This window comes from Pseudomonas sp. S1(2024), from assembly GCF_046557535.1.
In genome coordinates, this window is record NZ_JBKGFP010000037.1 from 1 (window position 1) to 57,671 (window position 57,671).

Genomic DNA, 57,671 nt, shown 5'->3' on the forward strand with positions numbered 1-57,671 from the left:
TCCCACCCCACAGTTTCCACCAAGGGGGGAGGTGTGTGGGAGGGCTGGGGGGAGCGGGCATGCCCGCGAAGAGGCCGGCACAGGCTATAAACTAGCCCACCATCGGCACATGCCGCGGGTGGCTGCTGACCCGCTCCAGCCAGGCCCTCACTGCCGGGTAGTCGGCCAGGTCGAACCCACCCTGCTGCGCCACATGGGTGTAGGCATACAACGCCACATCGGCAATCGAATACTGTTCGCCGACCAGGTACGGCGTCATCTGCAACTGCCGCTCCATCACCTTCAGTGCCTTGTAACCCCCCTTGTGCAGCTTGCGGTATTCCTCCACTCGCTCGTCCGGCAACCCCAGGTAGAACTGGATGAAACGCGCCACGGCAATGTAGGGCTCATGACTGTACTGCTCGAAGAACTGCCACTGCAGCACCTGGGTGCGCAGGCGTGGCTCGGTGGGCAGGAACTCGCTGCCGTCGGCCAGGTAGTTGAGAATGGCATTGGACTCCCAAAGGTAGCTGCCGTCTTCCAGCTCCAGCACCGGTACCTTGCCGTTGGGGTTCATCGCCAGGAACTCGGGCGTTTCGGTCTCGCCCTTGAGGATGTCCACCGGGTGCCATTCATATGGCCGGCCCAGCAGGCTCAACATCAGCTTGACCTTGTAACAGTTGCCCGACTGGTAGTCGCCGTAGACCTTGTACATCGCCCCCTCCACTCCCAAGCAGTTCTGCATTTGCACCCAATAGTTGGCGACTGTACGGCTAAAAGCAATGGTCGCTGTATGGCAAGGATCAACCTTGCTCGCTGTAGTCTGAAAAAACTGCTTACACCTTTACAAGGATTTTGTTCATGACCGATGCCACTTCCATACGCCTGCGGCCCCTGGCAGACAGCTCCCCGTCGGCGGTGGTCGCCGGCTTCATCGCCATGCTCACCGGCTATACCAGCTCGCTGGTGCTGATGTTCCAGGCCGGCCAGGCAGCCGGGCTGACCACCGCGCAGATTTCCTCATGGATCTGGGCGTTGTCGATCGGCATGGCGGTGTGCAGCATCGGCCTGTCGCTGCGTTACCGCACACCGATCACCGTGGCCTGGTCCACCCCCGGCGCCGCCTTGCTGATCACCAGCCTGGGCGGGGTCAGCTATGGCGAAGCGATCGGCGCCTACATCACCTGTGCCGTGCTGGTGCTGATCTGTGGCCTGACTGGCAGTTTCGAGCGCCTGGTCAAGCGCATCCCGGCCTCGCTGGCCTCGGCGCTGCTGGCGGGTATCCTGTTCAAGATCGGCAGCGAAATCTTCGTTGCCGCCCAGCATCGCACCCTGCTGGTACTGGGCATGTTCTTCAGCTACCTGCTGGTCAAACGCCTGTCGCCGCGTTACTGCGTGCTGGCCGCGCTATTGGTGGGTACGGCGCTGTCCGGCGCCCTGGGCCTGCTGGACTTCAGCGGCTTCCGGCTGGAAGTGGCCACGCCGGTGTGGACCACGCCAAGCTTCTCGCTGGCGGCAACCATCAGCATTGGCATTCCGCTGTTTGTGGTGGCGATGACCTCGCAGAACATGCCGGGTGTGGCCGTGCTGCGCGCCGACGGCTACCAGGTGCCGGCCTCGCCGCTGATCTCGGCCACCGGCTTTGCCTCGCTGCTGCTGGCGCCGTTTGGTTCGCATGGGGTCAACCTGGCGGCGATCAGCGCGGCGATCTGCACCGGGCCGCATGCCCATGAAGACCCGGCCAAGCGTTATACCGCGGCTGTGTGGTGCGGGATTTTCTATGGCATTGCCGGGGTGTTCGGCGCGACCTTGGCGGCGCTGTTTGCGGCGCTGCCAAAAGAACTGGTGCTGTCGATTGCGGCGCTGGCGCTGTTCGGCTCGATCATGAACGGGCTGACCGTGGCCATGAGCGAAGCGCGTGAGCGCGAGGCTGCGGTGATCACCTTCATGGTTACCGCTTCGGGGCTGACCTTGTTCTCGATTGGTTCGGCGTTCTGGGGGATTGTGGCGGGGGTACTGGCCCTGATGATTCTCAACCCGCGCAGGGCCTGAAGGTATTTGTTGCCTGTGCCGGCCTCTTCGCGGGCACAGGCAACACAAGCCCCAGGCCTGGATCACAACCTGAAATGCCCCACCATCCCCTTCAGGTCAGTACCCAACTGCGCCAGCTCGATACTCGACCGGGCATTGTCCTGCATCGCCAACGCCGCCTGATCGGCACTACCACGGATCTGCGTGACGCTGCGGCTGATCTCTTCTGCCACCGAACTCTGCTGCTCGGCCGCCGCGGCAATCTGCTGGTTCATCTGCTGGATCAATGAAACCGCCGCCGCAATGCTGCCCAGCGCGCTTTCGGTCTGCAGCGCATCAGCCACCGCCAAACGCACCAGCTCGGTACTGCCGCGAATCTGCGCCACCGACTGCTGGGCATTGCCCCGCAGGCTGGCGACCAAGGTCTCGATCTGCTCGGTAGACTGCCGGGTACGCCGCGCCAGCGCACGCACCTCGTCAGCGACCACGGCAAAGCCACGCCCCTGCTCACCCGCGCGGGCGGCTTCGATAGCAGCATTCAGCGCCAACAGGTTGGTCTGCTCAGCCACGCTCTTGATCACTTCCAGCACGTCGCCAATGGTGTGGATCTCGGCACTGAGGCTGTCGATACCGGCGCTGGCCGTCTCTGCCGCCGACGCCAGTTGCTCGATGCGCTGCATGCTCTGGCGCACCACCTGCTGCCCGGAATCAACCTTCTCATCCGCAGCCTGGGCCGCCTGCGCCGCCTCCTCGGCATTACGCGCCACATCGTGCACGGTGGCGGTCATCTGCTGCATGGCGGTAGCCACCTGCTCGGTCTCTTCCTTCTGGCTGCCCACCTCGCGGTTGGTCTGCTCGGTCACCGCCGACAGCGCCTGCGCATTGCCGGCCAGTTGCTCGATGCCCTGCTGCAAACCGCTGACAATGCCCGACAGGCCCGCCGCCATCTGCTGCATGGCCTGCATCAACTGCCCTACTTCGTCCCGGCGCGGTGCCTGGGCGTCGAAGCTCAGCTCGCCGGCAGCGATACGTTGGGCGCGGGCAATCACATGCTTGAGCGGCCCGACCACGGCGCGGGTGATCAGCCAGGCGGCCAGCACACCTACCAGCAGCGCCAATGCGGTAGCCAGGCCGATGGCCACGGCATTGCGTTGCAATTCGCCCTGCAGGGCCTGCTCCTGCCCCAGGTAAGCCTGGTCGACCCGACTGGTGACTTGCTCGGCACTGGCCTGCAACTGCGCCTTCAAGCCCTGCTCGCGTGCTAGCTGGTCAGTGTATTCGTTGAGCTTTTCCGAGAAGCTGCCAATGTGCCCCGCCACTTCGCCCAACACACTCTGGTAGCCAGCATCGCTGACAGCGCCCTGCAACTGGCTGACCAGGCTGGCAGCTTCGACGGTCTGGGCAATGCGCTCCTGGCTGACGCCCTCTTCGCCCTTGCGGCTTTTTTCCAGGCGTACCCGCGCTTCGTCCATGGCCTGCAGCATCAGCCGCGACACCTGCGCCACCTGCGTGGCCTGCTCGAGGAACGCGCCGCCCTGCTGGCCCTGTGACTGCTTGAGGGTATACACGCCGTCGTCAGCCAGGCCGGCCTGCAGTACGTCGAGGTTGTTGGCCACGCTGGACACCGACCAACTGGCCATGTCCAGCGCCAGCTCCTTGGCCTGCACCGCCTCGACAAAGGCCTCGAACGCCTGGCCATAGGCTGCAAGGTCGGTTTCCGCCGCCGCCAGCGCCGGCAGGCCACGGGCGCGTTCGACCAGGCCTTGCAAGCCGCTGCGCAAGGCCTCGGCCTGCTGCAGGTCGGAGCGCAGGGCAAATGCCTGCTCGTGCTGGCGCAAGCGCAGCAGGTCAGTATTGAACTGGGCCAGCTGACGCAAGCTGTCGAAGCGCTGGCTAACGCTGTGCAGCGCGGCAATGCCAATGCCGGCCACCGCCAGGGTTAGCACCAGCACCAGGGCAAAGCCCAGGCCGAGTTTGCGGGCCATGCCCAGGTTGGCCAGCATACCGTGCTTGCTCGCGCCCATGCCGATTCCCCTTCTGCGTGCGAGGTTATCCCGAAAGCCAAGGGTGGCAACGTTGCCAGCCGATGGACAAGGGCCTGGCGTCAGAATGGTGTCAAATAGCTATGGCTTGTCGTTTTTAGCTGTATCAAGGTCGGTTTTTGCCAGCCACGGCAGGCGCCAGCAGCGAGCCATTGATTTTAGTTCAGCACGGCGCCCCCCGAGCGGACCACGGCCAATCAAGTGGAAGCAAGTTTCTATCAGTTTATTCCAATTACTATTTGTAAAATAAATTTGGCGTCATTAATTCTGCGCCAATGTTTGAGCAAGAAAAAATATTAAATGGCCACTATTCAAATTGAAAACACCGCTATCGTAATAGGTAACTGGCCCACCCCTTCGGCCACGTAGAGCCCGTCTGGAGTTTTCCATGAAAACAGCCCTCCTTGCTGCTGTGGTCACCCCGTTGCTGTTTGTTGCGCTACCAACGGTGGGGCATGCTGAAACTTCCACTGCACCGCTATTAACCATTGGTTTGCAAGGAAGTTATACCCAATTGGAGTTGAACGGGCGTGGCAATGAAACGGAAGATATGCCAGAAGGCGGGCTATTTATTAACTACGGCAACAAGATGACGGCAAAGGACGGGCTTATCTACCAGGCCGAAGCCAGCGGCATGTACTCGAAAAAGCAGAACCAGAAGCTCAAGGACGGCCAGGCCGACCTCGACCTGGGCTGGCGCCTGGCCCTGGCCGAACGCCACTCCGTCGACCTGTTGCTGGGTACCGGTTACAAATGGAACCGGCTGTCACCCAATACCCGCCGGTATGACGTCGACCTGACCAACCGTACACCGTTCGCCAAGATTGCCGCGGGTTACAACTACCGTTTCAATAATGCCACCTTGCGCTTCGAAGCCGGGGTGCGCCAGTTGATCAATGGCGATGCGCAATTGGAAATACATGGCCTCAGCAGTGAAGATGTAGATTTGAAAGATACCAGCAACCCCTTTGCCGAACTTAGCGTACTGTTCAATCAGCAAGGCAACGTGCCAATACTCGTCGCGCTTTATATGAGCCGCTACAATTATGAACTGGACGGGCAGTTCATGATGACCGATTCGGACGACCAGACCCGCGACGAATATGGCCTGAAAGTAGGCGTCAGCTTCTAGGCGGGCGCACGCCCAGGCCGGCACAATAAGGGCTTGGGCGCGCGCATCCTGCCCATATGCGACATAGCCACACGCGCCTACGCCCCCGTAGCAACGGCGTTACCCGCGTCGCAGGCCACGCGGTTCCGGTTCAGATCGCCGTAGCCCCACCATCCACCGTCAGGCAATGCCCTGTGGTAAACGCTGCGCCATCACTGCACAGGTACAGCACGGCGCTGGCAATTTCCTCGACCTTGCCAATGCGCCCCACCGGATGCATGGCAGCGGCAAACTCGGCCTTGCGCGGGTCGGCCTCATAGGCGCGGCGGAACATATCGGTGTCGATCACCGCCGGGCACACCGCATTCACCCGGATGCCCTTCTTGGCGTATTCGATGGCCGCCGACTTGGTCAGGCCTATCACCGCGTGCTTGGAAGCGCTGTAGATGCTCATCTTCGGCGCCGCGCCCAAGCCCGCCACCGAAGCGGTATTGACGATGGCCCCACCGCCCTGGGCCAACAGCAACGGCAGCTGGTACTTCATGCACAGCCACACACCCTTCACGTTGACGCCCATGATGGCATCGAACTCCGCCTCGCTGCCCTCGGCCAGGCGGCCCTGCTCTATCTCGATACCAGCGTTGTTGTAGGCATAGTCCAGCCGCCCATAGGCGGCGATCAGGCGTTCGTGCAGTTGGCGCACCTCGGCCTCACGAGTAACGTCGCAGGCAATGAACAGCGCCTCCCCGCCCGCAGCGTGGATCAGCGCCACAGTGGCCTCGCCACCGGCCGGGTCAAGGTCGGCCACCACCACCTTCAGGCCCTCCCGGGCAAAAGCCAGGGCGGTTGCCCGGCCGATGCCGGCGGCGGCGCCGGTAACCAGGGCTACCTGGCCGGAAAAGGTCATGCTCATCGCGTGCTCCAAAGCGTGCTTGGTGGGGTTCAGAGCATAGTCAGCCACTACCCGGCCTGGCAGCATCATCACTCCACCGGTTGGGCTACCATGCTTGTCAGTGATGTTAACGACCTGCCTACATCAACAGGGTAGATTTGACGCCTCCCCCTTCCACTGCCCACAAGGACCTGCCATGACCTACACCAACCGCCGCTTCCTGCTTGCCAAACGCCCGGTCGGCACCGTGCGCCGAGACGACTTCAGTTTCGAGGCCGTACCCGCCGAACAACCCGGTGAAGGCCAGGTGTTGGTGCGCAACCTGTACCTGTCGCTGGACCCGGCCATGCGTGGCTGGATGAACGAAGGCAAGTCGTACATCCCGCCCGTGGCACTGGGCCAGGTGATGCGCGCACTGGGCGTGGGTGAAGTGGTGGCCTCCAACCACCCAGGGTTCAAACCAGGCGACCACGTTAGCGGTGCGCTGGGTGTGCAGGACTATTTCACTGGCGAACCCCAGGGCCTGCACAAGATCGACCCCAACCTGGCGCCGCTGCCGCGCTACCTGTCGGCGCTGGGCATGACCGGCATGACCGCCTATTTCGCCCTGCTGGAGGTCGGCCAGCCCAAGGCTGGTGAAACCGTGGTCATTTCCGGCGCAGCCGGCGCGGTGGGCAGCATTGTCGGGCAAATTGCCAAGATCAAAGGCTGCCGCGTGATCGGCATTGCCGGCGGCGCCAAGAAGTGCCAGTACCTGAAGGACGAACTGGGCTTCGACGGGGTTATCGACTACAAGGCCGAAGATGTGCTGGCCGGCCTGAAGCGTGAATGCCCCAAAGGCGTGGACGTGTATTTCGACAACGTCGGCGGCGACATCCTCGATGCGGTGCTGACACGCATCAACTTCAAGGCGCGCATCGTGATTTGCGGCGCGATCAGCCAGTACAACAACAAGGAAGCGGTGAAAGGTCCGGCCAACTACCTGTCGCTGCTGGTGAACCGTGCGCGCATGGAAGGTTTTGTGGTGATGGACCACAGCAAGGACTACGGCAAGGCCGCGCTGGAGATTGCCGGCTGGCTGGCCAGCGGGCAAGTGAAGAGCAAGGAGGATGTGGTGGAGGGGCTGGAGACCTTCCCCGAGACCTTGTTGAAGCTGTTCAGCGGGGAGAACTTTGGCAAGTTGGTGTTGAAGGTTTAAAACAAAAAAAGGGCCGGCACTCTCGTGCCGGCCCTTTTTCCATTACCGCAGCTGATTACCCACGAATCTCCGCCACCACCGCCGCCAGCGCCTGCGCCGGGTCGGCAGCCTGGCTGATCGGCCGGCCAATCACCAGGTAATCCGAACCAGCATCCAGCGCCTGGCGCGGGGTGAGGATACGGCGTTGGTCATCCTGCGCGCTGCCCGCCGGGCGAATACCCGGGGTCACCAGCTGCAGAGACGGGTGCGCGGCCTTCAGCGCCGGGGCCTCCAGCGCCGAGCACACCAGGCCGTCCATGCCAGCCTTCTGCGCCAACGCCGCCAGGCGCAGCACCTGCTCTTGCGGGTCGATATCCAGGCCGATGCCGGCCAGGTCTTCACGCTCCATGCTGGTCAGCACGGTCACGCCAATCAGCAACGGCTGCGGGCCGCTACGCTTGGCCAGCTCTTCACGGCAGGCCACCATCATGCGCAGGCCACCGGAGCAATGGACGTTGACCATCCATACCCCCATCTCGGCAGCGGCCTTTACCGCCATGGCCGTGGTGTTGGGGATGTCGTGGAACTTGAGGTCCAGGAACACTTCGAAGCCCTTGTCGCACAGGGTTTCGACAATGCCTGAAGCGCTGCTGGTGAACAGCTCTTTACCCACCTTTACCCGGCAAAGCGCAGGGTCAAGCTGGTCAGCCAGCTTCAGGGCGGCCTCACGGGTAGGGAAATCCAGGGCGACGATCAGGGGCGTCTGGCAGGCGGGCATGGGCAGGAGCTCTTGGCAAGTTGAAAACGGCGCGCATTGTAAACGAAGTGGCGCATGCTTTGGGGGCCGCGGGTCACGGAATTGGCCCGGCACGGGCTAATGCCTGTCAATCAAGCAGTAAAGCTGGCAGGTGATTGCCTTGAGATGTCGATCGCATAGGCGATGCCAAAGGCACCACAAACACCTCGCCTTATCCTGACTGACTGGCATTACGGCACAGCCTGTGCCTCTATAATTGAACCAACGGAACGGGTAACTGCTCAAATTTCATACACGCGTTGCCCATCGCCCGATTTAAGGAGAACGACAATGCCCTGGTATGCCTGGCTAATACTCATCATAGCCCTCGGCTCCATCGTCGGCGGGTTGATGCTGCTGCGCGACACAGCCAAAAAAGTGCCGCTGACCGAAGAACAACTGCGCAAGGTGCGTGAGCGCAATGCCGAGGCCGATGCCAAGGACGCGCAAGACCGCTAGAAGGCCAGCACGGTGGGCTGGTTCCCTCGAAGGCCGGGCCAGGGCATCAACCCCGGCCCCTCCCCCTTACTTCACCATCACCTTGTCCCGGTTACGCTCCAGCAACGCATTGCCAATCCCCTTGATCTCCAGCAACTCATCCACCGAAGCAAACGGCCCATTGGCTTCACGGTAGGCGACGATCGCCTCGGCCTTGGCCTTGCCGATCCCGTTCAGCTCCTTCTGCAAGGTCAGTGCATCCGCCGTGTTCAGGTCCAGCTGCTGCGCCTGCTGGGCCTGCGCCTGGGCCACCACCGGTACCGGCTCGGCCACTGCCGTGGCACTGGCCGGGGCTGCACTGAGCGAGAAGGACAAACTGGCGAACAGCGGCAGCAGCAGGTACGACAGAACGTTATTGCGCATGGTCAACACTCCTTAGGTTGGCGATTTATCAGCAGCCGTTTTCCTTCGGCTGCGCGAACAACCCTAGCGATTAACCCGACAGCAAAACACCCGCCGCCCCCGGCGAATGGTTACCGAATCAGTCAGCAAAACCGCCAGCTTCGCCCACCCACAAACTACGGCCATTTCATCGCCAGCGCCCCCCCCCCCTGGCAGCTCAAGGCCTTGGCCCCGTGCCTGTAAGCAAATGCCCATTGGTCCGATAACCACTGCCTACCCGCCCCCTGCCGCTTTCCTACAGTGCCCGCCGAACAACACCTGACGCGCAAACCGTCCAGCCACCGGCCGACACGCATCTGCGGTGCAAACTGGCGTCCCACCCCCCGCCTGCTAGATTTCTTCAGCAATGGAAAACCGCTTTGCTTCAAGGACCCGAGCAAGAGGATCACCGCCGTGCCCCTCAAGACCCTGACCGTTTTCGGTACCCGCCCAGAAGCCATCAAGATGGCCCCCCTGGCCCTTCAGCTAGCCCAGGACAGCCGCTTCGAAGCCCGCGTGTGCGTCACCGGCCAGCATCGGCAAATGCTCGACCAGGTGCTGGAGCTGTTCGGCATTACCCCCGACTACGACCTGAACATCATGAAGGCCGGCCAGGACCTGACTGGCGTGACCACCGCCATCCTGCAAGGCATCAAGCCCGTGCTGGCCGGCTTCAAGCCCGACGTGGTGCTGGTGCACGGCGACACCGCCACTACCTTCGCCACCAGCCTGGCGGCTTATTACCAGCAAATCCCCATTGCCCATGTAGAAGCCGGGCTGCGCACCAACAACTTGTATTCACCCTGGCCCGAGGAAGGCAACCGGCGTCTCACCGGCGCCCTGGCCGCGCTGCACTTTGCCCCAACCACCACCTCGCGCGAGAACCTGCTGCGTGAAGGCACCGACCCGATGCACATTTTCACCACGGGCAACACCGTGATCGACGCCTTGCTGGAAGTGGAAAAGAAGCTGCAAAGTCCTGAGCTGAATGCTCGCTTTGCCCGGCACTTCAGCTACCTGGCCGCCGACCGCCGCCTGTTGCTGGTGACTGGCCACCGCCGCGAGAACTTCGGTGGCGGCTTCGAGCGCATTTGCCAGGCGCTGGTGCACACTGCGCGGCAATTCCCCGAGCTGGACGTGGTGTACCCGGTGCACCTCAACCCCAACGTGCGCGAGCCGGTCAACCGGCTACTGGGCGATGTGCGCAACATCCACCTGATCGAGCCACTGGATTACCTGCCGTTCGTGTACCTGATGACCCGCGCGTACGTGATCCTGACCGACTCTGGGGGCATCCAGGAGGAAGCACCGGCGCTGGGTAAACCGGTGCTGGTGATGCGCGACACCACCGAGCGGCCTGAGGCTGTGGCGGCGGGTACGGTGCGGCTGGTGGGAACACAAGTGGACTCGATTGTGAGGGAGCTGAATACATTGCTGACCAATGAGGCGGTGTACCGCGAGATGAGCGTTGCACATAACCCCTATGGTGACGGACACGCTTGTGCACGCATACGCGAAGCACTCGCGACACATCTGGGGCGAACGGCATAGCCCCGCCGAAGCTATCGCAGCGAAGACATTTGCCAGGGCATGCGGAGCAATCCCCTTTGCCCCCACGGCACACACAGCGCGTCAGACTTTCCTGAAACCTCGCCCCACCCCTTCAGCTCAGATAACCGGGCGAACTATCCTACACACCAGTCAGAAGCAGCTGAATTGTCGGGGAAATGCCCCAGGGATAACTTCACCGGGTCGCCAAGTTGGTGACCGGGTGTGAGAACCTGATGCGAGTTACCTGACTTGCCTGTCATGGCGGTCGTACGCGGGCAGACTTCGGTCTGGCCGGGCTTTGTAGCTCCCTCGGTTTCTCACCCCGTGTACGACTGCCGCCCTGGTCCGTGAGAAAGATTCGCGTGGCAGTTCCACTGTTCAGGAGCTACTACCATGGAAAACAACAACCAATCCCCCATCCTCACCGCAGGCATCGAAACCTTCCTTGAAGCCGGCAACCCCACCCTGGACCTGCTTCGCGTCCAACCCGGCGTCCCCGTCGATGATGCGTATGAGCACGTCTCGGTCCTGCTGGGCTACTGCAAGCACCTGGTGCGCGAAGGCGACATGGAAGACGACCACAAGATGCTGGGCGCAGCCGATTACCTGCTGGCGATGGCCAAAGCGTTGATGAACGACATCGAGATTGCGAAGAACAAGCGCCACTGAAGCGCTCTCGCAAGACCTGGGGGGCGTTGTGGGAGCGGGCTTGCCCCGCGAACACCGGCGCAGCAGGTGCCATCCACTCCATCCCCACTAAAATTTCCGGCTTCAATCAGCCGGCCCTCAAATCACCGTGCGAGGGTAAACACTGATAAACGCCGAAATGGAAATCGCATCCCCATCATCAACCTTCACCCGCGGGCTTTGCCCCGAGCGTTTGATATCGGTTGCAAACTCCGCAGCCTTGAACGCTTGCTCCAACTCGTCGCTGCCCACCCCGGTATACACAACCACCTGGGTACCGGTGTTGTGCTTCTGCAGGGGCAGCTGCTTGATCTGCACCTGAACACCCGACTTGGTCAGCGCTACGGCAATTTCCTTGGCAAAGCGAACCGCCTCTTTGTCATCCTTGTGGATATTCAGCAGCACCACTGGTGCCAGGGTTTTAGCCTTCAGCTCGCCCGCCAACGCCTTGAATGCATCGTGCGCCTGCGGCGTCAGCGTGCGGGGCTTAAGGCTGGCCTCCAGCTTGAGCCGCTCGGCCCGCTCCTGCTCCAGTTTGGCCCGCTCACGTTCAAGTTCGGCCTTCAGCGCGTCGTTCTCTTCCAGCAACTGCTGAATTTCCAGCTGCGCCTGCATGTCCGACTCGTTGACCACGGTGACCTCCTGCGTGGCCCGCGAAAGGCTCACTTCGGAGTGCTGGTTTTTTACATCCGAGGTCATGTGGGCAAAGATCATTGCACTGGCGGCGATCAGCGCGGCGATGACGGCGGTGGCAGAGGCTATGGCGTGGATAAGGCTGGCTGTGTCTGCTGAAATATCAGGCATAAACAACTTCTTGAAGTTAGGGATGTTCATCGTTTCACGTTAAGGGAAAGGCGCCGTAATTGGCACGCATCGAATACTCATAGCGCTTCGAAAGCAAGCTTCACCATTGCAGAGTGCTATACATTTGAATGACTTACGACAGAATTTCAACGATAGAAACTCTGTTCAGCTCCAAGCTTACGCCTACCCACACCCGTTCTAGACTCTTAGGCCCAGGAGGAATCAGCCCCGGTGCCGGCCGCGGAAGTGGTTGATCAGCCCCTGCGTCGAACCATCTTCAGCACTGTCTTCAACGTTTCCAATCAAGCGCTGATATACCCCCTCACCTAACTCCTTGCCCAGCTCAACACCCCATTGGTCAAACGCGTTGATGCCCCAGATAACGCTTTGAACGAAGACTTTGTGTTCGTACATGGCTACCAAGGCACCCAAGCGGCGTGGGCTGATGCGCTCGACGACCAAGGTATTACTCGGGCGGTTGCCTGGAATAACCTTGTGTAGTGCCAATCTTTCAATATCTGTTTCGCTCAAGCCTTTGGCGCGCAACTCTGCTTCGGCCTCATCACGAGTTTTGCCCAGCATCAACGCCTGGCTCTGCGACAGGCAGTTGGCGTAAAGCCACTGGTGATGGTCCGCTACAGGATTGAAGCTCACCACTGGCACGATGAAGTCAGCGGGAATCAACTGAGTGCCTTGATGCAAAAGTTGGTGGTAGGCGTGTTGCCCGTTGCAGCCGACACCACCCCAGATTACCGGCCCGGTCTCGGTTTTGACGGGTGTGCCATCCTGCAAGACACCTTTACCATTGGACTCCATATCCAACTGCTGCAAGTGTTTGGTTATGTTGCGCAGGTAGTGATCATACGGAAGAATCGCGTGGCTATGCGCCCCCCAAAAGTTGCCGTACCACACGCCCAGCAAAGCCAGCAGCACGGGCATGTTTTCACTGAAAGGCGCGGACTGGAAATGCTGGTCCATGGAATGCGCGCCAGACAACAGTTCCTTGAAATTGGCAGTACCGATAGCCAAGGCAATCGGCAGGCCGATTGCCGACCATAGCGAATAACGTCCACCCACCCAATCCCACAATGGGAAGATGTTTTCCTCTCGAATACCGAAAGCTACTGCAGCAGACTTATTGCTCGATACGGCGATGAAATGACGATGCAGTTCAGCCTCCGTACCACCCTGCGCCAAGTACCACGTACGCGAGGCGGTAGCGTTCTTCAGGGTTTCAAGGGTGCTGAACGACTTCGACGAAACGATAAACAACGTGGTTTCGGCGCGCAGATTGGCAGACAGCTCATGGAACTCGCTACCGTCGATATTTGCGAGATAGTGGCAGCGCACGCCACGTTGGGCATAGGGCAGCAACGCCTCTGAAACCAGCTCGGGGCCAAGGAACGAACCGCCAATACCGATATTGACCACGTCAGTAATCGGTTTTTCGGTGTAGCCGCGCCACAGACCATTGTGGATACGACCGACCAAATCGGTAATCTGGTTAAGTACCTTGTGCACCTCGGGAATGATGTTCACCCCGTTGACACACAGCTTGTCAGCCACCGGCCGGCGCAATGCCGTGTGAAGCACCGGACGACCTTCGGTAACGTTGATGACCTCACCGCTGAACATCGACTGGATCGCACCCTGAAGGCCCACATCGCCGGCTAGGTTCACCAACAAGTCACGAGTCTGGTCGGTGATTAGGTTTTTCGAGTAATCCAGGAACAGGCCGCAGCTACTCAGGGAGAATCGGTCAAAGCGATTGGCATCGTTGCTAAAAGCTTCACGCATGTTGAAGCCTTGCATGGCATCGCGGTGTTGCTGAAGCGCCTTCCAAGTTGGCAAAGCAGTGACATCGTGGGGTGTACGGTAAAACGCCATTGCAGGGAGATCCTTAATGCTGGGTGATGCTTGAACCCAGCAGTCATTGCTAGGTTCAAATCGGCACCATTATAGACATTGAGCACGCGGGGGAAAGGGAAAAGCCTGAAAGGTTAGCTTTCAGGGGAGATGAAAATCCGGCTTTTTTTCTGGTAGAGGAACGCACTTGATCTGATTTAACACGCTCAGAGCTGCTCTGACCCGCCTATCTCAGAAACCCTCATCAACCTGGCAAAAAATTGTAGAATCGGATCCACGACGCGTAGCGAGGGAATGCTGCCCCCCCCTCGCCACTCCCTATGGGCCCTCCCCGTTGATATAGTGAGTAAAAAATAACTCAAATTGTCCCCACAATCGAATGCTCGAACCAGGCTCCTTTTGTCCTGTTCGGTGGTATCAACGTCCTTGAGCCCGAAGACCTTGCCCTGACTGCATGCTCGGAATACGTCGGCATCACAGAGAAGCTAGGTATCCCGTATGTATTCAAAGCAAGTTTTGACAAGGCCAACCGCTCTTCCATCCATTCCTTCCGAGGCCCAGGCATGGAAGAAAGACTGCGCATATTTGAAAAGGTACAAGCTGAGTTCGGCGTCCTGATCATCACCGACGTCCATGAAATCAACCAAGCTCACCTGTGGCTGAAGTGGTAGATGTATTGCAGTTGCCTGCCTTTCTTTCGTGTCAAACCGACCTCCTCGTCGCCTTGGCCAAAACGGGCAAGCCAGTCAATATCAAAAACCTCAGCTCCTAAGCCCATCGCAAATACAAATCACGAGCACAAACTCACGGAAGCTGGTAAACGACCATTTGATTCTGTGCGATCGTGGTACTTGCATGGGCTACGACAACCTAGTTGTAGACATGCTTGGACTTGGCGTGATGAAGCGCACGTCCGATGACCTGCCGCTCATTTTTGACGTGACGCACGCACTGCAGAATCGCGATCCAGCCGGCACTGGTTCCGGCGACCGATGTGAGCAGATCGTCGATCTTGCGCGCGCAGGCATGGGGGACGGGCTTGGACTTGGCTGGCCTGTTCCTGGAAGCGGCACCAAAATCCGGACAGGCCAAGTACGATGGTCCAAGCGCACTTCCACTGGACAAATTGGAACCGTTCCTGGCGAAAATCAAGGCCCTAGATGATTTGGTCAAGTCTTTCCCGCCACTGATTATTTTTTGATAGGATTAGTTTTTATTAAAAGATGCATCGGGCACACAGCTTATCGCAAACCGATCTCATCAAAGGAACTCCTTAGCCAACTTTGAGCTTGCTATGGGTGGAAGCCTCTTCTAAAGCGGAGGCGGCTTGAAGTACACGCAGATGACAATTGATAACTTAAAAAAGTATAACCACCTGAAATTAATGCATTACCATTAATACACGCAATCACAAAACGCTTCCATTAAAATAGAATAATTGCCAGACTCTAGAGAGGAGGATTGAGACATAAACCTCACTTAAAATAAAAACCTAACAAAGTACTAACTCGAGCAATAACAGCGCGCGACTTCTTTCGCATTTGGTTGATGGCTTATTCTGCGACACTGCCGTCCGGCCTGCCACGAACCAACCGACACACGGTTCTTGCCTAAACCGCCACCGATGTGCGTACTCGGGCGCTTCCCCGCCCGCTGTAAACAAGGTGAAAACATCTGAGATGGGATGACTGTTTGCCGCATTTTCCTTGACGCTAGCGCCTGACCCAATTAACCTCAGGCGTCTTAGTACATGGAAGTATCCGGGATATTCCCTGCCTCCCGCCTGGGAAATCGGGCCTTTCGTGAAGATGAATTCCGGCGTGCCTAGGCGCGCTGCTTTGCTTTGCGGTCGCCATCTTGAAGCCTCGTTCCTCTCTGCAGATCCAGAAATCCGTCATTTTTGCTCTCGTCTTACGCGAGGCGCGCGCGCGCATCGGCGACAGCCGCCTCGGTGCCGTATGGATGCTACTGGAACCACTGGTTCACCTACTGCTTTTTTCCCTGCTATTTGCCATGCTGCGTGGGCGCACCGTCTCTGGTGTCGAGTACCCGGTTTTCATCCTGGTGGGTATGGCTCCGTTCCTGCTGTACCGCAACACCGCGCTGCGCCTGATGGACAGCCTACGTGAGAACCGGTCTCTATTTGGTTATAAGCAGATCAAACCGCTAGACACGTACGTCGCTCGTGTCATTGTCGAAACGTGCATTGCAGCAACTGTTTACACCATTTTGGTGTTTGGCTTCGCTTGGTTTGGCTTCGACATGTCTGTACATAGCCCTCTGCAATGGGTTTCAACCCTGCTTCTGGGCTTGCTGTTTGCTTTTGGCCTAGGGATGCTTTTGGCCTTGATCACACACGCCTTACCTAGCCTGAAGATCATCATTCGCATGGCATTCTTCCCGCTCTACTTCATCTCGGGCGTGCTGATTCCAGCATCCTATCTGCCTCAGGCCATGATGCCGGTACTATTGCTAAACCCCTTCCTGCACATTCTCGAACTGGTCCGAGCCGAAGTGCTGCCCCACTATAGCCCGGTTGATGGCGTGTCCGAGACCTATGTGTTCACCTTCACCCTGGTATTGCTGTTCCTGTCCCTTGGCGCTTATCGCGCACGCAGGATGCATCTGATTTCTACCAAGAACGGTTAAGTACAGGTCAAAAGTGTTTGAGCTCAGAAACGTCACTAAGTCGTATCTCACCCCCAAAGGTCGCCGATATGTCTTCCGTAACTTGTCGCTGGCTATACCTCCAGGCAAGAACATCGGCTTAATCGGCCGAAATGGCGCAGGTAAGTCCACACTCATGCGACTGCTTGGCGGGGCCGACGTGCCGGACTCCGGTACGATCGTCACAGACCGTAGCATCTCTTGGCCTGTTGGATTGACCGGTGGTTTTCAAGGTAGCATGACAGGACGCGACAACATAAAGTTTGTTTGCCGGATTTATGGCGCGACTGGCGAGGCCATGCGCGAAAAAGTACGTTACGTGCAAGAGTTTGCCGAAATTGGTGACTGGATTGACGAACCTATCAAAACGTACTCGTCAGGTATGCGGTCACGATTAGCATTCGGGTTAAGCATGGCCTTCGATTTTGATTATTACCTAATCGATGAAGTGATGTCGGTGGGGGATGCACAATTTAAACGTAAATGTGCAGAAGTCTTCAAAGACAAGCTACAAAAATCCAATATTGTGCTGGTTTCCCACTCCATGCCTGAGATTGAAAAGCTTTGTGATTTGGTTCTGCTTGTACGCAATGGCGGCATTCAGGTTTATGACGACGTCGCAGAGGGCATCAATGCTTACAACAACTAATTATTCCCTATTTCAATTAAGTAGCACCGTTCCACTTCAAGGATGCATCCAACTATGAGCAGTACGGGCAACAAGAAGGGCTGGCGCCTAACAATCGCCATGGTGATTCTGCCAATGATCCTGGCAACCGTATACTACGGGGTGTTTGCAGTTGACCGCTTTGTCAGTTCCTCCCAAGTGGTCGTGCGTCAAGACGGCAATAACCAAGGCGCTCAGGTACCTGGCTTGGCCACCCTACTGACCGGTGCCAACCCCGCATCAAGAGAAGAGACGCTTTATCTTCGCGAATACATCACCTCTATGGACATGATGTTGTTGCTGGAGAGCCAAGTGCATTGGATAGAACAGTTCGCCGCCCAACGCAGCGACGTGTTCTTCTGGCTCGATAAAGATGCTCCACGCGAAGAGTTGTTGAAGTACTATAAGCGCATGGTTTCTGCCCACTATGATGAAACTACCGGCCTGTTGCGCGTAGAAGTGCAAGCCTTTACGCCCGAGCTTTCGGAGCAAATGCTACGAGTAATTCTCCTGGCGAGCGAGCACTTCGTAAACGAGGTAAGCCACAATATTGCCCGCGAACAGATGAAGTTTGCGCAAGGCGAACTGGAAAGCGCTCGGCAGAACTATTCAAAACGTAAAACTCAGCTGTTGAACTTCCAAAATGAGAACAAGGTGCTCGACGGCGGAAACACCGCACAGAGTCGTGCAACTATCATCGCTGAATTAGAAGGACAGTACACGAAAGAACAAGCTGCCCTGACTGAGATGTCCTTTAAGCTACGCGGCGATGCACCACAGATGCGTCAGCAGAAACAAAAAGTCGAAGCTATCACCCAGCAGCTCGCTAAGGAGAAGCGACTACTTGTTTCCTCCCCGCAAGGCTCTCAACTCAACGTAGTAGCTTCACGCTACCAACAATTGACTCTAGACGCAGGAATTGCGGAGGAGACCTATAAGACCTCCGTCGCCGCACTCGACAATGCCCGTATCGAAGCGAGCAAAAAAATTCGCACTCTGGTCACTGTAGTCAGCCCCAACACTCCGCAACTCGCTCTGTATCCAGAGCGTTTGTATAACTTGGCGACCATTCTATTTGGCCTCCTGATGGTATACGGCATTACTCGCTTCATCTTGGCTTCGATCGAGGATCATCGTGATTAAATCCCTGGCTGTCTCTCGTAATTTTAACCGGAAGCTGGGAGCGGTAGTCTTCGTGACACTTGGCCTCTCTGGTTGCGGTGGAACACTTTCTGGCGCGGGCCCATACAAGGGTGCAATTGAAGAAAAAAATGAGTCCTATACTCTTGTAGATATCAGTGCTCAAACTATCGCTCCCTATATGCGTGACGCTGAAACCCCTGCTTTGAAAAGCGTGACCAAACCACTTTCACCGGAAGTGCGTTTAATGTCTGGTGATGTTCTCAATGTACTGATAGCTGACACCGCGCCCGAAGGTTCCGCGTTGTTCGCACCACTTGCGACTGGCGGCACTCAGCTTAGATCCCGAATCGATGCGCAAGGGATGCTATCTCTACCTTATGTAGGGCGGCAATTCGTCGCTGGGATGACGCTAAATCAAGTTGAAAATATGATACGCCGTCAGCTCAAAGGTATTACCTCCGACGTCCAGACGCACGTCGAATTAGTAGGTGATCTGTCTGGATCAGTGCTCGTCGCAGGAGCAGTCAAAACTCCCGGTCGTTTTAGCACTCTCCAAGGTCCACTGACGTTACTCGATGCAGTAAACCAAGCAGGAGGTCCAGTACTTGAACCTCACTTGGTAAATGTGACTGTCCGTACGGGGCATGATGTACAGCAGTTTAATTATGAAGACGTCCTTGCCGGTAACAACATGGTTCTTCAACCCAATTCTGAAGTGGTACTTGATCGGGCAAGGCAGCGTTTTGTAGCGATGGGCGCAGTAAACGAACCTGGTCTGAAAGACTTGCCCGCTAGAAACACTAGCTTGCTTGATGCGCTCGGCTCTGTTGGGGGGTTACGCGAAGGTAATGCGAACGCGGAGGGTGTATTTGTATTCCGGATGGAAAATGGTCGCTCGAAGCCCAAGGTTCTTCGGCTAAATATGCGCGATCCCGCTGCGATCTTCTACGCGCGTCAGATTGTAATTAAACCGGACGATACAATTTACGTCACAAATGCTGCTGTTTATGAATGGCAAAAAATCATCTCCCCTATCGTACAGACAATGATTTTTAGCCGCGCAACCGGAATCGCAAACTAACCCTTCAAAATCCTAGGCGAGCAGAACTTCTGCTCGCCCACAACGATACTAAATTACCCTCATGGCCAGAAAACGCAATAGAAATACCAAGCGCGCCCAAAACTCTAACTCAACTCATGCAATGGCCCCCATCAAGCCCGAAGTTCTACCATTGCCATTTGAGATACCTGAAGCTCTCGAAAAAAAATCTTCTACATCGACTTATTCGATTATCGCTGCCGTTTATAATGTTGGGCTATACCTAACTGCTTTCTTTGAATCCATAGTCAACCAAAGCATTGATTTTGAAAAATACATTGAAATTATCCTGGTGGATGACGGTTCCATAGATAATTCCGCAGAAATTATCAATGAATGGGTTAACAAGTTTCCATTTAACATTCGCTATTTGAAACAAAGCAACGCAGGCCAGGCTCAGGCTCGTAACAATGGGCTGCGGTATGCAAAACATGAATGGGTCACTTTCGTCGACCCCGATGATTTTCTGTCGCTAAACTATTTTGAAGCTATTGACAAGTGTTTACAAAACGCACTGCGCAACGGCAAAGAATTGAAGCTGGTTAGCGCTAATATGATATTCTTTATGGAAAATCGCAACGAGTTTAGCGATAACCATGCACTGAAATTCCGATTTGCCAACGGAGATCAATACCTGCGATCTGATGATCTGGGTAAGTTCATACAGCTTAGCGCTAGCACTGCTGTTTTCAAGCGCAACCGCGTACTAAGCGAAAACCTCTTCTTCAACCCTTTAATTAGACCGGCCTTTGAGGACGGTCACTTTGTAAATCGATATCTACTTGGTCTTGATCAAGATTATGTCGCATTCATTACCGAACCTAAGTATTACTATCGCAAGCGGGAGAATGGAACTTCGACCATCGACACTGCGTGGGAGAAGCCTGGTAGATTTGACGCCCAACTTAGACTTGGCTATCAAAGCCTAATCAATGAGAGCCTCAAGCGCTACGGGTCCGTCAAACCTTATATCCAGCGCACCATTTTCTACGATTTGGCTTGGCACTTTAAACGCTTCATCAACAACGACGGAAAATTAAGCCATCTAACGCCTGAAGCTAGAGATAAATATACCACAATCATTAGGGAGATCATGCAACATATCTCGTACGAGACGATGTTGAATTTCGAACTAGCAGGACTGTGGTTCTTCCAAAAGTTTGGACTTATCTCATACTATAAAAATACCGAACCGCAGTTTAACATCGTCTATATAGACGGGACCGATGAATTCCGCGACCTAATAAAGGTGCGTTATTTCACGAGAAATTCAAGCCCTAAAGAACTCATTCGCTTTGACAACAGATTAACCATACCTGTATTCGACAAAACTCATCGCCACACTCTGTATGGTGAAACTTTCCTTTATGAAAGGATCATCTGGCTAAAACCCGGCGATACAAAAACATTGCGCATCCAGGTCGAGGACAAGACGGATACGCGCATTAGCCTCAAAGGCAAGCAGCATAAAGGTCGCGTAGACGTCTCCGAGGTGTTCAACCTTCTACAAATCAAGCCACCTGCATTGGAAACTCTGCCACCTGAATCCATGCTGCTTCGAGAGCAAGCCCTGTCACATAATAATCGTATGAAGTTCGCCAATTGCTGGCTCTTTATGGACAGGAACTCTTTCGCAGATGACAATGCGGAACATCTCTATCGGTACGTAAAAGAACACCATCCTCAGAATAATATCTACTTCATTTTAAATGAAACTTCTAGCGACTGGAATCGGCTCAAGGCCGAAGGCTTCAAGCTTATTCCATTTGGAACTGAGGAGCATAAAATCGCGCTGCTGAATGCTGCGCACCTTATCTCCTCACATGCTGACCACTATGTATTTGGCGGGTTGTCGAATGCACATTTCGCCGACATCAAGAAATACAAGTTTACATTCCTGCAACATGGGATTATCAAAGATGATCTCTCTGGCTGGCTAAATGGCAAAGATATTCATTGCTTCGTTACCTCGTCGCAACGCGAGTATGACTCAATTTGCCATGGGGATAGTTATAAGTTCTGCGAGCGAGAAGTAGTTCTAACTGGTCTACCAAGGCATGACAGACTAAGGTCTACACCACGAAATTCTCGTCCTAGCATTTTAATAATGCCAACCTGGCGCCATGAATTAGTCGGCAAAGCGTCGGATAATGGCTTTGAACGCGACAAACAATCAGGGTTCATCACAAGTCAATATGCGACCGAGTGGAGGTCATTCCTGCACTCTACCCGCTTGCGAGAAATCTCCGAAAAACATGAATATGATGTGGTGTTTTTCCCGCACGCTAACGTTCAACCATACCTGCCTGAGTTCGAAGTCCCAGATTTTATAAAAATTGGTACTCACAACCCCGAGATATCAATGCAGCAGTATTTCGCAGATTGCGAGATACTGGTGACGGATTACTCTTCCGTTGCATTTGAAGTAGCTGCTCTGGACCGAAAAGTTGTGTACTTCCAATTTGACCAGGACACCTTCTTCAACGGTAGCCACACTTACACAAAAGGTTATTACTCTTACGAGCTTGACGGATTTGGGCCTGTGCACAGAACTTTGGAGGGGACGTTAGACGCTCTCGACGAGGCTGCAGAAGGCACCTTTGACCAAGCCCTTTATTCAGAACGCAGAAACGCGACGTTTGCGTTCCATGACATATCCAGCTGTGAGCGTGTGTATAAAGCCATTGTAAATCTTGAGCGAAATACAGTCTCACCTCTTGAACTCTCTAAATCTGTACGACGCGCCGCAAACCGAGCAATGGAGAACGGAAATTGGGAGCTTTCTCAAGAAGCCTGGGAGCGACTAATCGAAAACTCCCCAACACTTTTGAGCGTATCAGATTCCATTGCCTACTCGCGCACGCTTCGCGAACTGGGAGAACACTCGAAATGTGCACAGTGGCATGAGAAGCTGAGAGAGCTTGGTCTTTGGTCTGAGCAAATGAGAGATGAAGCTCTCGCCGTTTCATTCACCTTAAGCCCTGATCAGATCACTATTGAGGACTACGAGCACTTCAAACTTAAGTTAGTTGATCAGAAAATACCAGCTAGAGCAGTAGCCGCTGCAGCGCGGCATTACAGAACCATGGGGGATATTGACCAAGCAATAGCTCAGTTCGACTATACAAGCAATATGCAGCACCCTGATATTTTGGTTGAGCGTGCGCTTATCGCTGAAAAACTAGAAATCTGGGAAGATGCTGAGAGGCTTTGGGTCGATCTGCAGAAAGTCGACGCTAATCCTAGCTACGCATTTCAGGCCGCACGTGCCCAACTTTTCCAAGGAAAGTATAAAGACGCGTTTAAAAAGCTAAGCCGTCTTAAACTGCCACTCGCTGATGTAAGTCAAAATCTGATCGCGGGTGAAATTTTCTATTTGAATCAGAAATGGAAAGAAGCAAGCGACTGTTGGACTGCGGCTTCCTCCGAAATGACTCCGGACCTTTGGCTCAAATTGGCACGAAGCCGCAGACGCAGTGGTCAGTATGAGCTAGCCCTTGAGGCAATCTCCCAAGCTAATCTGGCTTCAGATGAGCGGATATTCATGCAAGAGCGAGCATTAATCAGTATCGCCTCTGAAGCATGGGTGGAAGCTGTAAACAACTTGAAAGAGTTCATTTCACGTAAGGATTTGAACCCGAACAAGGACGCCACCGTCGATTTAGCCCATGCGCTGTTCAAAAGCGGTCAACTGGACGCAGCGACTCAGGTACTAACGCAATATTGCAAGCGGCACGGTAACTCTCCACGGACAGAAAAAGCCTGGAACGATTTTAAGACTTCGGCATAATTGTGGGAAAGCCTAGCAGTACTAACTGCTAGGCTTGAGGATTTGGAAATTGAAAGAACTTGAATTTAAATATAAAGACCTATCTGTAAAATACAAATTCAAACCCCGCAAACATGACATCCGCCATTTAATTGTGGTTTTTTCGGGCTTTGGTGCAGTCTCCGAGTTCACTTACGATTTTGAGAATGCACTCCAAGACTGTCCAGCCAACGTACTGTGGATAAAAGATGACTTCGGCGACCACTGCTCCTACTACATACTGAAAGACAATGATTTGGGCCCCGAACATGCGGTCCAGGGACTCATCAACCACACCCTGCAGTCATTGGAATTAGATAAGACCCAATGCACACTTGCAGGTTTCTCGAAAGGAGGAAGTGCTGCACTTTATCACGGATTGAAATACAACTTTAAAAATATTGTATCCACCGTACCCCAAATGAATATTGCCAGCTACGTTATTAACAACTGGCCGCAGACCGCTTCAAACATGTTCGGTTCGCATATAGCCGATGCAACGCTCGGATTTGACGACGAACTTCCAAACCTATTAAAATTTGACTGCAATCTCAACAAAAACATTTATCTTCTTACTTCCGAGGCCGACATTCAATACCCTACTGAGATAGAGCCTTTCAAGGGTGAGTTCTTAAAGTATGATAACTTCAACTTCTTTCTGAGTCGCTCAGTACTGGTCCGTGCTCACAACCAGGTCACGGGCCATCACTCATCACTTTTAATTAGCATTTTTTACTCCCTGGCCAACAACACCGCACCTAGATATGGCTACTGCGAACTATCCGGCGACCAAATAGACGAATCAAGAAAGACCGAAATTGGCAAACCTATCGTATATCTGAAGACTTTTACCATCAAAAATTCAAGACTGTTCCTCGATGGAGCAGGTGTTTTAAAACATGTACCTTCGGACAATTGGAAAGACGTGAAGTTTCAACTAGTTCTCACGGACTCCGAAGCATCCAAAACACTTCGAATAGATCTCGCAAAAGACCATAGACCTTCGCTAACACGAGAGTATTACTCTGAGTCTTTCACGAGCTATGACAAATCTTGGTTCTGCACCATGAAACACGAAGGTATTGATCTTAGTACTATTCCACAGGGAAAGTACCAATGCTCTCTACGAATCATCATGTCCGGCCACGATTGTACGATTCCACTTTGCACCCAAACAAAATCTGCTCTTAACGACGTGAGTGGCTCTGCACAGGCTCTATGTTCACCTGAAGGTGTTTTTTTGCAGATGGCAAATTTATCTTCAATAACTCAAGAAAGCGTCGTTAACTGAAATGCGAAGAGTTAATATTCTGGGATCGACAACAATAATACTCCCTGTTGATCTGGGATGTCGGCCGGTTGACATAATTTTGAAAGCCCTCCGAATTTGCCGTGAGGGTCAAAAATATGGCTGGGAAATAGTCATTGGCTTAGCAATCAGAAATATATGGCCCGAAAAAATCTTCAAGAAAATCATCGGTAAATTCCCAAATACCTCAATAGTCGAAACCGTTCATACAGGCCCAGTGAACAACGCTCGCCTTAGAAATATCGCATGCAAAATAACGGAAAGTGAATATCTAATTTTTTTAGATATAGACATATGGCCAGATCAAAATCTTTTCTTTAAATACAAAAATAAAATTGAGAAGGATGAACTTGATTTTGTCTTTATACCGTGCATGTATTTATCTCAGTATGGTTCAAAACGACTGATATCAGAACGTGACCCCAAGTCCTTAATTGACCGATACTTTAACTTTTCAAGAAAAGAGTTCCTGCATTTAGCCAACCCCTCTTCAGTTACCATAATGCGAAGCCGAGACTTCTCATCGCTAGGTGGCTTTGATGAGCGGTTTGAAGGTCATGGCTATGAAGACTTTGACTTTATGCTAAGGCTGGCATGCCTTTATAATAGCATCAAAGAGTGTGGCAACATTTTAGATGCTGGCACAGCGAGATCTCCGCTCTTCCCAACAGGATTTAGACGGGCATTAGGACGACTGTGCTTACCTTTGCTTCTAGATAAAGACATGGCATTTCACCTTTATCACGACACTCCAAAACAATCGACATATTATGCTGCGCGTACCGGGAACCTAGAGAGGTTCTTGACACAGCATCAACACCTCACATCTTCACACCCTGAGTCCTCAACATTAATCGAAGATTTTCTTGGCCTATGCAGATTAAATGATCTTGACTACAAAGATTATTCGGCACTGTTTGAGAACAAACCAGGACATATTGATCGCTTTGACACTTTCAAGCGCCGTTTGAGATTTTTGCTAAAATGACTAAAAAACAAGTGAAATACAAAAAGTTACGAAAGTTTTTCCGTGATCCGAACTTGTTTTTCTACGACATGTTCAGAAAACGTGTATTTCAAAATTCGCCTCAAACCGCAGTCAGAACTTCCCTTCCGAGTGCCAACCGCAATAACGTTGACTTGATGGAGGTGAATCGCCTTGGATTGAAAGCATACCTTCGCGAAAGTCTTAAAGCCGGCATTGGAGCTGAAGATGGCAGCGACCCAAATAGCCTTGTGCTGTGGAGCGGTTATCTCAACGGGCTTATTAACTTCATCTCTGGAATCAAAGAGGCTACGCCGACCGACGTTTGCATTTATACGCTTGGGGGTAGCGTTAGCATTCAGTCTCCAGCAAAGTCCAAATTGAACATTGCTGAGGTCTCGTCGTCGCTAAATGCCAGACCAAACTTTGTCGTAGAGTTTTCCAATGATTTCGGGCTTTCAGAGATCATACAATTCTATCTTTATGACCTTGACCCCGCAGGTATGGCGAATGTCCGCTCAAGCAAGGCCTATGTTAAGCGCTTCGCCGTAAAGGACCTCGATAGCATTTATGGCGGAAGAAGCCCAAAAAGCTCGGATAAAATCGACGCAGTTTATACTTGGGTAAATCACGTAGACCCAATCTGGCAAGCCTTATGGAGAGAATCATTCCCCGAAGCAGCGTTCGACCCCGATCGTTACACGAATAATGACGAGCTTAAGTTTTCTCTTAGATCACTGCATAAGTACGCCCCATGGCTGAATAATATCTACATAGTTTCGAACTGCGGAAAACCAGATTGGCTTGCAGATGATCCACGCATCATATGGGTTGATCACCAAGATATTTTCCCAGATTCCACTGTGCTACCTACATTCAATTCACATGCTATTGAGGCGTCTCTACATCTAATACCAGGCTTAAGCGAAAAATTCATATATTTGAATGACGACTTTGTGCTATCGCAACCATGCCTACCAAGCGACTTTTTTGACGAGGTTGGTCGTTCGCTCTCATATTTTGAACCCTATGGCATGGTTACCGAGCACATTGATTCTGAGAGCCCCGATTACCTAATCGCGGCCAGCAACGTTTGCAAACTTTTAAAGCCAGATTTTCCTAGTTACACACCTCGTACACTACATAGGCATGTACCTTACGCGCTGCGGAAATCTGTCCTCAAAGAACTAGAGCAGCGGTATACCAGCGCATTCGTTTCTACGCGAGCAGCGAAAACGCGTAGCGCTGACGACATTAATCTGACCTCATTCCTTTATCATCATTTCGCTTATATAACCGGAGCCGCAGTTCGGGCTGATGCAAGCGGAATTATTGCTCGCCCAAACAACATTGACACAATCAATACCAAAGCCTCGTATAAATATAAATTTATTTGCTTTAACGACGGGAATGGAAGCTCGGAAGATCAAAAATACAAGAAGGTCGTAAATGACTTCTTTGGCATCAGGCTTGCAAAACGAGCCCCGTGGGAAAGAGCCACGAGTACTAGAGCTTAGGTTTCAGTGCGACTGGAAACCCAGTCGCACGACTCTTTTTAGACGCCTAGTTTTGAAAGGTAGGGAGATCTCTTCGAGTCGAATACCATCCTCCTAAACTCATCGTCTTCTTTAGATAATTCGAATACGAACGCATCACTATCTTTAGTCAAAGCATAAGAGCTGAGTGCTATAAAAAAGTTTGCAAATTTCTTGTTCTTCGCAAACTTCACACGCCGACAAATTTCTGCAACTTCATGAACTGTTTCCTCATTTAACGCGAGCAGTGCGTAAGCAAAAATGTGCTCTTCTGCGCTACCCATAAACTTCGAAAGCCACTTTAAGCTTAACATTGGCGCAGGATAATCCGCAGGCGTAATCACTTTAGAGTGACTTGCACCCACCAGTGATAACTCAAAGGACTTTCCATACGTATTTCTCCACTTATTTTTATAAGTGAAAATATGCAAATTATCAGAAACCCTAGCACTATATGCATATGCTTCTGACAACTCACCCACAATCCTAACAGCCTGTGACTTGTCAGACTTTAAGTTTTTGATTGCACCGAAGATCCAGTCTCCATTTATGGAAACAACTTCAATCGAAGCATCATTGCATGCAATTTGAACATTAGAAAGTTTAGATCTCAGCAATTCAATATTTGCTTTAACTTCTGGAGCTCTCGTCGCAGCTTGATCATTCACAACTGATAAGCCACTATACTTTTCATACTCTTGTACATTCTTTAGCTCAATTTTTGCTCTATCAGCTTTAGGTTGAGCCCTTCGCTTAAGCCACTCCTCTTTCGATTTTGTATAGTAGTGATGAATCCTGGCACATCCCATCTCAGGTTTCTTCAGCTTAATTGGCATCTTCTGGTCCCATTGAGCAACACTCAGGGTGTTATCCAGATAAACACCATTCAACAAATCACAAATATGAGTCCTCATATTATAAGTATTTTTCGGTGCAAACAGCGTCTTCACCGATCTCGCAACTGAACCTTCACACTTTCTAAATCGTTCAACTACCAAGCCCGGCCGTTCTTGCTCCTCGCCACCGGAGCCAAACATCAACCACGGGAACGCAATTGCACCAACCTGATCATGGAGAGCCTCAGCTTGAGCAATCAAGGTTTTAACATCACCTTGGTCAATAACTAGAAATTCATCTAGGTCACAGACCAATACGTAATCAAAATTGTGCGCATATTGGTTGATGAAGTGTCCATATGCATCGCGCTGCGGGGGAATACCCTCTTTTCGCGGCCAGTGCACGCGTTGTATTTCGCCCACCGCATCTAAAGCAACCAACAACTCAGACGTACCGTCATCGCTTACATTATCATAGATAAAAACATCATCGAAACCGATGGCTTTATAGTATGAGACCCACTCTTCAACATATGCTCGTTCGTTTCTGCAGATAGCACAAACAGCTACTTTTTTTCCGCTTTCAACCATCATCAACTCCATATGCAGGGCACAGTTCATGTGCCCATTATACATGAGAACCCCTTCATTTAGGTCAAAATCATGGCTGGCAATATTTTTAGTTGATGGAAAAGCACTGAGCACGTAACATCTGCCTGCATGTTATGATCTTGCGAACAAGGATTTTTATGATCAAGAAATGTTTGTTTCCGGCGGCTGGCTATGGTACACGCTTCCTCCCTGCAACCAAAGCTATGCCTAAGGAGATGTTGCCGGTAGTAAACAAACCCCTAATTCAATATGGCGTCGAAGAAGCACTGGATGCTTGCTTGCACGAAATTTCCATCGTAACTGGCCGCGGCAAGCGCGCGTTAGAGGACCACTTCGACATCAGCTATGAACTGGAAAACCAAATCAAGGGAACAGATAAAGAAAAATATCTCGTCGGTATACGACGGCTGCTTGACGAGTGCTCTTTCTCTTACACCCGCCAAACGGAAATGAAAGGCCTAGGCCATGCCATCCTCACAGGGAGACCGCTTATAGGCGATGAGCCATTCGCTGTTGTGCTAGCGGACGATCTGTGCGTGAACCCAGATGGCGACGGAGTTTTAACCCAGATGGTTAAGCTCTACAAGCAATTCAGGTGCTCAATCGTTGCAATTCAAGAAGTAGATCCACAAGAGACCAACAAGTACGGCGTAATAGCTGGAGATATGATTCGAGAGGATATCTTTCGCGTTACGAACATGGTTGAGAAGCCAAAACCCGAAGATGCACCATCTAACTTGGCGATCATTGGCCGCTACATTCTCACCCCGGACATTTTCGACATTATCCAAAATACTGAACCGGGCAAAGGAGGCGAAATTCAAATTACCGATGCCTTAATGAAGCAAGCGCAAAATGGTTGCGTAATTGCTTATAAATTTAAAGGCTCTCGATTTGATTGCGGCGGCGCGGAAGGATATATCGAGGCAACAAATTTTTGCTTCGAGAACTACTACAAAGCTGGCAAATCATAACTTATTTTAGAGGACCACGATGCATGGCCTTCATCACACCAGCCAAGCGTAAACCTTAATAGTCTTGCTCTTGTTTTAAATGCATATACCACCCCAGCCCTGAACATATAATCACCATTACGGGGACACATATAGCAAAAAGCAGCATAAATTTTACCCACAAATTAGCAACCCATCACTAGTACTGATCACAGAACTAATCATAGGTCTCCAATTATTTCAATTTGGGTGTCGGCAGCTAACCGATCATCGGAAAGCTGCCATGCCGCATGATGGATCCCGCTCGATACTCATGCAATCAGTCGAAAATTTCCACGATTCCGGTGATTTCTTCCGTGATGGCATCTCTCACAGCTAATGCGCGCACCTTATTTTCATGCATGTAAGCTTCGGCTTCAGACATCAATGCATCAGACGCAATTTCATGGGGCGTCGCAGTCATAAAATTGTAAACTTCTTTATTCACTACATCTGGATTTTCAAGTAACGCTCGACGCAAATCACCGTCTGTCACAATCCCTACCAACTGGCCTTCATCACTAACAAGCGTAAGCCCTAATCGGCTTTGTGTCATGACAAGTAAGCAATCGTGAAAACTAGTATTTGAAGTGACGAAAGGCGCGGGGCTATGCATTACGTCTGCAACACGAGTCAGAAGCTTCCGCCCTAAGCTACCACCTGGGTGGTAGCGCGCGAAATCCATAGGCTTAAACTGAATTGCGTCAATGAGCGCTACCGCAAGAGCATCACCCATAGCCATAGTTGCCATTGTAGAAGTTGTCGGCGCCAAATTATTCGGGCAAACCTCACGTTCGACCGATATATCCAGCCAAATATCAGCATGCTGGGCAAGGGTCGAATTCTTATTACCTGTCATCGCTATGAAGCGATTCCCAAATGACTTCAAACTCGGAATCAGCTTGATCAATTCTTCAGTCTCACCGCTATAGCTGATGAGAATCAGAATATCAATGGATTTAAGCATACCAAGATCGCCATGGAATGCTTCAGCTGGATGCATGAAAAAACTAGGAGTGCCAGTGGATGCAAAGGTGGCGACCATCTTTTTCCCAATAAGCCCCGACTTCCCCATTCCACACACAACAGTCCGGCCTTTACATCCGAGAATGAGTTCGACGGCGCGCTGAAATTCACCATCAAGGCGGTCAGCCAACTGATTAACGGCTTGGGCTTGGGCGATTAATGCTTCTTTGGCTATCGTTAGGTGGTTCATTTTCGTCCTGCGCGACTGTACATTTTTAGAAAGCTTGAATGGTAAAGTTTTTGCGCTGATGAAGCAAAGGGCAACTGTAAAGACTTGCCTGCAAATCTGACTCACGGATGGAAAACCATACCTCACCTGCACGGAGGAGCACGCGATGGGGAAATTCAGTCAAAGAAAGCTACCCAGTCAGTCCCCCATCCTCCCTCCGGAGCCACTGGAGATCCCGTTTGGACAGACTGACACAAAGCACATAACTTTGCCTCGCTTTACACTCAAATATCATGCGTCTTAGGGAATATAGTATCTCCGAAAAATATCATTTCAGTGTATCGTGCCGTCTCACAAGCCCCTTGCGAAGCACGGAGGCACCATTCGAGATGATTGAGCAACAATAACTATCGAAGGCGTAGAGATTTTGTACATGCGCAAGCCTGCGCGGTACGACACCAATCATTCTTGTGACTGTATTTCCCATTTTCAGCGGCAATGGCAAGCCGACATATAACTATCACAACATCTCCTCTGAATATCTCGCCGAAGTAATTTGGATAGCAGATAGTTTTCAAGGCGAAGAGAGCTATTTCCTTGCTTCAAAGGCCAATTTAACATTGAAAAAGCGATTTTCAAATTCATTTCAATGGTAATGAAGGAGCTTGACCTCGATACCTCGGACTGCACCTTGCTACGCATCTCAAAGGGAGGCAGCGCAGCAATGCACTATGGATTCAAGTACAATTTCGGCAACATTGTTGCTTCACCCCCCCCGTTTCATATCGGGAGTTACGCCGAAGCAGATTGGCGGTATATTCTTAAGCATATGACGAGCGGACTACCTGTGCTTTCCGAGATACTCAGGGAACGCTTGACTGCATGATTACTGACGCCATATCCACATCTCTCCGCAATAATAATGTATACCTCATAACTTCGCTCGCTGACATTCAATATTCAGGATCTATCCACTGCAAATACTTAACTCCCTAATCTTCTAAAATATATCCCTTGACCACATTGGCGAGAACAACTCAAATACCACGCATCTAACATTCAGTATTTTTAACTTTTCAACCCGCGCTTGGGCTATATCTCTAACCAAACCCAACCAGGGCAAAACTTCATAACCACAACCCTCACCCTGCTCCTGTCAAAAAATATTTTCATCATCCTTTTAACTTAACGATCAGCTATTCACACTCACCTCTTATCGAAAATTTTCATTGTACCCGACGTTCATATAGCGCAGCATATGACTTAGTAACGGCTACAGAACGGACACACGGCTCAGCCCAATTGGACGCTATGACTACTCCTATTCTCACTTCGGCGCCTCGCAAAAAGCTATTCCTCTGGAGGCACTCCTCGCTGGAGGACACCCTTCGCTCCTTAGTACCGCAGTGGAGGGAGCAGTCTTTGATCATCACTACTGAAAGCTTGGCGTCCAATGCGTCGTTCGTGAAATACGTTAGGCACCACTGCGTAGCCGCTTCAAAAGATACAAAATCCGTGGAAATCGTCGAAAAAACGATCAAAAAATGGGCTTTTCTTAGCAGCCAAGAGGCACGTTTCCATAGGTTAGAAGGAATGCTGAAGGGAACTACTCTGTTCCACCACCCCGAATGCATTGGCGTAGTAGAAACACCTTGGGAGAGCCGTATCTTCACGACATTTGTACGTGGCAAACCACCACGAATGCATGCAATCGCAAGCCAGCTAGCACGAGCCATAGCAGAACAAGAGGTACTCAGCCACGACTACCTGTCCCACAATCCATGGAGGCAAGCGCCACTAATCTGGAGCATGGACTTTTTCCGCCCCTGGTTCCTTCTACGCCCTCGATTTAACTTTTCCCGCTGCCTATCTGAACTCGAACAGCTGGGGCTGGAAGATAAACGCTTCGCCGGTCTTGGCAAAGCTTTCAAGAGTTTCGTATCAGTCATAAGCCGCCTTGCGCACCAAGCGCAGCGCAGCCCACATTGCATCTGCCACATGGACTACTTACGCAAAAACCTCTTCGTCGCCAATGGGCAGTTGCACCTGATTGACTGGAGCGAGGTCAAGGTAGGGCGCATTGGCTTCGACGGCGGCTCCTACCTGGGAAGCCTATTCCGACGAAAGGAAATGGCGCTTTTCCTGTCAGCGCAGAAGGATTTCAGCGAAGCTTACCGCAGCGCGCTACCCGAGAAATTCAACCCTGATGAAGCTGCTCGGAACCAGCATTATGTGTTCCTTTTGACAGCGCTTTACCACTGCCTGCGTCCCGAAACCATTCAAGAGTACCGCGAGCGAGATCGCATGCCTCTGCTGCTGGAGAAGTACAAGTATCTCCTCAGCCTGCTGTGAACAGATATCATTTTGATGCCATCCCCTGAGATCTAGCCGGATCCGTTGCGTTCCACCGGAAAAAAACCCAATAAAGCCATCCAAAAAACTTGAATCTGTATTAAGATTCGCCGCTTCAAATTGCCCACTGGATCCTTGGCCTTCTGCCCTTCGCTACCCTGGTAACGGAACGCAGCTACACGTTTATGGATGACGTTTTACCTCGCCAACGCCTGTTGATCCTGTCCAAAGGGGCTCAGCAGATCAGAACTTTGCCTGCGCTGCTGCCGGATTTCGAGCTGCAGAACGGCGTCGTGGCTGACGTTTCGGAAGCTGATTGGGTAATGGCTTGGGGCCGCAAACCGAGCGCGTACGTGGCTATGGCCGCTGCGCACAAAGCCGGAAAGCGGGTGCTGACCATCGAAGATGGGTTTCTGCGTTCAGTCGGCCTGGGTGCCGACGAACCGCCACTGTCTCTGATTGTCGATGATGTCGGGGTCTACTACGACGCTCGCCAACCGTCCCGGCTGGAGCGGTTGATCGCTGAGCGTCTCACTCAAGAGCAGCAAGCACGAGCCATGGCGCTCCAAGTACTCTGGCAAGAGCAGCGAGTGTCAAAATACAACGATTCGCGCATTGAAGTGCCAACTCTTCCTACGGACTGCGTGCTCGTGGCAGACCAAACTTTCGGCGACGCATCGTTGCAAGGCGCGACAGCTGACGATTTCATGGCCATGCTCAATGAAGCCTTGGACCGTTACCCAACCAGCACTATTCTCCTCAAGGTCCACCCTGACGTGATTGCAGGGCGTAAGTCGGGGCACTACGATCTGGCTACAGTAGCAAAGCTTCCGCGGGTGGAGGTTCTGACTCAGAACCTCCACCCCGCCGAGCTTTTACCGCGCATGCGCGCGGTATACGTAATGACTTCGCAGCTAGGCTTCGACGCATTGCTGTGGGGGATAAAGGTACATACCTGGGGCATGCCTTTTTATGCCGGATGGGGGCTGACGGATGATCGACTACCCGCCCCTTCGCGCCGCTCGCCGATTAGTCTTGCCCAGTTGATCCACGCAAGCTTGGTGCGCTACCCACGCTACATCTGCCCAGAACGGGGCGAACCGAGTACCCCGGAATCATTGATCAAGTGGCTAGGCCTGCAACGCCACCACCGCAGCCTGATGCCAGCATTGGTACAAGTGTGCGGTTTTAGCCGCTGGAAAGAGCCATTAGCCAAACTGTTCTTCAACGGCAGTGCGATCCGCTTCGTCAAACCCAAGAAGCGTGTGTCTGCGTCGATGCCTGTCATTACTTGGGGCTGCAAACTTGATTCTGAGCTGCTCGGCCACCCCCAACAGATCCATCGTGTTGAAGATGGTTTTTTGCGCTCTGTCGGCCTAGGCGCTGGTAAGGCTCGGCCACTGTCGTGGGTGGTCGATGATCTCGGCATTTATTACGACGCCACACGCCCATCGCGCTTGGAGCAAATACTCGCCAACAATACGTTTGACACCGAATTGTTGATGCGAGCACAAGCGCTGCGCCTGGAGATCTGCAACGCGGGGCTGACCAAATACAACCTGCCGGGCACGCCCTGGCAACGGCCAGCAGATGCAGAAAAGGTAATTCTCGTCACCGGCCAAGTCGAGGGTGATGCTTCGATTCGCTTCGGTGGCACAAGCATTCTCAGCAACCTGCAGTTGCTGCGTGCAGTACGCGAACGTAATCCGCAGGCTTGGGTGCTGTACAAGCCGCATCCAGAAGTACTAGCAGGTACACGTGCAAGCGGCAGCGACGAAGCGCAAACGGTGCACTGGTGCGACGAAGTGATCGGCGACACGCCCCTGCATCAACTGTTGGCGGTGGTCGATGAAGTACATGTGCTCACTTCACAGTCGGGCTTCGAGGCACTGCTGCGTGGAGTGCCGGTTACCACCTATGGCCAGCCATTCTATGCCGGTTGGGGACTAACGATGGACAACGAGCTGGATGCTCAAGTGCGAAGTCGACGCTGTCGAACGTTGACGCTGGATGAACTGGTAGCGGCGACGCTCCTGCTTTATCCCACCTACGTCAGCCTAGTCACCAATCGTTTTACCACCGCAGAACAGACTCTTTACGAATTACAACACTGGCATGCATTACCGCAGCCCGGAGCAACTTCCAGATGGCAGGATTTGAAACGACGGTTGAGCAGTTTGCTGGGCAGGAAGCGCCCGGCAGCCTGATTCTCGAGCCGACGCGTCGGCCACTACGGGGGATTCCGCGTAATAGTTTTCTGTTTCTTCAGGGTGTCAGTTCGCCCTTTTTCAATCGACTGGCCAAAGGCCTTCGTTCGATTGACCAGCGGGTGCACAGCATAAGCTTCAACGTAGGTGACGTGCTCTACGGTTCAGGCTCACGACGACGCTGCGGCCAGCGGACGGCTGACCTGGAAGGCTACTACGCTCAGATTTTCCGCGACCTGAACATCACCGACCTTGTCCTGTTCGGCGACTGCCGCCCCGTGCACCGCACCGCGATCACACTCGCCCGCCTGCAAGGCATTCGCGTGCACGTATTCGAGGAAGGCTACTTCCGCCCGTACTGGGTCACCCTGGAGCGCGACGGCGTCAACAACAACTCGCGCTTGCCACGGGACCCGGAGTGGTACCGTGAAGTTGGCAAATACATTCCACGTTACCAAAATGGAAAACCGTTTAAACTTTCATTCACCCGCCGTGCAGCCCACGATGTGATGTATCACGTAGGTGGGGCGCTGAACGCGTTGATTTACCCTAAGTACCAGACCCACGCGCCCTTCAACGCCGCAGTGGAGTACGCCGGCTTTATTCGCCAAGGCCTACGCCTGCTCCGCGCCCGCAGCCGCGATGATGCTCTGGTCGCTGATGTCACCCGTGAGCGCCAGCCCACCTACCTGCTGCCCTTGCAGCTGGACAGCGATGCGCAGATCCGCGATCACTCGCCATTCGACAACATGACCCAGGTCATCGAGCACGTGATCGACTCGTTCTCGCTGAATGCCCCATTCAATGCCCGCCTGCTGATCAAGAACCACCCGTTGACGCCGGGCCTGGTCAATTATCGGCGCGTCACCGAGGCGCTTGCCCGTGAATACGATGTAGCTGACCGGGTCGAGTTCATGGAGAGCGGGCATATGCCAACCCTGCTTTCGCACATCAATGGCATGATTACCGTCAACAGCACTGCCGGGGCTTCAGCGTTGCTGCATGGGCGCCCGACCATCGCCTTGGCCGACCCTATCTACGCCATGCCCGGCCTTACCCATCAAGGCAGCCTGGCTGACTTCTGGCACACTCCAGACATGCCGGACATCAAGCTCTTCCACCGCTTCCGCAACACCGTCATCCACACCACCCAGGTCAACGGCGGCTTCTACACCGCCTGTGGCATGGACATGGCCGTGGCCAACTGCCTGGAAGTGCTGATGGCGAAAACCTCAAGAATCGAAAAATACCTATGAGTTCGCATGCCTCTCCCCGCTGCATCCTCATCACCGGCGCCACGGGCGGTATCGGCGGCGCGTTGGCGCCGGCCTATGCGGCCCCGGGCGTAACCCTGATCCTGCAAGGCCGGCGCCACGAGCGCCTGGCCGAAATGGCCGAGCAGTGCCGCGCCCTGGGTGCCCAGGTGCTGCTCGAAGCCCTCGATGTGCGCGACCTGGACGCCCTGCGGGCGATGGTGCGGCGGGTCAGCGAGCAGCATCAGCCGGACCTGGTACTGGTCGGTGCCGGGCTGAACACGGCAGTGGGCGCCAATGGCGAAGCAGAAGTCTGGGACGATAGCCGCGCCCTGATGGAAGTGAACGTGCTGGCCGCCCTGGCCACCGTCGAGGCTGCCTTGCCGGCCATGCGCAGCCGTGGCAATGGGCAGATCGCCCTGTTCAGCTCGCTGGCGGGTTGGCGCGGCTTGCCGGTAACGCCTACCTACAGCGCCAGCAAGGCTGCCATCCGCGTGTATGGCGAGGCCATCCGCGACTGGCTGGCGCCGGAAGGGGTGAAAGTGAATGTGATTGTGCCGGGGTATGTGGAGTCGAAGATGTGCTTCGAAATGCCCGGGCCAAAACCGTTTTTGTGGACCGCCGAAAAAGCGGCCCGGCGCATCAAGCGCGGGCTGGCGGCGAACCAGGCACGTATCAGTTTTCCGTTCCCGCTCAACCTGGGCACCTGGCTGCTGGGGCTTATCCCGCAGTGGCTTTCTTCGATGATCCTGCGTGGGCTGAAGTACAGTGATTGAAGTTTCTTTGTTGCCGGTTGCAGTGATCGGCCTTGGCTTGACCGTGGCGGTCGAGCGCCTGCTGCACCCGCGCCCTGCCCTGCGCCGCCCGGCCGATTGCTGGATGCTGCATGCCGGGCTGTGGTGCGTCGGCTTTGGGCTGCTGTATGCGCTGACGGCGCGGCCGTTGTTCAGCGGCGTCAACCTGCTGTTGCTGTGGCTGCTGATCGTGCTGGTAAGCAATGCGAAGTATCACTCGCTGCGCGAGCCGTTTGTGTGTGCAGACTTTGAATATTTCAGCGATGCAGTGAAGTTTCCGCGCTTGTATCTGCCGTTTTTCGGGCTTACCAAGGCGGCAATGCTGGCGGTGGGCTTTCTGGTCTACCTTTGGGCGGGCCTGAGCTTTGAGGTACCGGGCGCGCGGCTTGCGGCGCTGTTGCCGCTGGTGGTCGGGTTGGGCTTGTTGCGTCTGGGCCATCGGCCGGTGCAACCGAGCTTTGATGCCGAACGGGACGTGCGAGGCTGGGGCTTGGCGGCCAGTTTGTGGCGGTACTTCTGGGCAGCGCGGGCGCCGGTGGATCGGGAGGCGCTGGGTTCGCCGTTTGGGGGGCAGCCGGTGGAGGCTGCTTGCCCTGCGAATGCGTCGGCTCAGCACACCCAGCCCCCGGCAAGCTCGTTGCCAGACCTGGTCTCGGTGCAGAGCGAGTCGTTCTTCGATGTGCGTGACCTGTGGCCTGGCGTGCGCCAGCAAGTGCTCGGCCAGTACGATCTGCTGGCCAGCCAGGCGCTAGCCCGGGGCAAGCTGCAGGTCGCAGCCTGGGGCGCCAATACGGTGCGTACCGAGTTCGCCTACCTTACCGGCATCCCCACCGGGCGGCTTGGGGTGCACCGCTTCAACCCCTACCGCGTGCTCGCCCGCCGGGGCCTGCCCAGCATTGCCTCCAGGCTCAAGGCACAGGGTTATCGCACCATCTGCATCCACCCTTACGACGGTGGCTTCTATGGGCGCAACAAGGTGCTGCCGGCGCTGGGCTTCGATGAGTTCATCGATGTAAAGGCGTTCAATGCTTCGCAAAAAGCCGGGCCGTTCATTGGTGATTGCGCCGTGGCAGACAAAATCCGCGAGCTGCTGCAGGCACCTGGCCGTACCCAGCCGCTGTTTATCCATGCGGTAACCATGGAGAACCACGGCCCGCTGCATCTGGAGAGCGTGGCGGCACACGAGCTGCCTGCCTGGTTCGACCGCCCGCTGCAACCGGGCATGCAGGACCTGGCCCCTTACCTGCGCCATATCTGCAACGCCGACCGCATGCTGGGCATGCTGCGTGAAACGCTGCTGGCCCTGCCGAAGCCGGCGCTGCTGTGCTTCTATGGTGACCATGTGCCGATCTTGCCTGAGGTGTACCAGGCAATCGGTGCCCCGGCGGGCGACACCGACTACCTGGTCTGGTCCAACCGCCACCAGCCGGGCTGCCGCGCCAGTGCACTGGCGGTGCAGCAGTTGTCCAGCACCTTGCTGGCCCACGCCCAGGCGACTGTGGCGGGCCGCCAGGCGCCCGTGGCCACCGCCGGGGTAGCCTGACAACGTGGTGCGTATCGTGCTGGGATCGGACCTGGCGCCGGAGCGCGCCGCAGACCCCGCCTTGGCCCGCTTGCTGGCCGAGGGGCGTGGGTCGTTGGCGTTTCTGATCGGCAATACTGCCTGCCGCTATCGCCTGCTGGGGGCGGCTATCCATTGGGACCGTGTGCTGCTGGCCTTCGATGGCGATCAGGCGCTGGGCTTTGCGGCGGTCAAGCATGGCCGGCGCGGGCCGTTTGCCATGCGTTGGCGGCCGTTCATTCGGGAGTTTGGCCTGCTCAGTGGCTGGGTGCGGTTTGTCGGCTTTTGCCTGAGCGAGCTGCGCGAGTGGCGCTACCCATTCCTGCTGTACGGGCTGCGGGTCAGCAAGGCCGCGCGCCAGCAGGGCGTGGGCGCCGCGCTGGTGCAGGCGTGCTGCGCGCATGCCGCTGCGTTGGGCTTTGCCCAGGTCGAGCTGGAAGTACCGCTGAACAACCCGCGCGCGCAACGCCTGTACCTGCACAATGGTTTCGCCCTGCGCCGCAAGCGCTGGGTGCCATTCCCGCCGGTGCGCAACATGTGGCGGGCGGTGTGCCATGAGCGCTGAGTCGCCAGCCAACACCGGCCATTTCACACCGCCACAAGCGCTGGTGGACGGCCCCGGCTGGGTCGGCATCATGTCGCAGTGGGTGGCCTGGAAGGTGCTGCATCTGCCGCAATTCCTCGGCCCGGAAGGCCCGCCCTTCTGGCTGTGGCGCCGTGGCCACAAGGCGCCCAAGGGGCTTAAGGCCATTGCCGGTATCGGCTACAAGCAGTCGTCGGCCCATGCCCGGGTGCTCTGCCAGCGCTGGGGGCTGCCGTACATTGCGCTGGAAGACGGCTTTTTGCGCTCGTCCTCGTTGGGTATCGAGGGTGATACGCCGATGTCCATGGTGGTCGACCCGGTGGGTATCCACTACCTGGCCGACCGGCCTTCGCTGCTGGAAAACATCCTGCAGCAGCCTGAAGCGCTCAGCGCCTACGAGCTGGGCTGTGCCCGCGAGCTGATTGCCTTGATGCGCAGCAGTGGCATCGGCAAGTACAACAATGCCCAGGACCTACCCGCCGATGACCCGTTAGGCCGCGAGCGGCCGCTGGTGCTGGTGGTGGACCAGACGGCCGGGGATTATTCGATCCCGGGTGGTGGGCTGTGCGAAGCCGACTATGTGCGCATGCTGGATGAGGCCCTGGCAGAAAACCCGGGCGCCGACGTACGTGTGCGCATTCACCCTGACTGCCTGGGCGGGCAGAAACCCAGCTGCCTGCTGGATGCGGCGCGGGCCCGTGGGGTAACGCTGGAGGCGCGGCCAGTGGCTTGGGCGTCACTGGCCCGGCGTGCCCGGCGGGTGTACGTGGGCACCAGCCAGGCCGGGTTGGAGGCGTTGATCCAGGGCGTGCCGGTCACCTGCTTCGGGCTGCCGTTCTATGCCGGCTGGGGGCTCACCGATGACCGTATGGCCATCCCTCGCCGGCAGGCCCGGCCAGACCTGGTGCAACTGGTGGCGGCAGCTTATGTGCGTTATTGCCGCTATGTCGACCCGTTGACCGGCCAGCTGACCGATGCCCTGACCGTGGCCCGCCAGTTGGCCAGCAAGAAAGCCCGCGACGCGGCGTTTGCCGGGCCGACGACGGTACTGGGCGTGAAGCGGCACAAACAGCACAACATCCGGCGCTTTTTTGCCAGCCGCTGGGGGCAGTTGCGCTTCAGCGTCGACGACCCGCAGTTGGTCAGCAAGGTAGCCGCCGAGCAGGGCCGCTTGCTGGTATGGGCGGCGCGCGAGCCGGCCGGCCTGGCGGAACGTGCGCGCCAGGCGGGTGTGCCACTGTGGCGGGTCGAGGACGGTTTCTTGCGTTCAACAGGGCTGGGCGCCACCAACAGCCCGGCGCTGTCGCTGGTGCTGGACCGTGGGGGTATTCATTACGACGCTCAGTCGCCCAGTGACCTGGAGCAGTTGCTGCAACACGGTGTTTTCGATGCCGGCACCCTCACCGAAGCCGCACGGCTGCGGCAGCAGATCGTGGCCAGCGGCGCCAGCAAGTTCAACTTGCGCAGCGGTGCAAGGCCAACCCTGCTAGGCCGCCCGGGCCAGCCGCGCGTGCTGGTGGTGGGGCAGGTCGAGGACGACGCCTCGGCGCTGTGCAGCGGTGGCGGTGCGGGGTGCAACCTGCGCCTGTTGCAGCAGGTACGGGCGCAGCTGCCGGATGCCTGGGTGTTGTACAAACCACACCCGGATGTAGAAGCCGGCAAACGGCGCGGCGCCATTGCCCCTGCGCAGCTGGCCGGGCTGGCCGACCAAGTGTTGGCGGGGGTGGATATTGCCGGGCTGTATGGCCAGATCGACGCCCTGCACACGCTCAGTTCCACTGCCGGTTTCGAGGCGTTGCTGCGCGGTGTGCCAGTGGTCACCTACGGCACGCCGTTCTATGCCGGTTGGGGCCTGACCCAGGACCATCAGCCATTACCGCGCCGTACCCGGCGCCTGACTCTGGACCAGTTGGTAGCCGGCGCCTTGCTGCGCTATGCGAGCTATGCCGACGCCCAGCACGACTTGCCCTGCGATGCCTGGCACGCCCTCGCCTGCCTCAGTGCGCCCCGTCCGGTGCACTGGCTGGCGCACCGGCGGGTGGCGCCGTTGCTCAACTACACCCGGACCATGCTCGGCTGCGGCCGGCCACTGGCCCCATCAAAGGACTAGAACATGCCTGTTTCGATCAAGGACATCCGCCGTTACGCGGCACTTCCCTGGCATTGCTTGCAGCTGGCCACCCATGCGAAGTCGTTCGAGAACAACCCGGTGCTTGGCAGCGCCCGGCTCAACGCCCTGGGTCTGCATGTACAGCGCCGCCAGTTGGCCATGGCCATGGCCGGTTACCGTCGCCAGGCGCTGGCGTCGCGGCTGGATGCCGCTGAGCGTGAGCATTTTGAGCAGAATGGGTTTTTCATCCGTGAAAACGCCCTGCCTGCCGAGCAGTTCGCGGCTTTGCGCGCCGAGTTGGGTGGGTTGCGTAGTACCGGTTGGGAAATGCGCCAGGGGCGCGCGGTCACCCGCCGGGTCAGCCTTGACCGGGATGTGCTGGCGCGCAACCCGGCCAGTGCGGCGTTCGTGGCGGACCGGGGGGTGCGCGACCTGATTGCGTACGCGTCGTCCAATACCGGTGGCATTACCTACCAGTTGCAGTCGATCGTGATCGATGCGGCCAATGCCGACCAGGACCCGCAAACGCGTTTGCATGCCGACACCTTCCACCCCACGGCCAAGGCGTGGTTGTTCCTGGATGATGTGGAGGATGACCAAGGGCCATTCAGTTACGTGCCGGGTTCGCATCGCCTGACCCCGGAACGGCTGGCGTGGGAGTATCGCCAAAGCCTGGGGGCGTCGCGTTCTGGCGAGCAGATGCACCGTGAGGGTTCGTTCCGCATCGACGAGCCCGAGTTGGCCGCCCTCGGCCTGCCGCCGCCCCGCCGCTTTGCGGTACCGGCCAACACCTTGGTGGTGGCAGACACTTCGGGTTTCCATGCACGGTGCGCCAGCCACCAGGCCAGCCACCGCGTGGAAATTTACGCCAGCCTGCGGCGTAACCCGTTCATTCCGTGGCGCGGGGCGCACCTGTTTGCGCTGCCGTGGATCGCCAATCATCACATGCGCTGGGATATACGGCTGAAGCGGTTGATGGGGTTTGGGAAGAAGAGCCATTGGAAGTTTGTCGAGCAGTTGAATGCGTATGAGGCGCCGCATATCTGAACAGCCGGCGCAAACCGTTATTGTAGGAGCGGGTTTACCCGCGAATAGGCCGGGCCTGTTGGCCAATATCGCCTGGACGTTCACCGTTGCAGGCACCACCGCATTCGCGGGCAAGCCCGCTCCTACAACGGGCGTGGTGGCAACACACCCGCGCACCCGCGAACAGGCCGGGCCTGCCGGCCAATATCGCACGGGCGTTCACCGTTGCAGGCACCAACGCATTCGCGGGGCGGCACACACCGTCGGTGTAGGAGCGGGTTTACCCGCGAATAGGCCGGGCCTGTTGGCCAATATCGCCTGGACGTTCACCGTTGCAGGCACCACCGCATTCGCGGGCAAGCCCGCTCCTACAACTGGCGTGGTGGCAACACACCCGCGCACCCGCGAACAGGCCGGGCCTGCCGGCCAATATCGCACGGGCGTTCACCGTTGCAGACACCAACGCATTCGCGGGGCGGCACACACCGTCGGTGTAGGAGCGGGTTTACCCGCGAATAGGCCGGGCCTGTTGGCCAATATCGCCTGGGCGTTCACCGTTGCAGGCACCAACGCATTCGCGGGGCGGCACACACCCTCGGTGTAGGAGCGGGTTTACCCGCGAATAGGCCGGGCCTGTTGGCCAATATCGCCTGGACGTTCACCGTTGCAGGCACCACCGCATTCGCGGGCAAGCCCGCTCCTACAAGGGGCGGTGGGGGGGCCACAATTTGCAATGGTTGAATCATGGTCGGCGCGGTAGTGGCGGCTACGCTGCTTCGGTAAACGTGCACTCAAGGAAAACCACATGCACTACGCCCATGCCCACCACCTGCGCCGCCATCGGGCTTCGCACCCCGGCAGGCTCTATATGCTGACACCAGTCACGCAACAGCGTCGTCCTCTGTTCCACAACTTCAACTTTGCCAGGCTGGTGGTCACACACCTGCGCCAAGCCGACAGGGAAAACAGCTGCCTGACACTGGCATGGGTCGTCATGCCTGATCATGTCCATTGGTTGATAGAACTGAGGGAAGTCACCTTGGCCACCTTGATGCGCCGCTTCAAATCAAGGTCTAGCCATGCGTTGCGCAAGGCAGGGGTAACGCCTGCCCCCATCTGGCAAGCAGGCTATTGTGATCGCGCCCTGCGCAAGGACGATGATCTGCTCGCCGTGGCGCGGTACATCATCGCCAACCCGGTCAGGGCTGGCCTGGCACCCAATGTGGGCGACTACCCGCATTGGGATGCAATCTGGCTGTAGCAGCGCCGGCTCACCCCAACCGCGCCATCTCCTCCGCCACCACCGCCACGGTATGCCGAATCTGCTCTTCCGTATGCTCGCAAGACACAAAGAACCGCACCCGCGCCGAATGCTCCGGCACCGCCGGGTAAAGGATCGGCTGGGCATTGATGCCGCGCTCGAACAGGGCGCTGGACAAGCGCCCGGCCTTGAACGAGCTGCCAGTAATCACCGGGATCACCGCCAAACCGGTACTGGTCGCGGTGTCCAGCCCCGCTTCCCGCGCCAGGCGCAGGAACAGCTCACCACGCGCCTGCACCTGCGCTACACGCTCGCAGTCATCGGCCAGCAATTTCAACGCCGCCAACGCAGCAGCGGTAACCGCCGGTGGCATGCCCACGCTGTACAGAAAACCCGGCGCCAGGAACTTCAGGTGCTCGATCAAGGCGATACTGCCCGCAATGTAACCGCCGCAACTGGCCAGGGTCTTGCTCAACGTCCCCATCCAGATATCAACGTCATTACCCGCCAGGCCAAAATGCTCGCGAATGCCCTTGCCGGTCGCCCCCATCACCCCCAGCGAATGCGCTTCATCCACCATCAGGAAGACTTTGTGCTTGTGCTTGAGCTCAACGAACCGGGGCAGTTCGGGATAGTCGCCATCCATGCTGTAGATGCCTTCCACCACCACCAGCACGCGCTCGAAATGTTGGCGCTGCTCGCCCAGCAAACGGTCCAGCGCCTGCCAGTCGTTGTGGGCAAAACTCAGGCGGCGCGCGCCCGACAGCTGAATGCCCTGCAGCACGCTGTTGTGAATCAGCTCGTCATGCACCACCAGGTCGCGCGGGCCGAACAGGTAGCCGATGGTGGTGACGTTGGTGGCGTGGCCGCTGACCATCACCACCGCGTCGTCCACGTCGTATAACCTGGCCAGCTCACGCTCGAGCTCGCGGTGCAGCGGGCGGTCACCGGAAACCGGGCGGCTGGCCGATACCGAGGTGCCGTAGCGGTCGATCGCAGCCTTGGCCGCGTCGGCAACGCTCGGGTGGCCGGAGTAGCCCAGGTAGTTGTAACTGGAAAAATTGAGGTACTGCTGCTCGCCAATCTGCGTCTGTGCGCCAGCCGTGCCCTGGTGCAGGCGGAAAAACGGATTGCTCAACCCCAGGCGCATGCCGCTCTGCTGGATCACCCGCAGTTGCTGATACCCCGGGTGCAGGTCAAAACGATAGTGCGCCTCGGGCACTTTCAGGGCAGCCTGCTGCACCTGCTCCAGAGTAGCGCCCTGCTCGCCTTCGGCAGCCACATTGCGGCGCCGGGCGAGGGCTTGCTGGATCAGGCGTTGCTTGGCATCGCCACCAAGGCCGGTCGGGGTTCTAGCTGTCATCTGGCGCTCTTAATCAATCAATCGGTTAGGTGCCGCGCTGCTGTCGGCCAAGGCCGCGGCCATCTGCGCCAACTCTTCGGCGCTGTGCTCGCTGCCATGGCGGGCAAGCACATTCTGCGCCAGCTGCTCTTCGCTGCTGCCTGCCTCACCACGCAACGACTCCAGCAGGCGCACGGCAAGCTTGTCGATGCTGGAGCTATCGCTCAGTTCCATCACCGGCAGGCGAATACCAAAACGCTCCTCCAGCGCCACCACCAGCTCAACGCTCATCAACGAGTCGAGCCCCAGCTCCTGCAGCGGCCGCTGGGCATCCAGGCGGGCCGGCGGCAGGCGCAGAATCTCGCACACCTCATGCTTGAGCATTTCGGCGAAGCGCTCGAGCAACTCGGCATCGTCAAGCTCTGCCAGCATGCGCTGGATGTCGTCGCTGCTGCCTTCGTCTTCCTGGTCACCGCCATAGGCGCGGGCCAGTTCCATAAAGCGTGGCGTGCCGGCACTCGGCAGGAAGCGCGCCAGCGCCTTGAAGTCCAGTTCCAGCACGCCATGGCCGTTGTCATCGTCCAGCAGCATGGCCTCGAGCTGGGCCAGGGCGACGTCGGCGCGCAATGCGGCGCCGCCCATTCGGCTTTGCAGGGCATCCTTGATCTGGCTATTACGTGCCAGGAAGCCGACATCGTCGATGGCGCCCCACAGCACGGCCGTGGCCGCCTGGCCCTGGGCACGACGGTGCCGCGCAAGGGCTTCGAGCCAGTGGTTGGCGGCCACATAGTTGGCCTGGCCAGGGTTGCCGAAGAGGGTGGTGGCCGAGGAGAACATCACGAAGAAGTCCAGCGCCAGGCCGTGAGACAGTTCATGCAGGTATTGCGCCCCCTTGGCCTTGGGCTCCAGCACGCGGCGCAGCTGGTCCGCCTCAAGGTTGCGGATCAGGCTGTCGTCGATCACCGTCGCCGCATGCACCAGGCCACGCAGTGGCCATGGGCTGGCGGCGATGCGCTCGAACACGCCCTGCAGTTGTTCGCGGTCGGTGATGTCGCAGGCCACTGCCTCCACGTCGATGCCCTGGGCCTGCCACAGCGCCAACTGTGGCTGGGCTTCGGCACTGGCCGGGCCACGACGGCCCAGCAGCACCAGGTGACGGGCACCTTTGTCGACCAGCCATTGCGCCGTACGCAGGCCAAAACCGCCCAGGCCACCAGTGACCAGGTAGCTGGCATCGGCGGCCAGTTTCAAGGCCCGCGCCGGCTGCGCACGGGTGTCGGTGGTCCGGTGGATGGGGTTGGCGTAGGTCACCACTACTTTCCCGATCTGGCGCGCCTGCTGCATGTAGCGGTAGGCCTCGACCACCTGGTTGGCGTCGAATTCACGGAACGGCAGCGGGTGCAGGATGCCTTTGGCGAACAGCTCCATCATTTCTGCGAACAGCCGGCGGGTAAGCGTTGGGCGTTCGCTCATCAGCTGGTCGGCATCGATACCGAAATAGCTGATGTTGTTGCGGAACGGGCGCAGGCCGATGCGCGTGTTCTGGTAGAAGTCGCGCTTGCCCAACTCGAGGAAGCGGCCAAACGGCTTGAGCACCTGGAAGTTGCGATTGATGGCCTCACCGGCCAGCGAGTTGAGCACCACGTCCACGCCACGCCCGCCGGTAGCCGCCAGCACCTGGTCGGCATAGGCCAGCGACCGCGAGTCGTAGATGTTGTTTACACCCAGCAGGCGCAGGAAGTCGCGCTTCTCGTCGCTGCCAGCGGTGGCATGGATTTCCGCACCCAGCCACTTGGCAATCTGGATGGCGGCAATGCCCACGCCACCGGCAGCGCCGTGGATCAGCACCTTCTCGCCCGGCTCCAGGCGCGCCAGGTGATGCAGCGCGTAGTACACGGTAAAGAAGGTACTTGGAATGGTCGCCGCGGCCTCGAACGACATGCCTTCAGGAATACGCGCCACGGCGTTGGCGTTGGTTACCAGGCGGTTGGCGAAGCTGCATGGGCCAAAGCCCACCACCCGGTCACCCGGGGCAAAGTCGCCGACCACGTCGGCCCCCTTGCCTTCCACCACACCGGCAAATTCGAAGCCCAGGGTGGGGCCGGAGAATCCGTTCTCGATGGCTTCGTCCGACAGCAGGCCAAGGGCGAACATCACGTCGCGGAAATTGAGGCCGGTGGCGCGCACGGCGATATCCAGCTCGTCTGCCGCTGGCTGGCGCGGCTCGCGCACTTCCCAGCGCAGATTGCGCAGCTGGCCAGGCAGGTCGAAGCCCAGGCATACCCACTGCGCTTCGCTGCCGCTGGGGCGCGGCTGGTCGGCCAGTACCCGCAGGCGTGGCACATAGCGACGGCCTTCGGAGTCCAGGGCCAGCTCGGTTTCGTGGTCGGCCTGCAGCAGCGCTGGCAACGCCAGTTCGATCGGCGCTACCTGCGCCAGGTCGAGCAGGCGAATGCGGCAGTTCGGTGATTCGTTGGCCAGGGTACGGCCGAAGCCCCAGAACGCGGCATCGGCAATGCCCGCCACGTCTGCAGCGCTGTTGCCGCTGTACAGGTGCGCGGCAGCACCGCGGCTGAACAACCAGCACTGCGGGGCGATGGCCAGCGACTCACAGGCCTGTACCAACGCGGCCGCCAGCATGCAGCGCTCGGCCTGGCCATCCAGGCCGGTGCCGCTGTCGAAACCGGCCAGGTGCAGCACATGCTCCGGGGCCTGGGCCAAGGCGCCCAACTGGGCAGCCAGCGCCTGGGCGTCACCCGGCAGCAGCAGGTCGACATGCTGGCCGTGGGCGCGCAGTTGCTCGGCCAGGCCCAGGGCCGCGCCCTGCCCGGCTTCGCTCAGCACTGCCCAGCGCTGCACGGCCACGCTTGGCGCGGCCGCGGCCACATCCGGCTTGTCGGCCAGCAACAGGTAGCTGCCGCAGGCGCTGCCCGGCAACGCCTCCAGCGTGGGCAGCGCCGTCAGGCCGTGGCGCTGCAATTCATGTTTCCAGAACGCCGGGGCCTGCTGGCGCGACAACGCCTGCTGCGGGCCGGCCAGCCACCACTCGGGCTGGGCACCGAAGACGAAGTCGACCCAGCGGGCCGGGTACTGGCCCAGCAGTGCCAGTTGGCCATGCGGGTTGAGTTGGGCACAGGCCAGGCGCAGGGCATCGCCCACCGCTCCCAGTGCGCCCAGGTCGGTAGGCACCAGCACCCAATCGAAACTGCCGGCTTCGGCCAGTTGCTCAAGGCCAAGCACCTCCAGCGCCGGGCAATCGTCCCGCAGGCGCTGCTCAAGCTCAGGCTCGGCAACGCAATAGGTGTAGTCGAGGCGGTCGAAATCCAGGCCTGCGTACAGCAGTTCGGCAAACGAGGCACCGCCAAAGCCGATTTCCAGCACCCGCAGGCGCTGGCCAGCCGGCAGTTGCGCCATGCGCTCGGCCAAGGTCTGGCCGATGCCGCTCAGCACCTGCTGCTGCCCCACCGCGCCCAGCACCAGGCGCGCCAGGTTGGCGGCGCTGGTTTCCCGTGGTTGCAGGCTGTCGAACAGCACGCTGCCATCGAGCAAGGCCGGCAGGTGGCGGCCGATACGGCCCACCGTATGGATGATCTGGAAGTATTCGGGGTAACTCTGGAAAAGCTCTTGCCAGATGGCTTCCGACGTTGGGCGCTCGCTCAGGTCGGCCAGTTGCCAGCCACCGTCGGCACTGCGCAGCAGGCTACCGTCCTGCTCGGCATGGCGCAGCAAGGCTGCCAGGAAGTCGCCCTGGGCCTGCGACCACAGCGCCACCTGCTCGGCGCTCAGGCGGCCGCCGGCCTGCTCCACAGCGTCCAGCACAAAGCTGCTGCACAGCACGTCCAGCAGCGGTTCCACTTCATTCAGGTAACGCAGCTGCGCCGGCTCACCGGCCAGGCGCTGCAGGGCTTCGGCCAGCGGCGTGCGCGCCACCGCCTGGCGCTGTAGCGGCACCACCTTGCCCGGCGCCGCCAGGCCCACATGGCCCATGCGCTTGATATCGCCGCTGCGGTCGTACTGCAGGCGTACGGCACGCATGCGCGCGTCCTTGATTGCCAGCACGGCAGCGCCGCTGGCGTCGAACAGGGTGAAGTCGACCAGCAGCGAATGCGCGGTGCGCTTGCGCTGGCGCACCTCGGCCAGCACCGGCACGCCACCGGCGTTGGTGAAGGCTATGCGGCCCAGCTTGACCGGGATGAAGGCCAGGCCGTCGTTGCGGCCAGGGCGGCTGGCCAGCAATTCGGTAATCAGCTGGAAGGCACCGTCCAGCAGGGCCGGGTGCAGGTGCAGGCCGGCCAGCTCATGTTCGATGACAGCCGGCACGGCCAGCTGGGCCAGCACCTGCCCTTGCGCTACCCAGGCGGCGGCTACTGTCTGGTAGGCCGGGCCGTAGTTCAGGCCCACCGCGCGGGTCATCGCCAGGTGCTGCTCGCCGGTAAAGTCTGCCGGGCGCGCCGGCAGTGCCGGGGCCCGGGCATCCAGCAGCACACCGCGGGCTTCGCCCGGCAGGCGGGCGACCACGTGCTGCACCCAGTCTTCGCGGTGCATCAGCGTGCGCGAGCTGATGCGCAAGGTACCGTCAGCCTCTTCCACCTGTACACGCACTTTCTTGCTGTTGTCGGCGCTCAACAGCAGCGGGTTGTGGATCTCCAGCTCTTCGATATCAACAAATTCGCCCGGCTGGTGAAGTTGCGCCACGGCCAGGGCCAATTCGGTAAAGCCTGCCCCCGGGAACAATACCGACTCGCCGACCTTGTGGTCGGCCAGGGTCGGGTACTGCTGGGTATCCAGGCGGTTTTCCCAGGTCAGTGCGCGGTCCGGTAACGGGTAGCCAAGCAGCGGGTGCACACGCTCATGGCTAAGCGCGCCATTGGCCTCGGCACTCACCGGCAAGCTGAAGTGGTCATGCTGCCAGGCATAGTTGGGCAGGCGCAGCGGGCGCCCTGCCACGGGGAAGCGTGCCTGCCACTGTGGCTCGACAGCGGCAATCTGCAGGCGGGCGACGGTACGCTCCAACAGCAGCGGGCTGTGGTCGTTGCGCTGGAGGGTGGCAATCACCCGCCCCGGCTGCTCGCACTCGGCCAGCACGTCGGTGACGTAGCTGCGCAGGATCGCATGCGGGCCGACTTCGACGAACAGGTTCAGGCCGGTGCGCATCAGCGCTGCCAAGGCGCCCTGGAACAGCACCGGGAAGCGGATGTTCTGCCACCAGTACTGGCTGTCCAGGCGCTCTCCGTCCAGTTGGCCACCGACCACAGTGGAGTAGAACGGGATGTGCGTGGCTCGCGGGCGAATGTGCGCGAGGTCGGCGATGACCGCCTGCTCGATGGGGTTCATGGCCGGCGAGTGGAAGGCGTAGTCCAGGTCCAGGCGGCGGGCGAACATCTGGCGCTCGCCCAAGGCCTCTTCCAGCAACGCCAGGGCATCGACCTCACCGGCCACGGTAGCGCCGCGGGCGCTGTTTTCCCCGGCCACTACCAGGCGGCCTTCCAGTTTCAGTTCGCCAATCAGTTGCGCCGTAGCCTCACCCGAAAGGCCGACCGCCGTCATCTGCCCGATACCACGGGTCAGGCCTTGCAGGCGGCTGCGGTGGTAAATGACCTGGGTAGCGTCTTCCAGGCTCAGCGCACCGCTGGCCCAGGCGGCGGCCACTTCGCCCACACTGTGGCCGATCACCGCCACCGGCTGAATGCCTTCGGCAGCCAGGACCTTGGTCACGGCCACTTGTAGGGCAAACAGCGCTGGCTGGGCAATTTCGGTACGGGCATAGCGGCCTTCACCGTTGTCACCCAGCAGTTCGGCGCGCAGCGAGTAGCCGGCCAGCGGCTGGAACAGGGCGTCCACTTCATCTACTGCGGCGGCGAACAGCGGCTGGTCGAGCATTGCCCGGCCCATGCCCTGCCACTGCGAACCGTTTCCGGAATAGACAAACACCGGTGCCGAGGCGACATCCAGCGCCTGGCCGGCCTCCAGCACCGCGCTCAGCTCACTGAGGGTTGGGTCCTGGGCATAGTCGTCCAGCGCTTGGGCGGCTTCGGCGGCATTGTCACTGATCAGCAGCAGGCGGTGGCTGTGCGCATCGCGGCGGTACATGGCCTGGTAGGCGACATCGTAATAGTCAGCCTGCGGGTTCGCGGCCAGGTAGGCAGCAAAGCGTTCGGCAGTTGCGCGCAGGCCTTCTTCGCTCTTGGCGCTGAGCAGCAACGGCACGCGCCGGGCATTGGCCACTGGCGCAACAGGCGCCTGCGGCTCGGTGCTTTGCAGGATGACGTGGGCGTTGGCCCCGCCAAAGCCGAACGAGTTCACGCCTACGGTCAGCTGCCCCTCAGCCTTCAGCGGCAACGGCTCGGTGACCACCTGCAGGTTGAGGTCGGCAAAGGCGATGTTCGGGTTCAGTGCCTGCACGCCGATAGTGGCGGGCACGGTGCGCTCGCTCAGGCAATTCAGCGCCTTCACCAGGCCTGCCACGCCGGAGGCTGCCTCCAGGTGGCCAAGGTTGCTCTTCACCGAACCGATCGGCAGCGGGTTGCCGGCGCCCCGCGCCTGGCCCAGTGCCTCGCCGATGGCGCGGGTTTCGATCGGGTCACCCACGGCAGTACCGGTGCCGTGCGCTTCCAGGTAGTCCAGCTGCTCAGGGGCGATGCCGGCCAGGGCGTAGGCGCGCTTTAGCAAGGCAGCCTGGGCCTCGGCATTGGGCAGGGTCAGGCTGGACTTGCGCCCGTCGGTGTTCACCGCACTGGCCGCCACCACTGCAAGGATGGTGTTGCCGTCGGCCACGGCCTGGTCGTAGTCCTTGAGCAGGAATAGCCCGCCGCCTTCCGACCGGGCATAACCGTCGCCGTTTTCGTCGAAAGACTGGCAGCGACCGGTGCGTGACAGCATGGTCGCCTTGGCGAAAATCATGAAACCGAACGGGTGCATGTGCAGGCTTATGCCGCCGGTCACCGCCTGGTCTACGTCCCCGCTGAGGATGGCCTGGCAGGCCTGGTGGAACGCTACCAGCGACGATGAACAGGCCGTGTCGATGGCCATGCTTGGCCCGCGCAGGTCGAAGAAAAACGACAGGCGGTTGGCCGCAATGCTCATGGTGTTACCGGTGGCCGTGGCACCGTCGATGGACGGCAGGTCTTCGAGCAACCGGTAGGACTGCTCGACACTGGCAATGCCCAGATACACGCCACAGTTGCTGCCACGCACGCTGGACGGCTTGATGCCGGCGTTTTCGAAGGTTTCCCAGCACATTTCCAGCAGTATGCGCTGCTGCGGGTCCATCATTGCCGCTTCGCGCGGCGAGATGCTGAAGAAGCCGGCGTCGAACGCGCTGATATCGCCCAGTGTGCCGGAGGCGAAGGTATAGCTGGTTGCAGGGCTGGCCTTGTCCGGATGCTGGAACTGGCGTTTGTCCCAACGCGACGGGTCGACCTGGGTCACCAAGTCGCGGCCTTCCATCAGGTTTTGCCAGAAGCCGGCATTGGAAGAGCCGGGGAAGCGGTACGCACTGCCAACGATTGCAACCTTTCTACGCTTGATCAAAACCTATTCCTTCAAATCTCATCGGGCACCGTCCCATCCGTCGGACAGCCGGCATGCCTGGCCTGGCCATGAAGCTGGCCGGTCGTTGTACGTCACTGATGATTGTCTGGGTATCTGAAGCAACTGTGCACGCAGGGGGCGCAAGACTTTTGGTCCGGGGCCGGCGTGGGATTTTTCAGATTTGTATGAGCGGATGATACGCGGGTTGGGGGGGGAGGGAAAACCCTGGGGGGTTGGGTGGGTCACATTGCAATTGAGTGGCCCGTTGGGTTCGCGGGCAAGCGCGCTCTTACATCGAGGAGCGTCGATCGCATGATTCTGTAATTAAATAGACTCGCCCCCGCCGAGACATCACAGTGCCACGGTGGAGTTCAAGAAGCCAACGGCAGCAAGGGCGAGACTATGAAAAGCATACGTCGAAACAGGGAGTGTCAGATATTTTGTGTGCGGGCCGGTAACGGCCTGCCGTCAGGCAGGCCCTGATTTTCACCAGGTCGGCCTGATGAACCGGTCTCCGTACAAAATCGCGAATTGATTCATGGCACTTTTCTAATCATGCGCCGCCGAGCCCCAGTTTGCTGTGATGTTTCGCAGCCCCAGCCAGATCAGCTTGGTGGCCGCGTCGTCGGTCGGGAAGTGATCACGAGTCTTGATGATCTTGCGTAACTGAGCATTGATGTTCTCGATGGCGTTGGTGGTGTAGATCACTTTCCGTATGGCGGGCGGGAAGACAAAGAATGGAATCACTCGATCCCAGGCGCGTCTCCAAGCAGCTACCACCGTTGGATATTTCTCGCCCCACGGCCCGTTTTCGAACTCATCGAGTGCCTGCTCAGCCGCTTCGGCGTTGATGGCCTGGTAGATCGGCTTGAGGGCCTTGGCCAGTTCCCGACGCTTATCCCAGGACGCGTAATCCAGGCTGTTGCGGATCAGGTGTACGATGCACGTCTGCAATGTTGTTTCTGGAAACACTGCGCTGAGGGCCTCTGGCATGCCTTTGAGGCCGTCAGTCACGGCAATCAACACATCTTCGACACCACGCTTTTTGAGGTCGTTGAACACCTTCATCCAGAACTTCGCACCTTCGGTGTTCTCGATCCATATGCCTAAGATATCGCGTGTCCCGTCGGGTAGAACGCCTAGCGCCAGGTAAATGGCCTTGTTGCGCACCAAACCTTCTTCGCGGATTTTCACTCGCAGCGCATCAAAGAAAATGACCGGGTACATAGGTTCCAGCGGCTGCTGTTGCCACGCGCCAATTTCTTCCATGACCTCGTCTGTCACAGAGCTGATGACGTCAGGTGAAACATCTGTGCCGTACTGCTCGGACAAAAATGCCCGGATCTCTCTAACCGTCATTCCACGGGCATAGGCTTGGGGATCAGAATGGGCGAAAAACTGCCGTCTCGATCGCGAGGGATTTCCAGCCGCAGCGGGCCATCGCCGGTCAAAACCGTCTTGCCACTCTTGCCGTTACGCTGATTGGTTTCATCCTCCGGGCGCTGCGCGCCCGGAGGATAGCCCAGGTGGTGGCCGAGTTCGGCACTCAAGGCGCGCTCGATCAAGGCCTTCTTGAACGCCGCAGAGGCATCCTCGATAGCTTCTGCGGACATCAGGCCCTCACCGAACTGCTCCAGCAGCTCTTTGGGGATTTTGGGCAGGTCACGCAGGGGTTTCTTTTTGGTTGGCATACATGCACCTCTTACTCATGTTATGCCCGAACACAAAATTTCTGACACCCTCCGCTCCTGCAGGCCCAGGGTAATGCGGTAATAATTCTGCCACCGCAGCGAGTGGCCGTGCATCGCAGCGAGGCCAAGAACGATCGAAACGACGCCCATGCCACTCTTCGCGCAAGCCGTGATATCAGCATCGCTTCGGTGCCGATCCAAAGCACTTTGTCGCTGGCAATCCAGGCCCTTCATCGTGTGCGGTGAGGCAACATCAAGCGGCATACTGCCCTAGGCAACCAGATACGCGGCCTGCTGCTTGAGCACGGTATAACCTTGGCCCAAAAGGTGATGCAGCAATCAGCCAACGTGTGCCGAGAGTGCTTGAAAATGCTTCACTGCCATTGCCAGATATGCTCCGTGAGCTGCTAGTGGCGCTATCTAGGCGAACGCATTGCTGTGCTAAGCGGACGGCTCGAAGCCGCTGCCCGGGACGATGCAGTCGCGCAGCGACTGACCACGATCGTAACGTCGGTCCTATCATCGCCACAGCCATAGTGGCGAAACAGACAGAGCCCAGCCGCTTCGCCAGCGGTCGCATATACTCCCCGCTTACTTCATCATCATGCCCAACCAACACAGCTACGCCACCGGGGCGCTTAGCGCTCCAACCCCTGCTCGCGAACATCGACCCTTGGTAAAAACCGTCGCAGCACGATGCCTACGCTCCTACAGGGCCTTATGGCCTAAATATAATCGGCACACTGCGAGCTCACCACGATGTTGGCCAGAAGCGAACAGCTTCCTCGAACAGGCCTGATACATAGATGCAACTGGGTAATCATGTTCAAAAGCAGCTAGACAATGTAGGCGAGTCCATACATTGGAGCGGGCTTGCCCACGAATCAGGGAACATGGTGGAGGTACCGGCCCCGCCGGTGTTCGATTAAATTGCACGGTCGTTGAGCGGCCTTGTGTCGCGATGGCTGCAAAGTAGCCCCAGATTCCAGAAGGCAACCCCAAACCACAGCTCACCCTCCTCCCTCACTTACTCCACCATCACCTTGTCCCGGTTACGCTCCAGCAACGCATTACCAATGCCCTTAATCTCCAACAACTCATCCACCTAAGCAAACGGCCCATTGACCTCCCGGTAGGCCACGATGGCCTCGGCCTTGGCCTTCCCTAGGCCGTTCAGCTCCTTCTACAAGATCAGAGCGTCAGCCGTGTTCAGTCCCAGCCGCTGCGGCTGCTGGGACTGCTGTTGGCTTGCCACCGGCACCGGCTCGGGCACTGCCATCGCGCTGGCCGCGGCGGCGCTAAGGGAAAAGGACAGGCTGGCGAACAGTGGCAGCAGCAGGTACGACAGAACGTTGTAACGCATGGTGAGCACTCCTTGAGTTGTTCATTTTCCAGCAGCCGTTTTCCTTCGGCTGTGCAATCAACCCTAGTGGTAAACCCACTATCGAAACAGCCACCATCAGCGGCGAATGGTGGCCAAATCAGTCAACCATCTGACTCAACTTCGCCAACCCAAAAACAATGGCCACTCCCCCAGCCAAACAACCCCTAGGCTCTGTACGAAAAGAGATTTGATACACCGTTGACCATGGGCCGAAGCGCTCCGGCATATCTCGCCACGCTGCACCCGAGCAGAGTACCCAAAGCACGCCGTCGAGCATCAGGCGGTCGCTCAGTCGCGGCCGCCCTCGGCCATGGGTTTCGATGAAGAGATCGGAGACCACAACACAGGCCTCGTCCGAGAGTTCGTAACGCTTTGCCATCACAGAATTCCTTTCCGTTGATGGTGGGTGACTCTACAAAATCTCAGCGCTGGAAGCGCGACGATTGGGTTTCTCGGGATTTCGTACAGAGCCTCGGGTCAATTCAAACAGCTCGGCCTGACCCAGCGCCTTGCCAATCTTGTCCTTGGCGGACAGCGTAGGCTCGAAGTCTATCGGCCACTCGATGGCAATCTGCGGGTCATCCCAGGCAATGCAACGCTCGCTCTGGGCCGCGTAGAAGTCGGTAGTCTTGTAGACAAATTCCGCAGTCGCACTCAGCGTCACGAAACCGTGGGCGAAGCCCGGTGGAATCCACAGTTGGTTATGGTTTTCCGATGACAACACCACGCCCACCCATCGACCGAAGGTGGGCGAACTGCGGCGGATATCCACGGCCACATCAAACACTTCACCCTGCACCACGCGTACCAACTTGCCTTGGGCATGGGGCGGCAGCTGGTAGTGTAGGCCACGCAATACGCCCTTCACCGAACGGGAATGGTTGTCTTGAACGAAGTCTGGCCGCAGGCCAGTCGCGTCGCTGAAAACACGCTGATTGAAGCTCTCATAGAAAAAGCCTCGCTCATCACCGAAAACCTTTGGGCTGAACAGGAAAACTTCAGGGATCGCCAATGAAACAGCTTGCATCAAAATACCTTCACTTCAAGCAGGTTCTTCAAATATTGCCCGTAACCATTCTTGAGTAACGGCTGGGCAAGGCGTTCAAGCTGTTCAGCGCTGATCCAGCCCGCGCGATAGCAAATCTCTTCAGGGCAGGCGACCTTGAGGCCCTGGCGTCGCTCCAAGGTGGCGATGTACTGGCTGGCATCCAACAGACTGTCGTGGGTACCAGTATCCAGCCAAGCATAACCACGCCCCATGATTTCCACCTGGAGTTGCTGCTGTTGCAGGTACAGGTTGTTGAGGTCGGTAATCTCCAGCTCGCCGCGTGCCGACGGCTTCAAATGCTTGGCCAAGTCCACGACTTGGTTGTCGTAGAAATAAAGCCCCGTGACTGCATAGTTGGACTTGGGCGCTTTCGGCTTTTCTTCAATCGACAATACCCGACCCTTGCCATCGAACTCTGCGACACCGTAGCGCTCAGGGTCCTGGACGTGGTAAGCGAAAACAGAGGCCCCGCTCTGCTGCTGGTCCGCATTAAAGAGCAGCGACTGGAAGTCATGGCCATAGAATATATTGTCGCCCAGTACCAAGGCAGACGCGGCGCTGCCGATAAAATTCGCCCCGATCATGAACGCCTGGGCCAACCCGTCCGGGCTCGCCTGCACAGCATACGAGAGGTTGATGCCCCAACGGCTACCATCCCCCAACAATTGCTCGAAGCGCGGTGTGTCCTGCGGTGTCGAGATGATCAGGATGTCACGAATGCCAGCCAGTAGCAGCGTACTGAGCGGGTAGTAGATCATCGGCTTGTCGTATACCGGCAACAACTGCTTGGACACGGACAGCGTGGCGGGGTGCAGACGGGTGCCAGAGCCGCCCGCCAGAATGAGTCCTTTACGTGCCATAACAAT

General features: G+C 57.1%; 37 protein-coding genes and 6 pseudogenes. 26 read left to right on the forward strand and 17 right to left on the reverse strand.

What is annotated here, in order from left to right; genetic code table 11:
- Nucleotides 1-91: 91 nt before the first annotated feature.
- Entirely contained in the window at nt 92-694 is a 603-nt protein-coding gene (locus ACLCGK_RS10600; protein ID WP_013971500.1) for a glutathione S-transferase family protein, read from the reverse strand.
- A 146-nt stretch (nt 695-840) separates the two neighbouring features.
- Between ACLCGK_RS10600 and ACLCGK_RS10605 the strand changes: the two genes are divergently transcribed.
- Entirely contained in the window at nt 841-2,031 is a 1,191-nt protein-coding gene (locus tag ACLCGK_RS10605) for a benzoate/H(+) symporter BenE family transporter (RefSeq protein ID WP_044046915.1), read from the forward strand.
- Nucleotides 2,032-2,093: 62 nt separating this feature from the next.
- Here the strand turns inward: ACLCGK_RS10605 and ACLCGK_RS10610 are convergent, their stop codons facing one another.
- Nucleotides 2,094-2,975 (reverse strand): methyl-accepting chemotaxis protein, encoded by an 882-nt coding sequence (locus ACLCGK_RS10610; protein ID WP_371264047.1) that lies wholly within the window; start codon nt 2,973-2,975, stop codon nt 2,094-2,096.
- A pseudogene (locus ACLCGK_RS10615) lies at nt 2,955-4,034 on the reverse strand (HAMP domain-containing protein); the annotation flags it as partial. The pseudogene ACLCGK_RS10615 and the gene ACLCGK_RS10610, both read right to left, overlap by 21 nt.
- Before the next feature lie 406 nt (nt 4,035-4,440).
- On the opposite strand from ACLCGK_RS10615, the gene ACLCGK_RS10620 reads away from it, so the two are divergent.
- The gene (locus tag ACLCGK_RS10620) at nt 4,441-5,184 is read left to right on the forward strand and encodes a hypothetical protein (protein ID WP_410951963.1); all 744 of its coding nucleotides are present in this window, start codon (nt 4,441-4,443) and stop codon (nt 5,182-5,184) included.
- Nucleotides 5,185-5,314: 130 nt separating this feature from the next.
- Here ACLCGK_RS10620 and ACLCGK_RS10625 read toward each other — a convergent pair whose 3' ends face one another.
- Nucleotides 5,315-6,076, reverse strand: coding sequence for an SDR family oxidoreductase (locus ACLCGK_RS10625; protein WP_103444820.1), 762 nt, complete (start codon nt 6,074-6,076; stop codon nt 5,315-5,317).
- Between the two features lie 175 nt (nt 6,077-6,251).
- Between ACLCGK_RS10625 and ACLCGK_RS10630 the strand changes: the two genes are divergently transcribed.
- The gene (locus ACLCGK_RS10630; RefSeq protein WP_367245366.1) at nt 6,252-7,253 is read left to right on the forward strand and encodes an NADP-dependent oxidoreductase; all 1,002 of its coding nucleotides are present in this window, start codon (nt 6,252-6,254) and stop codon (nt 7,251-7,253) included.
- 55 nt (nt 7,254-7,308) lie between these two features.
- On the opposite strand, the gene pyrF is transcribed toward ACLCGK_RS10630, so the two are convergent.
- Entirely contained in the window at nt 7,309-8,010 is a 702-nt protein-coding gene (gene pyrF, locus ACLCGK_RS10635; protein ID WP_397462445.1) for an orotidine-5'-phosphate decarboxylase, read from the reverse strand.
- Nucleotides 8,011-8,319: 309 nt separating this feature from the next.
- Here pyrF and ACLCGK_RS10640 point away from each other — a divergent pair, with 309 nt between their 5' ends.
- Nucleotides 8,320-8,487, forward strand: a complete 168-nt coding sequence (locus tag ACLCGK_RS10640; protein WP_280044982.1) for a DUF2897 family protein — start codon at nt 8,320-8,322, stop codon at nt 8,485-8,487.
- A gap of 66 nt (nt 8,488-8,553) precedes the next feature.
- Here the strand turns inward: ACLCGK_RS10640 and ACLCGK_RS10645 are convergent, their stop codons facing one another.
- Nucleotides 8,554-8,889 (reverse strand): ComEA family DNA-binding protein, encoded by a 336-nt coding sequence (locus tag ACLCGK_RS10645; protein ID WP_410951964.1) that lies wholly within the window; start codon nt 8,887-8,889, stop codon nt 8,554-8,556.
- A gap of 432 nt (nt 8,890-9,321) precedes the next feature.
- On the opposite strand from ACLCGK_RS10645, the gene wecB reads away from it, so the two are divergent.
- Both wecB and ACLCGK_RS10655 read left to right on the forward strand, forming a co-directional pair.
- Nucleotides 9,322-10,458, forward strand: coding sequence for a non-hydrolyzing UDP-N-acetylglucosamine 2-epimerase (gene wecB, locus ACLCGK_RS10650; RefSeq protein WP_103443885.1), 1,137 nt, complete (start codon nt 9,322-9,324; stop codon nt 10,456-10,458).
- 393 nt (nt 10,459-10,851) lie between these two features.
- Complete coding sequence (locus ACLCGK_RS10655; RefSeq protein WP_410951965.1) at nt 10,852-11,127, forward strand: DUF3077 domain-containing protein; 276 nt, start codon at nt 10,852-10,854, stop codon at nt 11,125-11,127.
- Nucleotides 11,128-11,244: 117 nt separating this feature from the next.
- Here the strand turns inward: ACLCGK_RS10655 and ACLCGK_RS10660 are convergent, their stop codons facing one another.
- A complete protein-coding gene (locus ACLCGK_RS10660) occupies nt 11,245-11,949 on the reverse strand; it encodes a hypothetical protein (protein ID WP_410951966.1) in 705 nt (234 codons plus the stop codon).
- A 222-nt stretch (nt 11,950-12,171) separates the two neighbouring features.
- Nucleotides 12,172-13,836: a glucose-6-phosphate isomerase gene (pgi, locus tag ACLCGK_RS10665; protein ID WP_410951967.1), complete on the reverse strand. Its 1,665-nt coding sequence runs from the start codon at nt 13,834-13,836 to the stop codon at nt 12,172-12,174.
- Nucleotides 13,837-14,168: 332 nt separating this feature from the next.
- Between pgi and kdsA the strand changes: the two are divergent.
- From kdsA to ACLCGK_RS10710, 9 genes and pseudogenes are all read left to right on the forward strand, one after another.
- Nucleotides 14,169-15,016 (forward strand): annotated as a pseudogene (gene kdsA, locus ACLCGK_RS10670) (3-deoxy-8-phosphooctulonate synthase).
- A gap of 656 nt (nt 15,017-15,672) precedes the next feature.
- The gene (locus ACLCGK_RS10675; RefSeq protein ID WP_410951968.1) at nt 15,673-16,464 is read left to right on the forward strand and encodes an ABC transporter permease; all 792 of its coding nucleotides are present in this window, start codon (nt 15,673-15,675) and stop codon (nt 16,462-16,464) included.
- Nucleotides 16,465-16,477: 13 nt separating this feature from the next.
- Nucleotides 16,478-17,131 (forward strand): ABC transporter ATP-binding protein, encoded by a 654-nt coding sequence (locus tag ACLCGK_RS10680; protein ID WP_410951969.1) that lies wholly within the window; start codon nt 16,478-16,480, stop codon nt 17,129-17,131.
- 54 nt (nt 17,132-17,185) lie between these two features.
- Nucleotides 17,186-18,292 (forward strand): ABC transporter permease, encoded by a 1,107-nt coding sequence (locus ACLCGK_RS10685; RefSeq protein ID WP_410951970.1) that lies wholly within the window; start codon nt 17,186-17,188, stop codon nt 18,290-18,292.
- Nucleotides 18,285-19,373: a polysaccharide biosynthesis/export family protein gene (locus ACLCGK_RS10690; protein WP_410951971.1), complete on the forward strand. Its 1,089-nt coding sequence runs from the start codon at nt 18,285-18,287 to the stop codon at nt 19,371-19,373. The genes ACLCGK_RS10685 and ACLCGK_RS10690 overlap by 8 nt, the downstream gene beginning before the upstream one ends.
- Before the next feature lie 61 nt (nt 19,374-19,434).
- Entirely contained in the window at nt 19,435-23,181 is a 3,747-nt protein-coding gene (locus tag ACLCGK_RS10695; RefSeq protein WP_410951972.1) for a CDP-glycerol glycerophosphotransferase family protein, read from the forward strand.
- 49 nt (nt 23,182-23,230) lie between these two features.
- Nucleotides 23,231-24,490, forward strand: coding sequence for a hypothetical protein (locus tag ACLCGK_RS10700; protein WP_410951973.1), 1,260 nt, complete (start codon nt 23,231-23,233; stop codon nt 24,488-24,490).
- A 79-nt stretch (nt 24,491-24,569) separates the two neighbouring features.
- Nucleotides 24,570-25,496 (forward strand): galactosyltransferase-related protein, encoded by a 927-nt coding sequence (locus tag ACLCGK_RS10705; RefSeq protein ID WP_410951974.1) that lies wholly within the window; start codon nt 24,570-24,572, stop codon nt 25,494-25,496.
- Nucleotides 25,493-27,010: a stealth conserved region 3 domain-containing protein gene (locus ACLCGK_RS10710; RefSeq protein ID WP_410951975.1), complete on the forward strand. Its 1,518-nt coding sequence runs from the start codon at nt 25,493-25,495 to the stop codon at nt 27,008-27,010. Before ACLCGK_RS10705 ends, ACLCGK_RS10710 begins: the two co-directional genes overlap by 4 nt.
- A 38-nt stretch (nt 27,011-27,048) precedes the next feature.
- Here the strand turns inward: ACLCGK_RS10710 and ACLCGK_RS10715 are convergent, their stop codons facing one another.
- Nucleotides 27,049-28,569, reverse strand: coding sequence for a glycosyltransferase family 2 protein (locus ACLCGK_RS10715; protein WP_410951976.1), 1,521 nt, complete (start codon nt 28,567-28,569; stop codon nt 27,049-27,051).
- A gap of 44 nt (nt 28,570-28,613) precedes the next feature.
- On the opposite strand from ACLCGK_RS10715, the gene galU reads away from it, so the two are divergent.
- Nucleotides 28,614-29,450: a UTP--glucose-1-phosphate uridylyltransferase GalU gene (galU, locus tag ACLCGK_RS10720; protein WP_410951977.1), complete on the forward strand. Its 837-nt coding sequence runs from the start codon at nt 28,614-28,616 to the stop codon at nt 29,448-29,450.
- 298 nt (nt 29,451-29,748) lie between these two features.
- Here the strand turns inward: galU and ACLCGK_RS10725 are convergent, their stop codons facing one another.
- Nucleotides 29,749-30,684, reverse strand: coding sequence for an SIS domain-containing protein (locus ACLCGK_RS10725; RefSeq protein ID WP_410951978.1), 936 nt, complete (start codon nt 30,682-30,684; stop codon nt 29,749-29,751).
- A gap of 1,401 nt (nt 30,685-32,085) precedes the next feature.
- Between ACLCGK_RS10725 and ACLCGK_RS10730 the strand changes: the two genes are divergently transcribed.
- The 9 genes from ACLCGK_RS10730 to ACLCGK_RS10770 all read left to right on the forward strand — a co-directional run bounded on the left by ACLCGK_RS10730 (nt 32,086) and on the right by ACLCGK_RS10770 (nt 43,810).
- Complete coding sequence (locus ACLCGK_RS10730) at nt 32,086-33,015, forward strand: phosphotransferase family protein (protein ID WP_410951979.1); 930 nt, start codon at nt 32,086-32,088, stop codon at nt 33,013-33,015.
- 185 nt (nt 33,016-33,200) lie between these two features.
- Nucleotides 33,201-35,222, forward strand: coding sequence for a capsular polysaccharide biosynthesis protein (locus tag ACLCGK_RS10735; protein WP_410951980.1), 2,022 nt, complete (start codon nt 33,201-33,203; stop codon nt 35,220-35,222).
- Nucleotides 35,162-36,478 (forward strand): capsule biosynthesis protein, encoded by a 1,317-nt coding sequence (locus ACLCGK_RS10740; RefSeq protein ID WP_410951981.1) that lies wholly within the window; start codon nt 35,162-35,164, stop codon nt 36,476-36,478. The genes ACLCGK_RS10735 and ACLCGK_RS10740 overlap by 61 nt, the downstream gene beginning before the upstream one ends.
- The gene (locus ACLCGK_RS10745; protein ID WP_280045013.1) at nt 36,475-37,251 is read left to right on the forward strand and encodes an SDR family NAD(P)-dependent oxidoreductase; all 777 of its coding nucleotides are present in this window, start codon (nt 36,475-36,477) and stop codon (nt 37,249-37,251) included. The genes ACLCGK_RS10740 and ACLCGK_RS10745 overlap by 4 nt, the downstream gene beginning before the upstream one ends.
- 7 nt (nt 37,252-37,258) lie before the next feature.
- On the forward strand, nt 37,259-38,812 hold the full coding sequence (locus tag ACLCGK_RS10750; RefSeq protein ID WP_341802419.1) for an LTA synthase family protein: 1,554 nt from the start codon (nt 37,259-37,261) through the stop codon (nt 38,810-38,812).
- A gap of 4 nt (nt 38,813-38,816) precedes the next feature.
- Entirely contained in the window at nt 38,817-39,395 is a 579-nt protein-coding gene (locus ACLCGK_RS10755) for a GNAT family N-acetyltransferase (protein WP_352230951.1), read from the forward strand.
- Nucleotides 39,385-41,523 (forward strand): capsular polysaccharide biosynthesis protein, encoded by a 2,139-nt coding sequence (locus ACLCGK_RS10760; protein ID WP_410951982.1) that lies wholly within the window; start codon nt 39,385-39,387, stop codon nt 41,521-41,523. Before ACLCGK_RS10755 ends, ACLCGK_RS10760 begins: the two co-directional genes overlap by 11 nt.
- A gap of 3 nt (nt 41,524-41,526) precedes the next feature.
- Nucleotides 41,527-42,570, forward strand: a complete 1,044-nt coding sequence (locus ACLCGK_RS10765; protein ID WP_410951983.1) for a phytanoyl-CoA dioxygenase family protein — start codon at nt 41,527-41,529, stop codon at nt 42,568-42,570.
- Nucleotides 42,571-43,354: 784 nt separating this feature from the next.
- Nucleotides 43,355-43,810 carry an REP-associated tyrosine transposase gene (locus ACLCGK_RS10770; protein WP_410951984.1) on the forward strand — a complete coding sequence of 152 codons (456 nt, stop codon included), beginning with the start codon at nt 43,355-43,357 and terminating at the stop codon, nt 43,808-43,810.
- A 10-nt stretch (nt 43,811-43,820) separates the two neighbouring features.
- Here ACLCGK_RS10770 and ACLCGK_RS10775 read toward each other — a convergent pair whose 3' ends face one another.
- The 3 genes and pseudogenes from ACLCGK_RS10775 to ACLCGK_RS10785 form a co-directional block, all read right to left on the reverse strand.
- Nucleotides 43,821-45,173, reverse strand: a complete 1,353-nt coding sequence (locus tag ACLCGK_RS10775) for an aminotransferase class I/II-fold pyridoxal phosphate-dependent enzyme (RefSeq protein ID WP_410951985.1) — start codon at nt 45,171-45,173, stop codon at nt 43,821-43,823.
- 9 nt (nt 45,174-45,182) lie between these two features.
- The gene (locus ACLCGK_RS10780; protein WP_410951986.1) at nt 45,183-52,682 is read right to left on the reverse strand and encodes an SDR family NAD(P)-dependent oxidoreductase; all 7,500 of its coding nucleotides are present in this window, start codon (nt 52,680-52,682) and stop codon (nt 45,183-45,185) included.
- Nucleotides 52,683-53,168: 486 nt separating this feature from the next.
- Nucleotides 53,169-54,373 (reverse strand): annotated as a pseudogene (locus ACLCGK_RS10785) (IS256 family transposase).
- A gap of 54 nt (nt 54,374-54,427) precedes the next feature.
- Here ACLCGK_RS10785 and ACLCGK_RS10790 point away from each other — a divergent pair.
- A pseudogene (locus ACLCGK_RS10790) lies at nt 54,428-54,995 on the forward strand (IS110 family transposase); the annotation flags it as partial.
- 405 nt (nt 54,996-55,400) lie between these two features.
- Here the strand turns inward: ACLCGK_RS10790 and ACLCGK_RS10795 are convergent.
- The 4 genes and pseudogenes from ACLCGK_RS10795 to rfbA all read right to left on the reverse strand — a co-directional run bounded on the left by ACLCGK_RS10795 (nt 55,401) and on the right by rfbA (nt 57,665).
- Nucleotides 55,401-55,736 (reverse strand): annotated as a pseudogene (locus tag ACLCGK_RS10795) (ComEA family DNA-binding protein).
- Between the two features lie 208 nt (nt 55,737-55,944).
- Nucleotides 55,945-56,136 (reverse strand): annotated as a pseudogene (locus ACLCGK_RS10800) (transposase); the annotation flags it as partial.
- Between the two features lie 33 nt (nt 56,137-56,169).
- Nucleotides 56,170-56,784, reverse strand: a complete 615-nt coding sequence (gene rfbC / locus ACLCGK_RS10805; RefSeq protein ID WP_103443880.1) for a dTDP-4-dehydrorhamnose 3,5-epimerase — start codon at nt 56,782-56,784, stop codon at nt 56,170-56,172.
- On the reverse strand, nt 56,784-57,665 hold the full coding sequence (gene rfbA, locus ACLCGK_RS10810; RefSeq protein WP_103443881.1) for a glucose-1-phosphate thymidylyltransferase RfbA: 882 nt from the start codon (nt 57,663-57,665) through the stop codon (nt 56,784-56,786). Before rfbA ends, rfbC begins: the two co-directional genes overlap by 1 nt.
- Between the last annotated feature and the right edge of the window lie 6 nt (nt 57,666-57,671).

What these genes read in the sequence shown, in the direction of transcription:
- ACLCGK_RS10600 (WP_013971500.1), bottom strand. Translation starts at nt 694, where the DNA reads ATGTACAAGGTCTACGGCGACTACCAGTCGGGCAACTGTTACAAGGTC.
- ACLCGK_RS10605 (WP_044046915.1), top strand. Translation starts at nt 841, where the DNA reads ATGACCGATGCCACTTCCATACGCCTGCGGCCCCTGGCAGACAGCTCC.
- ACLCGK_RS10610 (WP_371264047.1), bottom strand. Translation starts at nt 2,975, where the DNA reads ATGCAGGCCATGCAGCAGATGGCGGCGGGCCTGTCGGGCATTGTCAGC.
- ACLCGK_RS10620 (WP_410951963.1), top strand. Translation starts at nt 4,441, where the DNA reads ATGAAAACAGCCCTCCTTGCTGCTGTGGTCACCCCGTTGCTGTTTGTT.
- ACLCGK_RS10625 (WP_103444820.1), bottom strand. Translation starts at nt 6,076, where the DNA reads ATGAGCATGACCTTTTCCGGCCAGGTAGCCCTGGTTACCGGCGCCGCC.
- ACLCGK_RS10630 (WP_367245366.1), top strand. Translation starts at nt 6,252, where the DNA reads ATGACCTACACCAACCGCCGCTTCCTGCTTGCCAAACGCCCGGTCGGC.
- pyrF (WP_397462445.1), bottom strand. Translation starts at nt 8,010, where the DNA reads ATGCCCGCCTGCCAGACGCCCCTGATCGTCGCCCTGGATTTCCCTACC.
- ACLCGK_RS10640 (WP_280044982.1), top strand. Translation starts at nt 8,320, where the DNA reads ATGCCCTGGTATGCCTGGCTAATACTCATCATAGCCCTCGGCTCCATC.
- ACLCGK_RS10645 (WP_410951964.1), bottom strand. Translation starts at nt 8,889, where the DNA reads ATGCGCAATAACGTTCTGTCGTACCTGCTGCTGCCGCTGTTCGCCAGT.
- ACLCGK_RS10655 (WP_410951965.1), top strand. Translation starts at nt 10,852, where the DNA reads ATGGAAAACAACAACCAATCCCCCATCCTCACCGCAGGCATCGAAACC.
- ACLCGK_RS10660 (WP_410951966.1), bottom strand. Translation starts at nt 11,949, where the DNA reads ATGCCTGATATTTCAGCAGACACAGCCAGCCTTATCCACGCCATAGCC.
- pgi (WP_410951967.1), bottom strand. Translation starts at nt 13,836, where the DNA reads ATGGCGTTTTACCGTACACCCCACGATGTCACTGCTTTGCCAACTTGG.
- ACLCGK_RS10685 (WP_410951970.1), top strand. Translation starts at nt 17,186, where the DNA reads ATGAGCAGTACGGGCAACAAGAAGGGCTGGCGCCTAACAATCGCCATG.
- ACLCGK_RS10695 (WP_410951972.1), top strand. Translation starts at nt 19,435, where the DNA reads ATGGCCAGAAAACGCAATAGAAATACCAAGCGCGCCCAAAACTCTAAC.
- ACLCGK_RS10710 (WP_410951975.1), top strand. Translation starts at nt 25,493, where the DNA reads ATGACTAAAAAACAAGTGAAATACAAAAAGTTACGAAAGTTTTTCCGT.
- galU (WP_410951977.1), top strand. Translation starts at nt 28,614, where the DNA reads ATGATCAAGAAATGTTTGTTTCCGGCGGCTGGCTATGGTACACGCTTC.
- ACLCGK_RS10725 (WP_410951978.1), bottom strand. Translation starts at nt 30,684, where the DNA reads ATGAACCACCTAACGATAGCCAAAGAAGCATTAATCGCCCAAGCCCAA.
- ACLCGK_RS10735 (WP_410951980.1), top strand. Translation starts at nt 33,201, where the DNA reads ATGGATGACGTTTTACCTCGCCAACGCCTGTTGATCCTGTCCAAAGGG.
- ACLCGK_RS10740 (WP_410951981.1), top strand. Translation starts at nt 35,162, where the DNA reads ATGGCAGGATTTGAAACGACGGTTGAGCAGTTTGCTGGGCAGGAAGCG.
- ACLCGK_RS10745 (WP_280045013.1), top strand. Translation starts at nt 36,475, where the DNA reads ATGAGTTCGCATGCCTCTCCCCGCTGCATCCTCATCACCGGCGCCACG.
- ACLCGK_RS10760 (WP_410951982.1), top strand. Translation starts at nt 39,385, where the DNA reads ATGAGCGCTGAGTCGCCAGCCAACACCGGCCATTTCACACCGCCACAA.
- ACLCGK_RS10765 (WP_410951983.1), top strand. Translation starts at nt 41,527, where the DNA reads ATGCCTGTTTCGATCAAGGACATCCGCCGTTACGCGGCACTTCCCTGG.
- ACLCGK_RS10770 (WP_410951984.1), top strand. Translation starts at nt 43,355, where the DNA reads ATGCACTACGCCCATGCCCACCACCTGCGCCGCCATCGGGCTTCGCAC.
- ACLCGK_RS10775 (WP_410951985.1), bottom strand. Translation starts at nt 45,173, where the DNA reads ATGACAGCTAGAACCCCGACCGGCCTTGGTGGCGATGCCAAGCAACGC.
- rfbC (WP_103443880.1), bottom strand. Translation starts at nt 56,784, where the DNA reads ATGCAAGCTGTTTCATTGGCGATCCCTGAAGTTTTCCTGTTCAGCCCA.
- rfbA (WP_103443881.1), bottom strand. Translation starts at nt 57,665, where the DNA reads ATGGCACGTAAAGGACTCATTCTGGCGGGCGGCTCTGGCACCCGTCTG.